Raw genomic sequence first — 54831 nt, 5'->3', positions numbered from 1 at the left:
GGATGCTGCTGTCGAGACGGAACAGGGTCACGGGATCCTCCGGGATGAGCAGAACGAGCTGTCACCAAGATGTTCTGCTCGACAGACGTTCTTGTCAACAGACGTGCTCGCCAGCCGCTAGTCTGTGCGCATGACCACTCCGCGCGTCGAGGCCGACCTGGGCTGGGCCCTGGGCCGGGTGGCGCGTGCCCACCTGCGCACCGCGCAGGACGTGGTTTCCGGCCTGCCCGGCGGCCCGCGCGGCTACCAGGTGCTGGCGGGACTGGCGGAAGGGCCGCCGCGCACGCAGCTGGCGCTCGCGCGCACGCTCGGCGTCGACCGGACGGTCATGACCTACCTCCTCGACGAGCTCGAGGGCGCCGGCCTCGTCGAACGCCGCCCCGACCCGTCCGACCGGCGCGCGCGCCAGGTCCTGCTCACCGAGGTCGGCGGAGCACGGCTGTGCGACCTGGAGCGCCGTCTGCGCGGCGCTGAGGACGAGCTGCTCGCGCCGCTCGACCCCGCCGAGCGCGACCAGCTGCGCTCGCTGCTCCAGCGCCTCGCCGTCGGGGCCGACGGCGCGAGCGCGTGCCAGGTGGCCGCCGACATCCAGCAGATGCAGGGCGACGGCACCTGCTGAGTCGCGCTTCACGGCACGGGAGCCGTCCCCCGCTACCCTGCGGAACGAGCCGACGCGGGGGGTGGTCCGGATCGACGAGCAGCCGTCCGCGACGCACCGGATCCGCGGCGTGCTCGCCATCCGCCCGTTCCGCAGGCTGTGGGCCGTCACCGCGGTCGCGAGCTTCGGCGACTGGCTCTCGCTGCTCGCCCTGACCGCGCTCGCCACCCAGCTGACCAGCGGCTACCAGGCCCAGAGCTTCGCGCTCGGCGGCGTCGTCGCCACCAAGCTGCTGCCGGCGCTGTTCATGGCCCCGCTCGGCGGGGTGCTCGCCGACAAGTTCGACCGGCGCACGGTGATGGTCACGTGCGACGTCCTCAAGGCCCTGCTGTTCCTGTCGATCCCGCTGGTCGGGTCGCTGTGGTGGCTGTTCGCGGCGACGTTCCTCATCGAGCTGTGCGCGCTGTGCTGGATCCCGGCCAAGGACTCGTCGGTCCCCAACCTGCTCAAGCGTCCCGACCAGGTCGAGACCGCCAACCAGCTCTCCCTCGGGATGACCTACGGCGTCGCCGTCATCAGCGCCGCCGGGGTGTTCGCGCTGATCTCGAAGTCGGGCGCCGTCCTCGGCTGGCACCCGAGTCCCACCGCCACCGTGTACCTCGCGCTCGTCGTCAACGGCCTCGCCGCCCTGCTGACCGCGGCCACCGTCGCCTTCCGCATCCCCGAGATCTCGGGACGGAGCGCCGAGCGCCGCGCGGCCGCCCCGGGCCTGCTCGCGATGCTGCGCGACGGCGCCCAGTTCGTGTCCACGACGCCGCTGGTGCGCGGCCTGGTGGTCGGCATCGTCGGGGCCTTCGCGGCCGGCGGGGCGGTCATCGCGAGCGCCCGGCTCTACGCGACGAGCCTCGGCGGCGGGGACGCGGCGTACTCGGTGCTGTTCATCGCGCTGTTCACCGGGCTCGCGCTCGGGATGGCGCTGGTGCCGCGGTTCTCCCGGCGGATACCCCACCACCGCCTGTTCGGCGTGGCCATCGTCGGCGCCGGGACCTCGCTGCTCGCCGTCGCCGTGGCGTGGCACCTCTACCTCGCCCTCGCCGCCGTCGTCCTCGTCGGCGTCTTCGCGGGCACCGCGCTGCTCACCGGGCTGACGATCATCGGCGCGCAGGTCGAGGACGCGGTGCGCGGCCGGGTCGTGGCGTTCGTGCAGTCGATCGTGCGCGTCGACCTGCTGGCGTCGATGTCGGTGGTGCCGCTGCTGGTCGGGCTCGTGCAGTCGCGGACGCTGACGCTGTTCGGGGAGACCGGACAGGTCGACGGCACGCGGTTCGTGCTCTTCGGCGCCGGGCTCCTCGCCGCGGCCGTCGGCGTGCTCGCCTACCACCAGATGAACGACCGGCTGCCGGCGGCGGAGCGCGCGCAGGCCTGAGCTACGACGTCGCCGGCACCGCGATGTCCGTGACGGCGTCGGCGAGCTCGTCGGGCCGGTCGAGCATCGAGAACGTCCGGGCACCCTGGAGGACGCGCACCTCGGCGCGGGGCAGCGCGGCCGCGAGCCGGTGGGCGTCGTTGAGGGGGAAGAAGGCGTCGTCGGCCGACCACGCGATCAGCGCCGGCACCGTGACCTCGCCGAGCCGGGCCGCGACGTCGAGCGAGGTCTGCCGATCCAGCGAGAATGTGAGGCGGCGCAGGTCCTCGGCGACGCCCGGGTCGCCGAGCACCGGGCGGACCCACTCGGTGGCCAGGGGCTCGACGTCCGCGTGGGCCAGGCCGCCGTACGCGCGGCGCCGGACGATCTCGAGCGCGAGCGGCTTCACGGCGGCGCGCCAGGTCGTCGGGTTGCGCGAGGCCAGGACGAAGGGCTTGAGGATCGGCGGCGGGAAGTGCTCAAACGCGTCGCAGCTGGTCAGCACCAGGGCGCCGAGCCGCTCGCCGTGGTGGACGGCGACGAGCTGGGAGACGAGGCCGCCGGTGTCGTTGCCGACGAGCACGACGTCGGAGAGGCCGAGCGCCTCGAGGAACCCGCCGATGGTGGCCGCGACGCCGGGCAGCGTGGCGTCGGCGCCGGGGCGCAGCGGGGTGCGGTGGGCGCCGAGGGGCCAGGTCGGGGCGAGGCAGCGCAGTCCTCGGGCGGCCAGCCGCTCGGCGAGCGGGGCCCAGAGCTCCTGGCCCATCGCGTAGCCGTGGACGAACACCACGGGGCGTCCGGTGTCGGGTCCGGTCTCGTCGTAGTGGATCGTCGTGTGGTCGAGCTCGACGGTGGGCATGGTGTCCTCCCGTAGTTCCGTGCAGGCTGTACGCAAACTTACCGGCAGGATGTATGGAAGTGAAGAGGCGCACGCAGGAGGAGCGGTCCACGGCGACCCGCGAGGCCCTGAAGGCGGCCGCCCGGCACCTGTGGGCCGCGCGCGGGTACGTCGACGTCGGCACGCCCGAGATCGCCGCCGAGGCCGGGGTGACGCGCGGCGCGATGTACCACCAGTTCGCCGACAAGACCGCGCTCTTCCTCGCCGTCCTCGAGGACGTCGAGGAGCGCGTGATGGCCGACCTCGCCGAGGCCGTCGTCGCGGCGGGGGCCCGGACCCCGGCGTCGGCCCTGCGCGCAGCGCTCGACGCCTGGCTGACCATCTGCGTCGACCCCGAGGTGCGCCAACTGGTCCTGCTCGACGCGCCGAGCGTGCTGGGCTGGCGGCGCTTCCGCGAGCTCACCGCGCACTACAGCCTCGGCATGACCGAACAGCTCCTGCGCGCCGCGGTCGACGCCGGCCAGCTCGCGGACCAGCCGTTGCGCCCGCTCGCCCACGTCCTCATCGGTGCGCTCGACGAGGGAGCCATGGTGATCGCCGACGCCGACGACGAGGAGCGCGCCCGCCGCGAGGTCCGCGAGGTGCTGCTGCGACTCCTCGACGGGCTCCTCGTCGACCCCGGATGATGCCCGGGTGCTCCTGATCGGCGGCAGCACCCGCGCCGCGTCGACCACCTCCGCGGTCCTGCGGACCGCCCGCGACCTCGACGCGGGCGCGGTGCTCTACGACGAGCTCACCGCCCTTCCCCACTTCGACCCCGACGACGACCGCGAGCCCCTGCCGCCCACGGTGGAGCGGCTGCGCGCGGCGATCCACGCCGCCGACGCCGTCCTGTTCTGCACCCCGGAGTACGCGGGCGCGCTGCCCGGCTCGTTCAAGAACCTGCTCGACTGGACGGTCGGCGACGCCACGCCCGGCTCGATCTACCGCAAGCCGGTGGCGTGGATCAACGCGTCCTCCTCCGGGACCGGTGCGCGCGGTGCCCACGACTCCCTCGCGACCGTCCTGGGCTACGTCGGCGCCGACGTCGTCGCCGACGCGTGCGTCCGCATCCCGGTCGGGCGCGACGCGGTCGGGACGGACGGGCTCGTCACCGACCCGGAGCTGCGCGCCCGCATCGGCGACGTCCTCGCGACGCTGAGGGCTGCCGCCACGTGAGTGATCTGGGTCGTCATGACGACCCAGATCACTCACGTGGCGAAGCCGTCGGGCCGGTGGGGCATCATCGACGGCGTGAGCGTGTGGTCGCAGGTCGTCGGTCAGCCCGCCGCGGTGGCCGAGCTGCAGGCCGCGGCCGAGCGCGCCGCCGGGGTGCGCTTCTCCGACGAGCTCGACGACGGCGCGGCCGGGCCCGGCGCCGGCATGACGCACTCCTGGCTCTTCACCGGCCCGCCCGGCTCGGGACGGTCGGTGGCGGCGCGGGCGTTCGCGGCGGCGTTGCAGTGCCCCCACCAGGGCTGCGGCGAGTGCTCCGCCTGCCACACGGTCATGGCCGGCACCCACGCCGACGTCCGCGAGATCGTCCCCGAGGGTCTGTCGATCAAGGTCGACGAGGTGCGGACCACCATCGACATCGCCGCTCGCCGCCCCACCACCGCGCGCTGGCAGATCGTCATCGTCGAGGACGCCGACCGCCTCACCGAGCAGGCCTCGAACGCGCTGCTCAAGTCGGTGGAGGAGCCCGCGGAGCGCACGGTCTTCCTGCTCTGCTGCCCGTCGGAGCACCCCGACGACATCTCGGTGACCATCCGCTCCCGCTGTCGCATCGTCCGTCTGCGCAGTCCGGCGCCGGAGGCGATCGCCGCGGTGCTCGTCGAGCGCGACGGCATCCCCGAGGCCGACGCGACGTGGGCGGCCTCGGTGTGCGGCGGCCACATCGGCCGGGCGCGGCGCCTCGCGCGCGTGCCCGAGGCCCGCGAGGAGCGCGACGCCGTCCTCGCCCTGCCCCGCGCGCTGCGCTCGCCCGCCGACGCCTTCGCGGCGTCGGACGCCATGGTCGGCGCGGCCGAGACCGAGGCGGCTGCCCTCGCGGCCTCCCGCGACGAGGCCGAGCGCGAGGAGCTCGCCGTCTCCCTGGGCGCCGGCGGCACGGGCAAGGGCACCGCGCAGGCCCAGCGGTCGGCGCGCGCGGCGGAGAAGGACCTCGAGAAGAAGCAGAAGTCGCGCCTGACCCGCACCAAGCGCGACGCTCTCGACCGCGCCCTCGTCGACCTCGCCGGCTACTACCGCGACGTCCTCGTCCGCGGCGTCGGCGCGTCGGTCACCTCGACCCACCCCGACCGCGCCACCGAGATCGGCAACGCCGCCCGCGACAACACGCCCGAGTCGTCCCTGCGCCGCCTCGAGGCAATCCTGGCCTGCCGCGACGCCCTCGCCGCGAACGTGAAGCCCGAGATCGCCATCGACGCGCTCGTCACGGCGCTGCGGGCCGGCTGAGCCTCTCCCGCAGCCCCGCGGCCAGGCCGGCGATCGTCAGGGCGTCGAACGCACCGCCGACCGTCTCCGCGAGCCGGACGTGACGCACCGGCCCGAGGCGCAGCCGCAGCAGGACCCGCGTGCCGCCGGACACTGGCCGGAGCGTGATCGACCAGGACACGTCGGTCCGCCCCCGCCGCGACCGGTACACGAGCACGTGCGGCGGGTCGATCTCGTCGACGACGAAGACCTCGTCGCGGCCGCCGTAGTCCGGGATGACGTCGCCGGGGGCGAGGTGCTGCCAGCGCTCGACGATCCGCACGGCGGCGTGCCGCCGGCGCGGGACGAGGCGCTCGGCGCGGGCGGGCAGGTACCACCCCGCGCGGCGCTTGCCGAGCTGGACGATCCACGGCCAGACGACGTCGGGCTCGTGGGCGAGGGTGAACGCGCGGTCCATGACGATGTCGGCGGGCACGACGAGACCGTCGCCGCGGCGCGGCTCGCGCACCTCGGCGTCGGTGGCGGCGACGGCGTCGACGAGACCCACCGCGCCATCCTCGCGCCCGCGTCGTTCATCGGATACGGGTGGCGCGACGCCAAGTGATCAGGTTACGGTGTCGCCATGCCGGAATTTCGAAAAAACGGAATCACGGCGACGGCTCTCGCCTTCGCGCTGCTCCTGCCGGCCGCCTGCTCGTCGGGCGGCGAGACCGGGGGAGCCGCGGTGGACGTGCCCGCGGCGACGGTCCCCGCGAACCCGCCGCGCCCCGCGGACTGCGCGCCCGTGCCCCGCGCCGCCCCGACGACGGCCGACGGGTGGCTCGGCATCACGGCCACGAAACCCGACGACGTCGGCCTCGTGGTCGACGACGGCCGCGGCTCGGTCGTCTCGCACGCCCCCGACGCGCAGATGCCCATCGCGTCGGCGGCCAAGATCGTGCACGTCGCGGCCTACGGGCGCGCGGTGGCCGAGGGGCGGCTGCGTCCCGACGAGCAGGTCCGCGTCGGCGACTGGGAGAACTGGTACCTGGCCTCCGACGCGGGCGCCCACCCGGGTGCGCTGGACGCCCTCGGCATCCCCAGGAGCCCGGAGGGCACGGCTCTCGACCCGAACCGCACGGTGACCCTGCAGCAGATGGTCGCGTCGATGGTGCAGTTCAGCGACAACGCCGCCGCCGACTACCTGCGCGACCGCCTCGGCGACCAGGCGCTGATCGATGCCGCGGCGGCCGGCGGGTGGCGCGACCTGGACCTGCCCTCGGAGCTCGGCGCCCAGCTCGCGCTCGTCCGCCCGCAGGAGGCGCCGCCGCTGTCCGCGCCGCGCTCCGTCCGGGGTCCCGCGGAGCTCGCGCTGGCGCAGCGCTTCGCCGCCGACCCCGCCTTCCGCGAGGACTCCCGGCGCCGCCTCGTCGCCCAGGCCGAGGACGTCGAGGCCTACCTGCTGGAGAGCGAGCGGTGGGCGCGCTCGACGTCGACGGGCTCCGCCGCGCAGCTCGCCGGGTTGTGGCGGGCGGTGATCAGCGGGTCGTTCGGTGCGGGCGCCGACGTCGCGCGCAACGAGCTCGAGCCCGACGCGCCGCGTCCCGACGGCCAGGTCCGCGCCGTCAAGGGCGGCTCGTTCCCGGGGGTCGGGACGATGGCGGTCAGCGTCCGCAGGCCCGACGGCACGATCGGCGTCGGCGTGCTGCTCGGGAGGGGCTTCACGCCGACCACCGACCTGAACGACGTCGGCCTGGCGCAGCTGCGCCTGCTGGTGCAGGCGGTGGAGGACCCGGCCGCCCGGTCCCGCGTGCTCTGCGTGGCCTGAGCCGTGACCAGCCCCGACACCGGCGCCCGCCTCGACGCCCTCGAGGCGCGCGTCGCCGCGCTGGAGGAAGCGTCCGGGGCGGCGTCTCCGGCGGCGCAGCGGACCGGCGAGGCGGGCGAGATCGGCTACCACGGCAGCGTGCGCCTGCAGGAGGGCGCCGGCCCGATCACCTGGACGATCGGGTACGACGCCGCCGCCTCGCTGGGGCTCGCCGCCGGGCCCGTGTCCGAGGTCCTCGCCGCCCTCGGCCACCCCGTGCGCCTGGCGCTGGTGCGCCGCCTGCTCGTCGGTCCGGCGGGGACGAGCGAGCTGGTGGAGGCCGCGGATCTCTCCTCGTCGGGCCAGCTCTACCACCACCTGCGCACGCTCACCGCCGCCCGCGTCGTCGAGCAGGACGGCCGCACCTACCGCGTCCCCGACAGTGGCGTCGTCCCGGTCCTCGTCGCCCTCCTCGCCGCCGCCGACCTCGCGGGCACCCTGCGCTGACCGTCGCCCTGCGCAAAAGCGTCGCCCGGCGTGTTCCAGCGTGGGGGCCATGCTGACGTTGAACGTCAGGAAATCCCCCCGCTCGCCTTCTGCCGCGCGCGGTAGGCCGCGACGTTGGCGCGGTTCCCGCAGAGGTCGGGCATGCAGTACCGCCGCCGCCCGGGGCGGCTGGTGTCGATGAAGACCCCCGAGCACGTGTCCGACGCGCAGTCGCGGAACCGCTCGGGCCCCAGCGCCCGCAGCGCCCCGAGCACGCCGATCCCACCGACGAGCGCCAGCCGGTCGACGAGCGACGCGTCCGCCCCGGGCCGCGCGATCCACTGCAGGCGCCCGCGCTCGTCGGGCTCGAGGCCCACCGAGCCCAGCCCCCGCGCGACCAGCACCGACGCGCTGCGCTCGATCGCCTCCGGGTCTCGCAGGTCGAGCACCGCGCGCAGCCGGTCGCGGAGCTCGTGCACCCCGGCCAGGTCGTCCTCGCCGGTCAGCCCGTAGGCGCCGACGAAGGCGGCCACCGCGGCGTCGTCCGGCAGCTGGTCCTCGCCGTGCCATACGCCGGGCGCGGTGTTGACGAGATCGGTCGTCAGCCCGGCCGCCGCGACGTAATCGTCAAAGATGGCTTGCATCCCTTACGCACTCCTCGTAGAGTAAGGCTCATACAGATACTACAACCCTGTCGAGGAGGGTCCGTGGCCACCGATCTCGCGACCTGGGCGCTGCGCGACCGCGTGGCTCTGCCCACCGGCACCATCGCCGTCGACGTCCTCGGCGCCGACCGTCCCGGCGTCCCCGTCGTGCTCACGCACGGCACCCCGTCCTGGTCGTACCTCTGGCGCCACGTCGCGCCGGCGCTCGCGCAGGACCGCCCCGTCCACCTGTGGGACCTGCCGACCTACGGCGACTCCACCGGCGAGCGGCCCTCCGTCGACGGCCACGCGAGGACGCTGGCGGCCCTCGTCGACCACTGGGGGGTCGACGCGCCGGTCCTCGTCGGGCACGACATCGGCGCGGCGACCACGCTGCGCGCCCACCTGGTCCACGGCACCCCGGCCGGCGCGCTCGTCCTCGTCGACGCCGCCGTCCTCTCGCCGTGGGTGACGGGGGCGACGCAGCATGTTCGCGCCCACCTCGACACCTACCGCGAGATGCCGAACCACCTGTTCACGGCGATGATCACCGCCCACCTCCGCACGACGGTGGCCGGCGCCCTCGCGGACGACGCGGAGTGGGCCTACCTCGCCCGCTACGCCGGCCCCGAGGGGCAGCAGCGCTACCTCGACCAGGTCGCCGGCTTCACCGAGGACGACACCCGCGACGTCGTCGCCCGCCTCGGCGAGGTCGCCGTGCCCACCGACGTCGTCTGGGGCGCCGAGGACACCTGGATCCCGCGCACGGCGGGCAGCACTTTGCGCAACGCGTTGCCAGGGGCGCAACTGCACATCGTGCCCGGCGCCGGCCACTTCCTCCCCGAGGAGGCGTCCGACACCTTGATCGATCTACTCAACCGCACATTGCCCTGAGGTGCGGGACATCACACGACACCGAACCGCCACCCATGCGTCTATGAGGACGTACGACGAACAGCGCCGCCGGACCCTTCCGAGGCGCACGATCTTGGAGCTCACGATGACCACCCGCGCCGCCGGTCGCACCCCGGCAGCGACTGCCCTGCCCGTCCCCTCCCCCCGAGAGACCCCCGACGCCGAACGCGTCCTCGTCGTGGCCGCCCGCCCCGACGAGACCGGTCTCGCCGCCGCGCAGGTCTATGCCGACCGCGTCGGAGGCGAAGCCACCCACGCCGGCGCGACGGGACTCGACGCCGCCGTGCGCGAGGCGTCGACGGTGGTCGTTCTCGATCCCGGTGCGATGCGCGCGCGGATGACCCGCGACCGCGCCTTCACGGCCACGGCCGACCCGGCCTCACGCCGCCACCTGCTCAGCCAGCTGGCGCCGTACCAGGACCGCGTGAGCTGGCTGAGCCGCCCGGCCTGACTAGAGCCGGCGGTTCGCGAGGACCGGCAGGGTCGCGCGGACGTCGGGGATCTGCCCGGGGTCGACATCGACCACGAGCAGCCCCGGCTCCGCGCCCAGCTCGTCGATCGTCACGCCGAACGGTGACGCGGCCAGGCTGTGGCCGACGCCCCGGGGAGCCTTGCCCGGGTCGATGCCGCGGCTCGTCGGGTCGGCCTGGTCGGCGGCGAGCACGAAGGTCGTCGCGTCGAGCGCCCGGGCGCGCACCAGCAGCTGCCACTGCTCGAGCTTGCCCGGCCCGGCACCCCAGCTCGCCGGCAGGACCGTTACCGTGGCGCCCTGGTCGGCGAGGGCCCGGAAGAGCTCGGGGTAGCGGATGTCGTAGCAGGTCGCGAGGCCGAGGGTGGTCCCGTCGACGGTGACCGTCGTCGGCTTCGCGCCCGGCGCGACCGTGTCCGACTCCCGGAACCCGAACGCGTCGTACAGATGGATCTTGTCGTAGGCCGTGTCGATGCCCCGGCCGGTCGCGAGCAGCGTGTTGGTGATCCGCCCGTCCGAGGTCGGGGTGAACATGCCCGCGACGACGAGCACGTCGTTGCGCTGCGCGATGCGCCGCACCTCGCTCGCCCACGGGCCGTCGAGCGACTCGGCGATCGGCGTCAGCGACACCCCGAACCGGCACATCGTCGCCTCGGGGAACACGACGACCGTCGCGCCCTGCTGGGCGGCGAGGGCGGCGTGGTCGGCGACGATCTCGAGGTTCGCCGACGGGTCGTCGGTGGCGAGGATTTGTGCGAGGGCGACGCGCATGACCCGTGTATACCGGGCGGGTGGACGTCACGGACTACCTGACGCGGATCGGTGCGACGGCCGACGACCCGCTCGACGTGCTCATGCGCCGTCACCTCGAGACCGTTCCCTTCGAGAACGTCTCGATCCACGAGCGCGACAACGTGCGGCTGGAGGACGAGGCGCTGGTCGAGAAGGTCGTCGACCGGCGCCGCGGCGGGTTCTGCTACGAGCTCAACGGCGCGTTCGCCTGGCTGCTGGGCCGTCTCGGCTACAGGGTCACGCGCTTCTCGGCCCGCGTCGCCACCCCCGACGGGCTGTCGTTCCCCGGCGACCACATGGGGCTGATCGTCGACGGCGTCCTCGTCGACGTCGGCTTCGGCCGGTTCGCGGTCGGGCCGCTCGACCTCGACTCCCGCGACGAGCAGCACGACCGCTCCGGCGTCTTCACCGTCCGCGACGCCCCCGACGGCGAGCTCGACGTGGTCTGGGGCGAGAAGACCCAGTACCGCCTCGACCCGCGACCGCGGACGCTGGCGGACTTCACGCCGATGGCGTGGTGGCACCGCACGTCGCCGACCTCGCCGTTCACCCGCGAGGTGACGTGCTCGCGCCTCACCCCGACCGGCCGCGTCACGATCTCCGGCCCGAAGCTCATCGAGACCGACGACGACGGGACCCGCACCGAGCGCACCGTGCCGGCCGACGAGCAGCTCGCGATCTACCGCGACACCTTCGGCATCGTCCTCGACGCCGTCCCACCGGCCCTGCACCCACCGGACGCCTGACCGTGGCTCTGGCGACCGCGGCGACCTTCGTGTGGCTCGGCATGGTGCTGGCGATCTCGTTCCTCGAGGCGCCGCTGAAGTTCCGCGCGCCGGGCGTCACGACGGTGATCGGCCTCGGCATCGGCCGCCTGGTCTTCCGCGCGCTGAACGTCGCCGAGGTCGTGCTGGCGGTCGTGGTGATCGTGGGCCTGGTGCTGGCCGGCGTCCCCGCGGGGCCCGGCGTGCTCGCCGCCGTCCTCGTCGTGCTCCTGATCGTGCAGCTGGCCCTCGTCCGGCCGGTGCTCAACCGCCGCTCCGACCGCGTCCTGGCCGGCGAGGACGCGCCCCGCTCCCGCGCGCACCTGGCCTACATCGGCCTGGAGGGCGCCAAGGTCGTCGCGCTCGTCTGGCTCGGTGTCCTGCTCCTCGTGGCGGCGTAGACCCACCCGACCGTCTCGGTGGGGCCCTGTCCTAGACTCGGGCCTGCTGCCGCCTTAGCTCAGATGGCCAGAGCAACGCACTCGTAATGCGTAGGTCTCGGGTTCGAATCCCGAAGGCGGCTCCGCAGGTGAGGGCCGGTCCGGAACACTCCGGGCCTGCCTTTTCCGTCTCGGTGTGAACCGTCGCGCCTGACCCCCGGCAGAGATGAGCGTGCTGTGAGCCCGGTCGAGCGGCACGGCGGCTTCTTGCCGCAGTGACGGGGATCGGGTGGGATAAGCCCCGATGAGCGCGTGGATCGCTGTTGTCGGAACCTTGGGTGGAGTGCTCATCACGGCGATCGCGAGCCTGCTCAGCGCTCGCCAGACGCAGCGCGCCCAACGGGATGCTTCCGAGTCCCAACGAGCACACGAGGTCTGGGCGCGGTTGCGGGAAGAGCGACGAGCCACATTCGTCGGCTACTTCGTCGCGTACCAGGCACTGCTCGCCCGCGCGCTCGAAGCTGTGGAGGCCGATCCCGACCAGGACGGGCGGTTCGGGGACGAAGAACGAGAGCTGTTCACCCGGGCCTACAACGAACTCCTCATCACCGCTGAGCAGACGGCGACGCTGGCTGCGGCGCGACGAGCGACCGCGGCTCTGTGGGAGGTCGTCCGCGCGGTTCCCGCCGGACATGCGGTATTCGACGATGCGGAAGAGCAAGCCCGCACACCGCGGCGCGAGCTCCGGGAGGCCATGCGCTCGGAACTTGCGGACCCGAACCGTCAGGCGGAGCGACGGCCACCCGTCACCTCGGCGGACGAGAGGCCATCGTGACGAGCAGATGCTGGTGACGGCTCGTCAGCGCTCAGGTCGGATGCCATGCCCGTTCGAGGCGTTCATCAGGCCGCGTGGCGGCCCCGCCCCGACACCACAGGCTGCGCCGGGATGACGACCGTCGGCGGCTCCCACTCGGCGATGATCCGTGCGGCCTCGTCCGCCGCAATCGGCGCCAGCGACACGGACATGGGCTCGTGGAGCTCGTGCCACACGCGGCGCTCCCGCGAGTGGTGGACACACATGGCGGCGACGGCTGCCCCCGCGATCAACAGGCCCGGAACACCGGACGCGAGGAACATGCCCGAGAACACCGCCACGAGAATCCACTTGGCGATCAGGAGGTTGCGGACCTGCTCCCAGGTCTGGTCGTGCAGTCGACGGATGTGGATCTCGGCGCGGACCTCTGCAGCGGTCAGCATGCTCGGAGGGAACGGGACGCCCGCGTGCTCGACGAGCCAGCGGTCACGGTCGGCGTTCCGCACGTAACGGTCGTGCTCGACGGTGGCCTGATAATTCCGACGATCCCACTTCGACATGCTGTTCCTGTCCCCCGACGTCAGTGAGCGTGTGCTCCATCCATCGCGCTGGGCGCCCGCTCGTTACGACCCGATCGGGTGAGGGACCTCGTTCTCGGCACGATAGTGAGATCGACTCTGTCAACGCCCCGGCGCGCGAATCCCGTCCCCGTCGAATCCTTTTCTCGAATTCTCGGCCGAGTCCCTGAGGAGAGAGCGCCACACGATCAGTACGCGGTCGCCACCAGGATGCCGAGGAAGATCGCGACGAGGAACCACGTCACCCCGACGCTGGCCTTCTCCGCGCCGCCACCCGCCCCCGCCGATGCGGCGGCGGAACGGTTCCACGATCGCCGCCCGGCGATGAACAGCACCGCAAGTGTCCCCAGACCCACAGCCGCCCCCCAGCGCTCGTCCTCCAGAGATCCACAATGCGGCTCTCGGCAAGGTCGTGACGCTACGGCCTCCCACCGGAGATCCACAGCGTCGCGGCGACGAGCGTGCGTTCGCCGGCCAGCGGTGATCGAGATGCACTGGTTCATCGCGGAGACGAGGGCTCGGTCGGGACACGGCGCCCCAGGTGGGAGCAGCAGGCCGCCGGGATTGCTCTGTGGCGGACCGGAGCTGACCGCTACCAGCTCTACGTTCGTCCGGTGACCACACAGCGGCAGCTGCGGAAGACAGCTCTCGGTCTGCGACATGCCGAGGAGACAACCGACGGCCAAGGACGTCCCGCCTTCGTCGTCGACGGTCGGCCGTTCGCGGTTCTCGAGGCCGGTCAGGTCGTGGTCCTGACGCTCCCTCCGGTCGAGGCCGAGGAGCTGATTACCGCATGTCCAGCGGCGCAGAGGGTCGACGGGACCGGTGTCCGTCTCGCCCTCGCCGAGATCGACGGCCAGCAGCTCAACGCCTGGGTCCGTCGGGCCTGGGCTGCTCAGGCGCCGGCGGCGATCGCGGAGAACGCCGACGCGGCGCCGTCAGCGCAGCCGGGGGAGGTGGGTGACCTCCCGCGAGCCATCGGCCGGGCGGCGACCCGAGCGCTGGCCGACCTCGGGATCACGACCATGGATCGCGTCGCGACCATGTCCGACCGCGAGCTGCTCGCCATCCACGGCGTGGGACCGAAGGCGGTCCGTCTGCTGCGGGGGCACGCCGGGACCTGAGAACGCCGCGTCAGGTCGGGACGAGCGACGCCCGCAACGCCGGTGAGCGGGCGATCTGCCGGGCGAGGGTGTCGGCGGCGCGCTGGAGCAGAGGCAGTCGGGAGGCGACGAACGCCTCGGGCGTGCACAGCCCGGAGGCGATCGCGCAGCTGACCCCGGCCGCGGCGGTGGAACCGGCGGGGATCACCGGCACGCCGAGGACGGTGATGCCCACGTCGAGCTCGTCGACGACGAGCGCGTAGCCCTCGTGCCGCACCCGGACCAGCTGCTCCCGCAACCCGCTCTCGTCCGCCACGGTGTGCGGGGTGCGCGCGGCGAGCTCCGCCGCGGCGAAGTACTCGTCGAGACGCGCGTCGGGCAGCGTCGCGAGCATCGCGCGCCCCGTCGCCGACACGTAGGCGGGCACCCGGCTGCCCTGCGTCACCGCGAAACGGAGCAGCCGTTCGGTCTGCAGGTGCACGAGGTGCATCACGTCGGTGCCGGAGAGCGTCGTGAGCGAGATGCTGTCGCCCGTCTCGTCACGGATGTGCTGCAGGTGCGGCTGGGCCACCTCGGCCAGGTTCATCGAGTCCGCGTAGGACGCGCCGAGCTCCAGGACCTGCGGTGTCAGGACGAACCTGCGGTCGACCTGCGTGAGGTACCCGAGATGGACGAGCGTCAGCAGGAAGCGGCGCGCCACGGCCGGGCTGAGGCCGGTGGCCTCGGCGACCTGGCCGATCGTCTGCTCGGGACGGTCGGGCCCGAAGGACCGCAGCACCGCGAGCCCCCGCGCCAGCGAGGTCACGTACTGCTCCTTGTCGGGGCTTGACACCCGAAACCCCCGCGGCGCAGTCTCAGCCGAGTTCTTCGTAGAGCGACATTAGTTTCGCTCAGCGAATCCGTCAAGTCTCGACGACGAGGCACCGGGAGCAGCGATGAGCGATGTGGAGCAGGCGGAGCGCCCCGCCTCGACGCGGCGGATCGCCACGGCGGTCACGATCGGCACGGTCGTCGAGTGGTACGACTTCTTCCTCTACGGCACCGCCGCCGCGCTGATCTTCCCCAAGGTCTTCTTCCCGGCCGGCGACCCGACGACGGCGTCGCTGCTGTCGTTCGCGACGTTCGCGACCGGGTTCGCCGCCCGGCCGGTGGGCGGCCTCCTGTTCGGGCACCTCGGCGACCGGATCGGTCGCAAGGCGGTCCTCGTCGCGACCCTCGTGATCATGGGCGCCGCGACAGCCGGCGTGGGGCTGCTCCCGAGCTACGCCGCGGCGGGGATCGTCGCTCCGGTGGCGCTGGTCGTGCTGCGGATCGTGCAGGGCCTCGGCACCGGCGGCGAGTGGGGCGGTGCGGCCCTCATGACGAAGGAGAACGGCGCCCGCCGGCCCGGGTTCGTCGGCGGCTTCCTGTCCAGCGCGGTGTTCGCCGGACTGATCCTCGGCTCCCTCGCCTTCACCGGGCTCTCCGCGCTCCTGACCGACGAGCAGCTCCTGGGCTGGGGCTGGCGCATCCCCTTCCTGGTGAGCCTCGCGCTGGTCGGGATCGGCCTCTGGATCCGGCGCAGCCTGCCGGAGACGGCGGAGTTCCGGGAGGTGACCGAGCGCGGCGACCGCGAGCAGGCGCCGATCATCGCGGCGCTGCGGCGGCCGCGGAACGTCATCGCGATCTTCCTGATGCGGCTCGGACAGAACACCACATTCAACATCGTGTCCGTCTTCGTGTTGACCTACGCGACGACGACGCTCGACCTGCCGAGGGCGTCCGTGCTGACCGCGACGGTCATCGGCGCGGTGCTGGCCTGTGTGCTCTGCCCGTTCTACGGGCTGCTCGGCGACCGGATCGGGTTCCGGACCGTGATGCTGGCGGCCCTGACGTTCCAGGCGCTCTTCGCGTTCCCCTTCTTCTGGCTGACCGAGTCACGCGACCTCGCCCTCGTCGTCGTCGCGGTGACCATCGGCATCGGCGGCGGAGCCGCTGCCGCCGACGCCATCCAGCCGGCTTACTTCACCGGGCTGTTCGGCCCGCAGAGCCGGTTCAGCGCCGTCTCGATCGGCCGCGAGGGCGGGACGGTGGTCGGGGGCGGGCTCGCCCCGCTCATCGCCGCCGCGCTGCTGGCCTGGCAGGACGGGACGCCGTGGGCCATCGCCGGCTGGATGGTGCTCACGAGCCTGGTCGGGGTGGCCGGGGTGCTCCTGGTCCGCCCGGTCCGTGACGCGGAGCCCTCGGCCGTGGTCGCGCGGTGAGCGCGACCGACCTCGTCACCCGAGCGGCCGGCAGCACGCTCGCCGGCCTCGTCGACGCCCGGGCCCGGATGCATCCCGGGCGGACCGCCTTGCGGCACGGCTCGGTCCGCGTCACCTACGCCGACCTGGAGGACCGCACCCGGCGCCTCGCCGGGCTCCTGGCCGCGAGCGGCGTCGGACGGGGCGACCGGGTCGCCCTGCTCTCGGAGAACCGGATCGAGTACCTCGAGGTCGTGCTTGCCGCGGCACGCCTCGGCGCGGCCGTCGCCACGCAGAGCACCCGGGCTACACAGGACGAGCTCGCCGGGTGCCTCGACCTCGTCGCGCCGCACCTCGTGATCTGCTCCCCGCAGCAACACGCGCGGCAGGGCGACGTCCTCGCCGAGCGCCCGGTGTGGACCTTCGGCCCGGAGTACGAGGCCCGGCTCGCGGCCGCCGACCCGTTCCCCGGCGCCCCGCAGGCGGAGCCGGAGGACATCGCGGTGATCCTCTACACGAGCGGCACCACCGGCCGGCCGAAGGGCGCGTGCGTGAGCCATCGCGCCGAGATCGCGCGGGCGATGGCGACCCGGGCCGATCTCAACCTGCCCGGCGAGGACGCCTTCGTCGCGTGGTCCCCGCTGCACCACATGGGAGCGCTGGACAACTCGCTCTGCACGCTCGTCTCCGGCGGCACGGTCGTGCTGGTCGACGGGTTCCGGGTCGACGAGCTGCTCGCGGTGCTGGCCACCGAGCGGATCGGGTGGCTGCTCGTCATGCCGGGCACGGTGGGCCGGCTGGCCGCGGGCCTGCGGGAGTCGGGCACGCGACCGGCCGGTGTGCGGCTCTGCGGGGTCATGCCGGACCTCGTGCCGCCCGCGGAGATCGCCGCACTGACCACCCTGCTGGACGCGCCCTACGCCGACACCTTCGGTTCCACCGAGACCGGCTGCCCACCCTGCTCGGCCGGGGTGATCCCCATCGGCGAGGCGCCGGGCACCTTCCGCAAGGTGCAGAGCGCGTTCTGCGAGGTCCGCCTCGTGGACCCGGAGGGCCACGACGTCCCGGACGGCACCCCGGGCGAGATCTGCATGCGGGGCCCGACGCTGTTCAGCGGCTACTTCGACGAGGACGCCACGACGGCCGCCGACTTCCGCGACGGCTGGTTCCACATGGGCGACGTCCTCGTCCGCCACCCGGACGGCACGCTCTCGTTCGTCGACCGCGTCAAGTACATGATCAAGAGCGGCGGGGAGAACGTCTACCCGGTCGAGATCGAACGGGTCCTGCAACAGGTCCCCGGCGTGGTCGAGGCCTGCGTCGTCCGCCGGCCGGACGCGACGTGGGGCGAGGTGCCGGTCGCGTTCGTGGCCCGCAAGGCCGGCTCCACGGACGACCTGCTCGCGCACTGCCGCGCGGTGCTCCCCGGACACAAGGTGCCGAAGGAGATCCGGCTCGTCGCCCCCGGGCTGATGCCGCGCAACACCTCCGGAAAGCTGCTCCGCCACGAGGTGGAACGGCTCCTGTCCCCGACCGAAGGAAGCCGCCCGTGACCCACCCCGCCCCCGCTCTCGACATCCGCAGCGACATCTGCTGGAGCGACGAGACCTCGGTGACCGTGCTCGGCCGCGACCTCTGCGAGGACCTGATCGGCTCGGTGGACCTCGGGACGTTCGCGTACCTGCTGCTCACCGAGCGGATGCCGTCCGAGGCCGAGGCCGCCCTGTTCAACGCGGCCCTCGTCAGCCTCGTCGAGCACGGCGTCACGCCCAACGTGCTGGCCACCCGGATGACCTACCTCGGGGCGCCGGAGTCCCTGCAGAGCGCCGTCGCGGCCGGTCTGCTCGGCCTCGGCACCCGCTTCGTCGGGACGATCGAGGGCTCCGCCCGCTACCTCGCCGACGGCCTGGTCGCGCTCGGTCCGGAGGCGACCGACGACGCGGTGCGCGCCGAGGCCGCGAGGATCGTCGCGGGGTTCCGCGAGCAGCGCGCCCACGTCCCCGGTGTCGGGCACCCGGTCCACACGCCCGTCGACCCGAGGGCCGAGGCGCTGCTGGGTCTCGCCGACCGGCTCGGGTTCCCGGGCACGGCCGGTCGTCTCGTGCGTGCGGTCGCGGCGGCCGCGAGCGAGGCGTCCGGACGGCACCTGCCGGTCAACGTCACCGGGGCCATCGGTGCCTGCGTCGTGCTGCTCGGCGTGGACTGGCGCATCGCCCGGGGGATGGGGGTCATCGCCCGCACGATCGGGCTCGTCGGGCACCTGCGTGAGGAGCTCGCGCAGCCGATCGCGACCACCGTCTGGAACGTCTCCGACGAGTCCGCGTCGCGGCACCTGCGGGGCTGACCTACCCGTCGTCGTCCGCGTTCGCGGGGTGTCGGCGGACCCGGTCGAGGAGGTGGGCGACCGCAGGGTCCATCGTCGAGTCGTAGGCCTTGATGACGCTCTGGTCCCCGTGGTCGTCGACGACGATGCGGTAGTTCTGCTCGTCGGGACGGGCGCGGTGTTCCGTCCCGCCGTGGTCGGCCGCCCGCGCCACTGCGGTGCGGGCGGCGCCCTCGAGCTCGGCAGCGTCCGCGGACCCGAGCTCCGCGGTGTCGACGACCGTGTCGGGCCGCCGGCGGAGGACGGGGGCGGCGAACCCGCCCCGCTCCGTCACGGTGATCTTCACGTGCGGGCCTTCCGCAGTCCGTTGACCTCTTTGGTCAGCGCCTTGATCTGGCCGGCGAGCTCGTCGACGCGGCTCGGCAACGACGCCGCGGCGGCGCCCGTGCCGTTGCTCGACGCGCTCAGCCGCACGCTCAGGGGCGACGCACCGCTGATCTTGATCTCGACTCCCTGCCACGCGGCGAAGACCGCCTGCTGCTCGGGGCTGCCCGTCCCGAAGAGCTGGCCCGCCTTCGCGAAGGTGGTGTCGGCGAACGCCTGGAAGTCGGTGTCCGGCGACGAGGCCTTGAGCGCCTCGTACCAGATGGCGCCCGGGGCGCCCCAGGAGTTCCCGCCGATGCCGGTGGCCGCGAGGTAGAAGGCCTTGTTCGGGATGCCGGAGTTGATGTGGACGCCGCCGTTGTCGTCCTCGTCGGTGTCGGGGAGGTTGACGAACTTGCTCATGCGGTCGGGCTGGGGGTCCTTCCCGCCGAGCAGCGGGGTGTCGTAGGCGGTGCCGGGCGCTTTCATCGAGCGCAGCGCGTCCGCGTCGACGCCCGGGGTGAAGATCTTCTCGCCGATCAGCCAGTCGGCCTGCTCGGCGGTCTGCCCGAGCTTCCACTGCTTCACCACGGAGCCGAACACGTCGGAGACGGACTCGTTCAGCGCTCCCGACTGGTTGTGGTACTCCAGCCCGGCGGTGTGCTCGGTGACGCCGTGGGTGAGCTCGTGCGCGATGACGTCCAGCGCGCCGGTGAAATCGCTGAACACGCGGCCGTCGCCGTCGCCGAACACCATCTCGCGGCTGTCCCAGAACGCGTTGTTGAACGCCTGGCCGTAGTGCACGTATCCGTTCAGTCGCATTCCCCGACCGTCGATGGAATTGCGCTGCAGGACCTGCGCGTAGAAGTCGCGGGTCGTGCCCAGGCCGTCGAACGCCGCGTTCACCGAGCCGTCCGCCACCGCGGGGTCGTCCTCTCCGCGTTCCACCGTCGCCTGCGCCAGGACCTTGCTCTGGTGGCAGTCGGAGATCGTGCGGCGGCCGCCCGCCGGCGCCGCGACGGCGGCGATGGAGCGGGCGGTCCGCTCGCCGCGCAGGCGGGACGTGCTGGTCAGCGTGGCGATGGCCGTGCGGCGGATCTCGCGGTCGTCGCTGTCGAGGAGCGCGTTCAGGATGTGCGGAGGGAGGATGCAGTTCACCGAGCGACCACGAATGTTCATTCCGACTCCCGAGAGTGCGCCGTCCCCGACGCCGCGCGCCCCGAGGTGTGGGACAGCGTGGACGCGTGTCCTAGCCGGTTCTACCGCTGATCGAACGACGCTGCGGCGCACCGCGACTCGACGTCCTCGCGCCGCTACTCGATGCAGTTCTCTCGCCGCGTGACGAGACCGCGCCCGTTCCGACACCCGTCCGCATCGGCGCCGGCGGGACAGTGACTCGGCGTCACGTCTCCACCGGGGCGGCGTCGGCGCTCGACACGCGCCGGGGGTGCGCCATGGCCAAGTACGTCACCTTCTTCAGCTACACCGCCGAGACGTGGGCGAAGATGATCGCGAACCCGAGCGACCGGAGGGCGGCGGTCCAGGCCGCCGCCGAGTCGCTGGGCGGGAGCGTCGACGCGGCGTACTTCATGTTCGGGGCGCACGACGGCTTCGTCATCACCGACCTCCCGGACTCGGGGAGGGCGGCCGGCCTGTCGATCGCGGTGTCCAGCACGGGCGCGATACGAGCACTCGAGACTCACGAGATCTTCGCCAGCTCCGACCTGCCGGCCGTTCTCGAGCGGGCCGCCGCCGTCCAGGGCACCTACCGCGAGCCGGGGACCTGACCTCCGAAATCCGTCGCCGATGACGAGAAGGACGACGACCATGGGTCCGTGACCTCGAAGGACCTGGAGCAGGAGCTCGCGCGCGGGGAGGCGCTGAGCGTCGCCCGGCTGCTCGGGCGCGACGCGCCGACCGCCGGTGACCCCGTGGGGTTCACGTCGACACAGGTCCGCATCGCCGCCGTGCTGCTGGCCGGCTGGTCCACCGACGCCGACATCCGGGACGCGCTCCGTCCCGTGTTCGAGGCCGCCGTGCCCGACCAGCGCGCGCTGATCGCGCTCGGCGACATCGACACGTGGCTGCGCAACGGCCGCACCGCCCGGGGCTGGTGGGTGCAGGCCGCCGCCGGGCCCGACCCGGACCTCGCCGCCCTCGCCGCCTGGCGCGCGGGGCGGGCCGACCTCCGGGGCGGGCGCCCGGACGACGCGCTGCCGCTCCTGCGGCAGGCCGACCTGGCCGGGATCCGCGAGGCGTCCCTGGCCGTCGGGCGGCTGCTGGAGAAGCACGGGGAGCGGACGGACGCCGACGCCGCCTTCCGCCGCGCGCGCTCGGGGGAGGGCGTGCTGGTCCTCGCCGAGGAGCGCCTGCGCGCCGACGACCTCGACGGCGCGGAGCGCGAGCTCACCGGCTTCACCGCGGGGTCGGAGTTCCAGCGCTCCTGGGAATACGCGATCCGTGGCGAGATCGCGTTCTGGCGCGGGGACCTGGCCGCGGCCGAGACGAACTTGGGCGGGGCGATGAAGGCGCCGGGGAGCTGGCCCCGACGCGCGCAGCTGCGGCTCGCGCAGATCGCGATCGCCGAGCTCGACCCGGTGATGGCCCACCACTGGATCCGCCACGTCGTCGACGGCGACGACTCCGAGGCCGAGCAGGCCCGCCTGCTCCTCGAGCTCCACCGGGACCTGATCGAGCAGGGCGAGCGCATCGCCAAGGACGAGGAGGAGGAGCCGCCGTGGGAGTGAGCGCGCCCTACCCCCCCACGAGCAGCGTCGCGACCGACGTCGCGTAGTCCCCGCCCATCCAGCCGCCCGAGTTGACCGACAGCACGTGCCGCGGGTCCGCCACCTGGCGGGCGCCGGCCGTGCCGCGCAGCTGACGACCGAGCTCGGCGAGCTGGGCGAGCCCGGTCGCGCCGAGGGCGTGGCCGCGGCTGAGGAGCCCGCCGTCGGTGTTGACCGGGGCGTCGCCGCCCGGCCCGGTCCGGCCCTCGAGGACCGCCGCCGCCCCCTTGCCCGGCTCGGCGATCCCGACCTGCTCGTACTGCGCCAGCTCGGCGAACGCGCAGGCGTCGTGCAGCTGGAACGCGTCGATCTCGGTCGGCCCGAGGCCGCTGCGCCGGTAGGCCTCGCTCGCGGCGCGCTCCACGACGGAGCTGCCCTCGCGGTAGCTGACGAGGGTCGACACCGCGACGCGGACCCGGTCGCCCGGCTGCGCGGCGGTGAAGACCAGCGCCGCGGCGCCGTCGGTGAGCGGGGAGCACGTGAGCAGCCGCAACGGGTCGGCGACCGGGCGGCTCGCCTCGACGTCGTCGGCCGTGATCGGCGTGCGGAACTGGGCGTGCGGGTTGTCGGCGGCGTACGCGCGGTTCTTCACGGCGACGGCGGCGAGGGCCTCGCGGACGTCGCCGTGCGCCTCGGCGTAGGCCCGCGCGCCGGCGGCGTAGGCGCCCATCATCACCGAGCCGCCCTCGACGTCCTCGCCCTCGCGGGTGAGCGAGCGGTCGGTGCCGGACTCGATGGCGAAGAAGGACCGCTGCTTGTCGGGGTGGAACAGCTTCTCCGCGCCGACGGCGATCGCGACGTCGACCTGCCCGGACGCCACGGCGAGCCAGGCGAGGTGGGCCGCGGCGCTGCCGGAGGCGCACGCGTTCTCGGTGTTGAGGATCGGGATGCCGGCGAGCCCGGTGCCCTTGAGGGCGACCTGGCCGCGGATCATCTCCTGGCCGGTCAGCACGCCTTCTGCGGCGTTGGAGAACACCGCCTGCTCGACGTCGCCCGGCCCGACACCGGCGTCGTCGAGCGCGGCCGCGACCGCCTCCGACGCCAGCGACCCGAGCGAGCGGTCCAGGTGCTTGCCGAACGGCGTCGTGGCGATGCCGGTGACGGCCACCTCGCGCAGGCTCATGAGGGGTCCTCCGTGGTCTCGGGCCATCCGGGCAGGTCGTCGTCCTTCTCGACTCCGGTGGCGTTCAGGAAGCCGGCGGTCATCCGGTAGAAGCCGACCAGCATCACCAGCTCGATGCGCTGCTCGTCGGTCCACCGGGCACCGAGCTCGGCCCAGGTCGTGTCGGTGAGGTCGGCCTCCGCGAGCACCTCGTCGGCGGCGCGGAGCAGGACCTCGTCCTGGGGTGACCACTCGCCCCGGCGATCCGGCGTCGCCACGCGCGCGATCTCGTCGTCGGTGAGCCCGGAGCGACCGCCGATGATCACGTGCTGGGCCCACTCGTAGAGGCAGCCGCTGCGCCGGGCCGTGTGCAGCACGACCAGCTCGCGCTCGCGCGCCGGCAGCTCGCCGCGGGTCAGGAAGAACCCGCCGAGGACGTTGAAGCGCTTCATCAGGCGCGGGTGGCGGGCCATCGTGCGGAAGATCGCGAGCGGCTGCCCGCGGCCGTCGCCCATGGTCTTCGCCAGCATCTCGGCGACCTCGGGCTCCGGGTCCTCGACGGGCCGGACGCGCGGGTCGTCGGCGTGGGGGTACGGCATCAGCCGATCACCTTGGACTCGCGCAGGGCCGCGATCGTCGTGTCCTCGAGGCCGAGCCGGGAGCGCAGCACCTCGTCGGTGTGCTCCCCGAGGCCGGGCAGCGACGTGGGCTCCTGGCCGACCAGCGAGCTGGCGACCTTGATCGGGTTGCCGATGGTGCGGATCGTCCCCAGGTCGCGGCTCGCCGTCTCCTGGCGCATCTGACGGGCGTCGACCTGCGGGTCCTCCAGCAGGTCCTCGGTGGTGTTGACCGGCGCCGACGGCACGCGCGCCGCCTGCAGCGCGGCGACGGCCTCGGCCCGCGTACGCGCGGACGTCCACGCCTCCACCGCGGGCCGGACGAGCGCCTCGTGCGCCTTCGACCGCAGGTGACCCGTGGCGAGATCGGGGTGGTCGACGAGGTCGGGACGGTCGATGCAGCGGCACAGCGCCGCCCACTCGCGGCCGTTCAGCACGGCGATGATCACGTAGCCGTCGCGGGTGGCGAACGGCCCCCACGGCGACTGCAGCGCGTACTGCCCGCGGCCCATCGACTCGCCGAGGTGCTCCTGGTAGGCCATCGGCAGGTCGTTCATGAACAGCGACGCGTCGAACATGCCGAGGTCGACGCGGGTGCCCTCGCCGGTGCGGTCCCGATCGCGCAGCGCGATCATCGTGCCGGCGAAGGCGCAGGTGCCGGAGAAGATGTCCGACATCGCGAAGCCCATCCACGCCGGCGGCCGGTCGGCCTCGCCGGCGAGGTGCGTCAGCCCGGCCATCGCCTCGGCGATGATCGCGTAGGCGGGCAGGTCCTGGTACGGGCTGGGCAGGACGTCGTCGTGCCCGAAGCCGCTGATCGAGGTGTAGACCAGGCGCGGGTTGAGCTCGTGCAGGCGCTCCCAGCCGAACCCGAGGCGGTCGAGCACGCCGGGTCGGAAGTTTTCGACGAGGACGTCGGCCTGGGTCACGAGCTCGGCGAGCATCGCGGCCCCGCGCTCGGACTTGAGGTCCAGCTCGACCGACTTCTTTCCGCGGCTGAAGCGCAGGATGTTGAGGTTCGTGGAGCCGCCCGGGCCGTGCAGCTCGTACCCCGCCTTGCGGTAGGTCTCGCCGCCGATGGGCTCGATCTTGATCACCTCGGCGCCGAAGTCCGCGAGCATCATGCTCGTGACGGCGCCGCTGACGACCTGCGTCAGGTCGATGACCGTCAGGCCGTCCAGTGCCCGTGTCCGCACGCGGTCTTCCTCTCGCCCGACTATCATCTGATGAGCGTTGCTCCTGCTCTGTGGGACAACGCTAGGAACGTCGCGGGAGCGCGTCAAGGGAGTCGTCCCGGCCCGTAGGCTGACGACGTCGCAGAGGGGGGTCGACGGTGCGCTCGATGCAGCGGGTGGTCGCGATCCTCGAGTCGGTGGTCGCCACCCGGGGGCCGGCGACGCCCGCGCGGGTCAGCGCGGAGATCGAGCTGTCGCTCTCCACGGTGTCGCGGATCATGCGCGACCTGGCCGAGGAGCAGATGCTCGACCGGCTCGACGACGGCTCCTACCTGCTCGGCTCGCGGCTGTTCAAGCTGGTCCGCGACGCCCGCTCCGGCGGCGACGCGATGGCGACGATCCACCGGGTGCTCGGCGAGCTGCGGGACCGCACGGGGGAGACCGCGTCGCTCAACGTGCGCCGCGACGACACCCGGGTGTGCATCGCATCGGTCGACAGCCGCCATGAGCTGCGCCGCGTGGTGCCCGTCGGGGACGCGATCCCGCTGGTCGGCACGGCGACCGGGCACGTCCTCATGGCGGAGCTCGGCGCGGCCGAGCAGACCGCGCTGATCGACCGGTCACGCGCCGCGGGCTCGCGGGTCGAGCTGCTGAGCCAGCTGCGCGAGACCGCCGAGCGCGGCTGGGCGGTGCAGGCCGACGGGCTGCTCACCGGGGTGACGGGCGTGGCCGTGCCGGTGCGCGCGGGCGACAGGGTCCTCGCCGCTGTGACGCTGTCGGGCCCGACGTCGCGGATGCCGGCCGAGGTCGTCGAGAAGATCGTGCCGGACATCGAGGAGGCCGCGCGGCGTCTGGCGCCGTGGGTCCCTCAGCCTTCCTGACCCGCCAGCACTGCCCGCGCCCCGGCGAACGCCCGCACGGCTGCGTCGGCCAGCGACCGCGCGTTGTTCTCGCGCGACAGCGCCTCGACGGCGAGCGGCACGTCGATGCCCAGCCGGTCGAGGCCGTCGAGCCAGGCGGGCAGGTCGATCGCGCCCTCGCCGGGCACGAGGCGGAACTCGGTCGCGTCCTCCCCGGGATCGGGCCGGGGCCGGGCGAGGGCGTCGTTGAGCTGGATCGACACCACCCGCGCGGCGTGCGGGGCGAGGTCGTCGAGGCTCACGCCGGCGCGGTGGACGTGGTAGGCGTCCAGGACGATCCCGGCGTGGGCCGCCCCCGACGCCTCGATCAGCGCCGCGGCCTGCGCGGGCGTCGACACCACCGAGTTCGCCCGCGGCTCGAACCCCACGGTGAGCCCGTGCTCGGCGGCGCGGGCGCACAGGCCGGCGAAGCGCTCGGCGAGCAGGTCGTCGGGGACGTCGTCGACCAGCTGGATCGTGGTCACCTGACGGCTGGAGAACGCGCCGGCCAGCGCGAACACCGCGGCCTCGTCGTCGCGCCCGCCCGAGTCCCAGCCCTTCAGCGGCTCGATCTCCGGCGCCGGCAAGCCGTCGAGCGCCGCGACGACGGCGTCGACACCTCCGGCGGCCTCGGCGGGGGCCAGCGCCATGCCGGTGAAGCCCGCGGCCGCGGCCGCCCGCGCCCGGTCCGCGAGCGTGTGGCGCGGTGGGTGCGACAGGTGCGCGCCGGTGAGCGTGTAGTAGCTGGCGACGAGGTCGGTGCGCTCGCGCAGGCCCACGTCAGGCGTCCTTCCCGGGCACCAGGCACATCCCGTGCGTGCCGCCGAAGCCCGGGCCGATGTTGTTGTCCAGCGTCGCGACGACCGCGTAGGAGGCCAGGTCGACGACGCTCACCGAGCCCGTCTTCAGGTTCGCGACGAACGCCGTGCCGCCGTCGGCGGAGAACCGCGTGGTGAACGGGAGCTCCTCCACCTCGACCGAGGCCAGGAGCTCGAGCGAGTCCGGGTCGACGACGTGCACCCGTCCGGGCACCGGGCCGTCGGGCGTGGTGCCCGGCTCCGGGAAGCGGAACTCGGTGACGAGGACGCGGCCGTCCGGGGCGACGCGCAGGGCCGAGAGGTACTCGGCGAAGTCGAGCTGCCCGACGATCTCGTCGGTCTCGGTGTCGATCTTCAGGAGCCTCGGGGACGGGGTGCCCTGGGGCGGCGTCGCCTTGTTGAGCTGGCCCTGCGCGACGTTGATGACCAGGCTCATCATCGGCGTGGCGGCGAAGACGTACCGGCCGTCGGGGGAGCAGTCGATCTCCTCGGCGCCGCCCGGGGAGGCGATCTCGCCGAGCTGGCGGCGGGCGTGCAGGTCGGCCACCGACAGCACCGGCGCCTCCTTGTGCGCCACGTACGCCTTGGACCCGTCGGGGGTCAGGCACATCCAGTGCGCGTTGCGCGCCCGCAGTGGGATCGTGTCCACGATCTTCCGCGACCCGGCGTCGACGACCACGATCCCGTTGCCCGCGTCCCCCGACTCGACGCCGGTGTAGATGAGGTCGGCGGCGGGGTCGTACTCGATGTCGTGCGGCGCCTCGTACGGCGCCAGGTCGATCACGTCGACGACCTCGCGGGCGTCGGCGTCGATCACCGAGATCTCGTGGGCCTTCGGCTTGCCCTCGTTGTACGCGCCCGCGCGGTAGGTGTGGGCGAGGTAGGCGAGCCTGCGGCCGGCGTCGTAGACCATCTCGTGGGGCTGCGCGACCAGGTCGGGCACCGTGTGCAGCTTCTCGAGCGTGGTGGCGTCGAAGAAGTCCAGCGTGCAGCCGAACTGGCTGGCGACCATCAGCACGTCGTCGCTCACGCGGGCACCTCGATCCCGGACGTGGGGTCGGCCAGGCCGGCGGTGAACTGGACGAGCTCGTAGGTCGCGGTGCCGTCGACGACGAACGGGTCGGCGTCGAAGAGGGCCCGCGCCTCCTCCGCGTCCGTCCCGCGGGCGACGATCACGCCGCCGGCCACGCCCACCCGCGGTCCCGAGCACAGGAACCGGTGGCCGGCCACGTGCTCCTCCACGAACGCCTTGTGCGCGGCGAACAGCGGGCCGTCCCGGTCGATCTCGCGGTGGTAGGTCAGCAGGCACACGAACATGCGGCTGATCGTCCACGCGAGCCGTCACCGCGTCCAGACTCTGGCGCTTCCCAATCTCAGAGAATGGCGGTTACGCTCACTGAGCGATACTCGACGTCGAGGAGGAGAGCTGGCGTGACCGCTGCCCGCCCCAAGGAGATCCGCTTCAACGCCCTGGAGCAGGGCAACCCGAGCTTCCAGTCCTTCGGGCTGTGGGCGCACCCGCGCGACAAGGCCATCGACTACACGTCGCAGCGCTACTGGGCCGACTACGCGCGGCTGCTCGAGCGCGGCCTGTTCGACAACCTGTTCATCGCGGACGTCTACGGCATGCCGGACGTCTACCGCGGCAACTCCGACGGCGCGCTGCGCAACGGGTCGCAGGCCCCGAGCGTCGACCCCGCGCTGCTGCTGCCCGGCATGGCCGCGGTCACCGAGAACCTGTGCTTCACGATGACCGGCAGCGCCACCTACGAGCGGCCGTACCAGTTCGCGCGGCGCATCTCGACGCTCGACCACCTGCTCGAGGGCCGCCTGGGCTGGAACATCGTCACGAGCTACCTCGGCAGCGGCGCCCGCGCGATGGGGCTCGACGGCCTCATCCCGCACGACCGCCGCTACGAGATGGCCGACGAGTTCTGCGAGGGCGTCTACCGGCTCTGGGAGGAGAGCTGGGGCGAGGGTGCGCTGCAGAAGGACAAGGCCACCCGCGTCTACGCCGACCCGTCGAGGATCAAGAGGATCGACTTCGACGGCGAGTTCCACCGCTTCAGCGCCATCCACGCCACGGAGCCGTCCCCGCAGCGCACGCCGGTGCTGTTCCAGGCGGGCGGGTCCTCGCGCGGCCGGCAGTTCGCGGCCACCCACGCCGAGGGCATCTACCTCAACGGCACCACGATCGAGATCGTCCGCGACAAGATCGCCACGATGACCAAGGAGCTCGAGAGCCTCGGGCGCTCGCGCGACTCGGTGAAGTTCTTCGCCGGCGTCTCGGTGTTCGTCGACGAGACCGACGAGCTCGCCCGCGCCACGTACAACGACTACCTGCAGTGGTCCAGCCTCGAGGGCCTGATCTCGACGATGTCCGGGATCATGGGCATCGACCTGTCGCAGTACCCGCTCGACGAGCCGATCGTCTACGAGGAGAACGACTCCAACCGCACCGCGCTGGAGATGTTCACCCGCAACAACAGCTGGACCCTGCGTCAGGTGCTCGACGAGAAGGCGCTGTGCGGGACCAACATGGCCCTGGTCGGCAGCGCCCAGCACGTCGCCGACGAGCTCATCCGCTGGATGGACGAGACCGACCTCGACGGGTTCAACATCGCACGCATCGTGGCCCACGAGACGTACGAGAAGTTCATCGACCTCGTCGTCCCGATCCTCCAGGAGCGCGGCCGCTACAAGACCGAGTACGCGCCCGGCACCTTCCGGGAGAAGCTCTTCGGCGAGACCCGCATCCCCGAGACGCACGTCGCGGGCAGCTTCCGCCGCTGAGCCGGTCCTCCGCCCGCGCGTTCGTCGCGTCGACCCGTGTCCTCGGGACACGGGTCGACGGTCGGCGGGCCGACGCGACCTCACGCGTCCTGCATCGCCGCCAGTTCCCGACCCAGTCGCCGCGGCAGCCGCGCGACGACCTCGTGCCCCATCTCGCCGGGCCCGGGGAGGGCGTCGAGGAAGCCGGTCGCGACGACCGCGCGCATCACGTCGTCGCCTCGGCGGAACTCCTCCGCCAGGGCGACGACGACACGGTCGGCGACCGCCCGGGAGCCCGCCACCGGGCCGACGGACGCCGCGACGTACCACCGCGCGAGGTCGCCGAGCAGCACCGTCGGCAGCACCTCGTCGAACTGCTCGGCATGCTCGCGGACCAGCTCGGCCGTCGGCGGTCCCGCGTCGACCAGCGCGCGGGCGACGGCGAGAGCGGTGCGCGGCAGCTGGGTGTGCCGCCCTGCTCGTCGTCGCAACATGCTTGCACCATGACGTCCGGCGTCGGGCCGACGCATCCGACTTTCTCGCCGGGACATGTCGAGAACTCCGAACCGGCTCCGTCCCCGGGGCATGGGACTCAAGCGGATGGACCACGTCGGCGTCGTCGTCGACGACCTCGACGCGGCGATCGCGTTCTTCCTCGAGCTCGGCATGGAGCTCGAGGCCCGGATGCCCGCCGAGGGAACGTGGGTCGACCGGGTCGTCGGACTCGACGACGTCAGCGTCGAGATCGCGATGGTGCGGACGCCGGACGGCCACAGCAAGCTGGAGCTGACGACCTTCCGGACACCGACGGCGACGACGGCCGAGCCGAGCGCGCCGGCCAACACGATCGGCCTGCGCCGGCTGATGTTCGCGGTCGACGACATCCACGACACGGTCGAGCGCCTGCGCGCCCACGGCGGCGAGCTGGTCGGCGAGATCGCGCAGTTCGAGGAGATGTTCCTGCTCTGCTACCTGCGCGGACCGTCGGGGATCATCGTCGCGCTGGCCGAGGAGCTATAGCCGGGCGCGGAGCACCTTCTTGTCGAACTTCCCCGTGCTCGTGCGCGGGATCGCCTCGACGAAGGCGTAGCCGTCCGGCACCCACCACCGCGCGACGCGGGCGGCGAGGAAGTCGCGCAGCTCGTCCACCGTCACCGGGGCGTCGGCGACGACGTAGGCGAAGGGGCGTTCGCTCCAGCGCGGGTCGGGGCGCCCGACGACGGCGGCCTCGCGGACCGCGTCGTGCGCCATGAGCTCGGCCTCGAGATCGACCGACGAGATCCACTCGCCGCCGGACTTGATCGCGTCCTTGGACCGGTCGGTGATCCGCAGCCACCCGTGCCGGTCGAGGGTGCCGACGTCGCCGGTGCGCAGCCAGCCGTCGTGGAAGCGGTCGGCGGTGTCGACCTCCGGCGCGAAGTAGGCGCCGGCGACGGCGGGCCCGCGGACCTCGACCTCGCCGACCTCGGTGCCGTCGGCGGGCAGCGCGGTCCCGTCCTCACCCGTGATGCGCAGCTCGTAGAGCGGGCTGACGCGCCCGGCGGCGCCGCGGTGCGACCAGCGCTCCGGGTCGGCGGCGCCCTGGTCCATGCTCAGCGTCGCGCCCGGGAAGATCTCGGTCATGCCCCAGCCCTGGACGAGGTCGACGCCGAAGCGTTCCTCGTAGGCGCGCATGAGGGTCTCGGGGACCTGGGTGCCGCCCGAGATCACGGTGCGCAGCGTCGCGAGCGTGACCGGCGGCCCGCCGGCCTGCGCCGTCTCGTCGGCGTGGCGCAGCACGTCCATCCAGACCGTCGGCACCCCGCACGACCAGGTCACGCCCTGCTCGTCGACCACCCGGCTGACCGGTCCGGGCTGCAGGTGGGAGGCCGGCATGACGAGGTCGGCGCCCGCGACGGCGCAGACGAACGGCAGGCCCCACCCCATGGCGTGGAACATCGGGACGATCGAGAGCACGCGGTCGCGCCCGGAGATGCCGTACGCGTCGGTGCCCGCCATCGCGAGCGCGTGGAGCACGATCGAGCGGTGGGAGTAGAGGACGCCCTTGGGGTGTCCGGTGGTGCCCGACGTGTAGCAGAGCGAGGCGGCGCTGCGCTCGTCCAGCTCGGGCCAGGTGAACGGGCCGGCCGAGGCCAGGAGCGCGTCGTAGTCGAGGGCGTCCGGGACCTCCACGCCGTCGGGCAGCGCGCCGATCACCACGACGTGCCGCACTCCGCGGACCCGCGCGAGCACCGGCAGGAAGCGCTCGGCCAGCGAGGCGTCGAGCAGGATCACCTCGTCACGGGCGTGCTCGACGGTGTAGGCGATCGTGTCCTCGTGCAGGCGCAGGTTGATCGTGTGGAGCACCGCGCCCATGCCCATCACGGCGTAGTAGCACTCGAGGTGCTCCTGGGTGTTCCACGCGAACGAGCCGACGCGCGTGCCGGCCCCGACACCGAGGTCGGCCAGCGCCGCGGCCAGGCGCTCGACCCGCTCGGCCACGGCCCCGAAGGTCGTCGTGCGGCACGCCCCGGACGCGTCCGTCACCGTGCTGACGCGGGCGTCCGGGTGCACCGCGCGCATCCGCCACAGCAGGTGGGACGTGGTGAGCGGGACGTCCATCATCAGGCCGGGGGTGCTCATCGACTTCCTCCGGGGTCGCGGTCGGCCGGCGGTCAGCGGTTCGTCGGCTTCCCGACGACCTCCTCGCCCATCGAGACGGTGAGGCTCACCCCGAAGCGCTCGATGATGTCGCCGGAGCAGCCGCGCATCTCGGCCCACTCGGGCGACTGGGTGCTGGCCTCGAACGCGGCGCGGTCGGCGAACGCCATCTCGGCGATCCGGTAGGTCACCGGCTGCGCGTCGCCGAGGCCGTCGGTCGTCAGCGTCGTGACGATCGACTCGAGGTGCGGGACGGCGGCCGCGCGCGGGACGTGCGTGCTGGCGTAGTACTCCTCGAAGGCCTCGCGGTCCTCGGGCTTCGGCGCGGACCAGAAGGCGTAGAGCTTGTACACGGTGTCCTCCAGGGGTTGCGGGATCGGTCAGGCGGGGCCGCCGGCGGCGGCGTACTCGAGGGCGAGGCGGTCGACGAGCTCGGCGACGGTCGGGACGTCGTCGACGACGCCGGTGACGTGGCCGGCGCTCCAGGCGTCCTGCCAGCGGGAACGGCGCCCGCCGTTGGCGCCGGCGAGGGTGGTCGCGACGTCGAAGCCGGCGGACTCGGCGTCCCCCTCGGGGAGGGTCGCGCGCAGGAACGAGGCGGGCAGGCCGGTGACGGCGTCGGTGAGGACGATGTCGCCGCTGGTCGCGGCCGTGACCATGGCCTTGTACTCGGGCGCGGCCAGGCTCTCGCGGGTCGCGAGGAAGCGGGTGCCGGCGTAGCCCAGGTCGGCGCCGAGCACCCGGGCCGCCGCCAGGGACGCGCCGTCGCCGATGCCGCCGGCGAGCACCACCGTGCCGGCGTACCGGCGGCGGACCTCGCGGACGAACGCGAACGGGTTCATCGCGCCCGTCTGCCCGCCCGCGCCGGCGGTGAGCAGGATCAGGCCGTCGGCGCCGGCCTCGATCGCGCGCTCGGCGTGGCGGATCGTCGCCACGTCCGACCAGACCGTGGTGCCCGCGCCGTGCAGGTCGTCGACCACCCCGGCGGGCGAGCCCACGCTCGTGATCACCAGCTCGCAGCGGCGGCGGACGAGGACCTCGAGATCGGCCTCGAGACGGCGGTTCGAGCGGTGGACGATGAGGTTGGCCGCGATGGGGGCGTGCGCGGCGTCGAGCTTCCCGTCGAGCAGGCCGAGCCAGTCGTCGAGCTCGTCCACCGACCGGCAGTTCGCGGTCGGGAACGCGCCGATCACCCCGGCGGAGCACGCCGCGGCGACGACGTCCGGGCCCGAGACCGTCAGCATCGGGGCGGCGACGAGCGGTAGGCGCAGGCGATCCCGAAGAGACACCGAGATCACCACTGCTCCCAGTGGATGACCTCCTCCGGGTCCGGGCGCAGGGCCGGACGGAAGTCGGTGCCCAGGGTGTACGCGACCGGCGAGAGCGCCGCGATCGTCACCTCGTCGATCGGGATGCCGACGACGTCCGCGGTCTCCTGCTCACGGAACAGCGAGACGGACGTCCACGCGGTGCCGAGCCCGCGGGCGCGGGCGGCGAGCATGAACGACCACATGCCGGGCATGACGCTGCCGAGCAGCGTGGTCTTCGCGATCGACGGCCCGTTGTCCGGCCGCCCCATGGCGCAGGCGAGGACGAGCGCGGGCGCGCGGTGCATGTTCTCGGCGAGGTAGTCGGCCGAGCCCGACGTGCGCTGCTGGCTGGCGTTGCGCTCGGGCGTGCCCTTGTCGACCGCCCCGATGTAGGTCGGGATCTGCCGGTACTGCTCGTAGGCCTCCCGGTAGACGGCGGCGAGCGCCTCGCGCCGCTCCCGGTCGGTGACGATCACGAACTGCATGAGCCACCGGTTCGACCCCGACGGGGCCTGCAGGGCGACCCGGACGCAGTCGGTGAGCAGCTCCTTGGGCACGGGCCGCTCGAAGTCGAGGCGCTTGCGCACGCTGCGGGTGGTGGTGAGGACGTCCTCGGCGGAGAGACCGAGGTCGGTGTCGGCAGGCAGAGCCACGGCGTCGTGCTCCCTTCGGGCAACCTACGCAGTAGTATGTTGGCTCGTCGCCTAGTGTCAAGGGTCACGTCGGAGCAGTTCCGGAGGGGATCGGGTGAGCGTGACCGCGATCAGCCAGGGACGGCCGGGGCCCGGTGACCAGGGCCGGTCCGCGGTGCTGGCCGCGGCGGCCAAGACCTTCGCCGGCCGCGGCTACGCCGGCTCGAGCATGGACGACATCGCCGACGAGCTCGGCGCGACCAAGGGCCGGGTCTACCACTACTACCGGAGCAAGGCCCGCGTCCTCGAGGACATCCTGCTGCTCGGCGCCCGCACGCTGCGCGAGGCCGTCGAGCCGGTGGCGGGCCGGCCGGGGCTCGATCCCGCGGCCCGGCTCGAGGAGATGGCCGTCGAGCACGCGCTGGTCCTCATGCGCCAGAACGACGTCCAGGCGGTCACCCTGCACACCATCCACCTCGTCACCGGGCGCGCGAGCGAGCCCGGCGAGGCCAACCCGTTCCGCTACATCGTCGAGGCGCGCGACGCCTACGAGGAGCTCTGGCGCGCGGTGATGGCGGACGGTGTCGCGACCGGCGCCTTCGACGCGCCCGACCCCGACCTCGCCGTCCGCGCCGTGCTCGGGGCGTTGAACTGGTCGACGGTCTGGTACCGCCCGAGCGCGCACGACACCGACGACCGCACCCGCCGCCTCGCCGAGGGCCTCGCGTCGTATGCGGTGCGCGGGGTGCTGCGCCACGGCGACTGAGCGCCGAGTCGGACGCCCGCGAGGGCGGTGACCGCGACCGCCACGGCAGGTCCGAGCGGATGCGCCTCGAGCGCACCGCTCAGGTCGAGCCGGGACGCGCAGTCAACGGTTCTCACGACGAAGATCGATCAGACCGGCGACACCGACCGCCTCGCCTTGATCGCCGTCTCGGTGACGTCCGCCCGCAGTTTCGAGGGGTTTCGTCACCGAGACCACGATCATGAGCCGTCGACGCCCGGTGATCTTCTCGTTGCCAGCGCCACGACCACGTAGAAGTACCGACGACGCGCGGCGCGATTCCTGTGAGCGTCGGAGGATGCGCAACAAGGCCCTCGTCGCCGTCGTGCTGGCGGCGCTCGCGTGGTCCGCGGTGTCGCCCGTCGACCGCCTGACCTGGCTGCTCGAGGTCGCGTGGGTGCTGGTGCTCCTGCCGGTGGTGATCGTGCTCCGGCGCCGCTTCCCGCTGACGCCGCTGCTGGCGGTCCTGCTCGCCGTGCACGCCCTGGTGCTGATCTACGGCGGCCACCACACGTACGCCGCGACGCCGCTCGGCGAGTGGGTGCGCGCGACGTTCGACCTGTCGCGCAACCCGTACGACCGGCTCGGCCACCTCGTCCAGGGCGTCGTCCCCGCGATCGCCGTGCGCGAGCTGCTGCTCCGTCGCAGTCCGCTGCGGCGCGGCCTGCTGCTCGTCGCCCTGGTCACCGCCTCCTGCCTCGCCTTCAGCGCGTTCTTCGAGCTCCTCGAGTGGTGGTCCGCGCTGGCGCTGGGCCAGGGCGCCGACGCCTACCTCGCGACCCAGGGCGACGTCTGGGACACGCAGTGGGACATGGCGCTCTGCCTGTGCGGGGCGCTCCTCGCCCAGCTGCTGCTCGCCCGCCGACACGACCGAGACCTCGCCGACCTCACGAGAGGACAGAACGTGGGAACACTTCCGGGTCCCCGGACCGTCACAGCAGCATGGAGCGACAGATGATCCGGCACCCCGCGCCGCCGCGGGTCGAGGCGCCGGCCGGGCTGGCCGACGTGGCCGAGCTCGGTGAGCCCTGGGCGGCCACCGCCTGGCACCACGCCGTCGCGATCGCGGCGGGCTGGCGGGGCGAGCCGACCTGGACGCCCTGGGGCTACCCGCCGCCCATCCCCTACGACCGGATCCCCGCGCCCCGCGGCCCGGTGTCGGTCCCGCCGGCGCCCACCCGCCCCGACACGACGCCGCGCTGGATGCCGACCCCGCCCATCGGGATCGCCCCCGCCTGACCCGCCACGCCGTTCGCCCCACCGTCGCCTCCGTTCGCCAGATTCCGGGCACGCAGCCACGGCGCCACACTGCTGACACGAAGGAGGGGGCGGCCGTGGTGGAGTCAGCGAACGCGACGATGCGGGCGGCGCGGTTCTACGCGTGGGGGGAACCGCTGCGGGTCGAGACGGTGCCGCGCCCGCGGCTGTGGCACGACGACGACGTGCTGGTCAGGGTGGCCGCGGTCGGCCTGTGCGGGTCGGACATCCACATCGCGATCGAGGGGATCACGCCCACCGGATTCCAGCCGATCGCCCTCGGCCACGAGATCGCGGGAACGGTGGAACAGGTCGGCGCCGAGGTCCGGGACTGGGCGCCCGGTGACCGGGTGGCGGTCGCCCCGCTCGTCTTCGACGGCACGTGCGTGAACTGTCTGGCGGGGCACGCCGAGGTCTGCCTGCACCGGCGCGGGATCGGCATCCATGTCGACGGCGGGCTCGGCGAGTACGTCGTCGTCCCCGCCCGCAACCTCTGCCGGCTCCCGGGGTCCGTGCCGTTCGAGGTGGGCGCGGTCGTCACCGACGCCGTCGCGACGCCGTTCCACGCGCTGGTCGACGTCGGCCGCGTCCGGGCGGGCGAGTCGGTGGCGGTGATCGGGGTCGGAGGCCTGGGCCTGCACGCGGTGCAGATCGCCCGCCTCCTCGGCGCCTTCCCCGTGATCGCCGTCGACCCGCGGCCGACCCAGCGCGACCGCGCGCTCGAGCAGGGCGCCGACGTGGCGCTCGACCCGGGGTCCGGCACCGTGCTCGACGACGTCCACGCGGCCACCGGCGGGCGGGGCGTCGACGTCGCCGCCGAGTTCGTGGGGCGCCGCGAGTCGATCGCGCAGGCGGTGGACGTCCTGCGGATCGGGGGCCGCACGGTGGTCGCCGGCCTGGGTGCCGACCCGATCACGGTGGTGCCGCCGACGACGTTCGTGCGCAAGCAGCTCGCGCTGCTCGGCTCCTACGGGTTCACCGTCTCGACGATCCGGCAGGTGCTGGGGCTCGTCGAGTCCGGCCGGCTCGACCTGAGCCGCTCGATCACGCACACCTTCGCGCTCGACGACGTGAACACCGCCCTGCGGGTCCTGCACGAGAAGACCGAGGAGCCGCACCGGGTGGTCGTGACCCATGCGCTGCGCGCACGTGAGTGATCCGGGTCGTCGGGACGACCCGGATCACTCACGTGCGGAGCATCAGAAGTAGGTCTTGCGTCCACCGACCCCCCGGCCGACCGCACCGAGGATGGTGAGGATCAGCCCGACGACGAGCAGGATCGCGCCGATCGTGTAGAGGATCGAGATCCCGAGCACGTAGCCCAGGATGATGAGGATGACGCCGAGGATGATCACCGATGGGCCTCCTTGGTGGCGCGGGGCCGTTTGCGCGGCACCCGGCCGACACGTGTCGCGCAGCCGTCGGGTTCTCGACGACTGCGCGGCTGAGCAGACCTCATGGAGCCGCGCGTGGGGGGAGCAATCGGGGAACTAATTTCCGGCGCTGTCGCCGATCTCGAGGCGGACGTGGGTGCCGGCGGCGCCGGTCCAGAGGTGCAGCACGTCGGTGAGCTGGCGCGCGAGCCACACGCCGCGGCCGCGCACCGACCGCGTCTCCGGGCAGCGCAGCCCCGGTGTCGTCGTCGTCATCCGCCCGGGATCGCTGATCTGGGCGATCAGCCGTCCGGGCCGCGACCACCACGACAGCGTGCCGTGCCCCGGACCGTGCTCGATGCTGTTGCTGACCAGCTCGCCGACCGCGAGGACGAGGCCGTCGACCTGGTCGTCGTCGAGGCCGGCCTCCTCGCCGCGGCGGTGCGTCTCGCGCCGGATGTCGCGCAGCGCGGCGACGCCGTCGAACGCCGTGGTCCGGTCCGGCGGGCCGAGCTCGGGCGCCGGCGGCGCGGGGACCTCCGTCAGCACCTGGTCGGGGGTGAGGTAGCGCGGGTTCGGGCTCGCCGTCGCCCCGACGTAGAGCTCGGGGTGGTTCCAGTGCAGGAAGCGGTCGCTGTCCTCGACGTCGCGGGCGTCGTCGCGCAGGCAGACCAGCGTCACCGGGAGGCCGCGCAGGGCGAGGTTCGAGCTCGCGTCCAGCACGCTCCAGGCGGCCGGGGCGCCGGCGGACGAGCTGTCGGACAGGACCAGGGCGGCGCGTCCGCCCGCCGTCATCTCGCGCAGCGTCGCGGCACGGCGCGCCGCCGTCGTCTGCCCGCTGTAGGTGTAGGGCTGCGCCGGCTCGCCGAAGACGATCCCCGCGACCATGTCGCCGAGGTACCGCTCGAGGGCCGCGCGGACCACGTCGTCGACGACGGCCAGCACGACGTCCCCGCGGGCCAGCGCCTCCTCGAGCGCGGGGGCGAGGGTCGCGACGAGGGCGTCGGCGTCCCGGTAGGTGATCGCGAGGTGGCGGAACGGGTCCGGCGCCCCGCCGGACGGCGGGGCGGAACGGTCGGGGGCGGCGGTCACGTCGTCGGGTCCTCGGGGGTGTCGCGGTCGAGCACCTCGAGGCGGGTCGTGAGCCCGAGGATGTCGAACATGCGACGGGTCTGCCCGTGGCCGAGGCGCACCGCGAGGCGGCGGTTCGCCGCGTCGGCGCCGTGCTGGGCGAGCAGGACCAGCCGCACCCCGCACGACCCGACGTACTCGAGCCCGGAGAGGTCGAGGACGAGGACCGGCGGCGCGTCGGCCTCGGCCGCCGCGACCTGGTCCTGCGCGACGGCGAGGGTGTCGTTGTCCAGCTCGCCCCGCAGGGCGAGCTCCGTGCGGTCGTCGTAGGACGTGCGGTCCACCTCCAGGACGGCAGGGGGTTCGATCATCGCTCGACCCGCACCACGAGCAGCGCGACGTCGTCGCGGAGCCGGTCGCGCTGGAAGTCCGTGACGGCGGCGAGCAGGCCGTCGGCGAGGGCGTCGGCCGACCGTCCGGCGAGACCCGCCACGACGGCCGCGAGCCGCTCGGGCCCGAAGAACCCGGCCGGCCCGCGGGCCTCGGTGACCCCGTCGGTGTAGAGCACCAGGGCGTCGCCGGGACCGAGACGGACCTCGGTCTCCGGGAGGACGAGGTCGGCGAAGACCCCGACGAGCGTGCCGGGGATGTCGATCCACTCGACGTCGTGCCCCCGGAGCACGAGACCCGGCGGGTGGCCACCGTTCACCAGCGTCACCGTGACGCCCTCGGCGTCCCGGGTCATGACGCCGTGCGCCATCGTCGCGAACCGCGCCCGTGCCTCGCCGTGGTGGCGCAGCATCGCGGCGTTGACCCGGCGCAGCACCTCCGCCGGCCGCAGCCCGTGGCGCACCTCGGCGTGCACGGTGTGGCGGATCAACGAGGTCAGCGCCGCCGCCTGCGGGCCCTTGCCGCACACGTCGGCGACGGTCAGCGCCCACCGCTCGCGGTCCTCGTCGAGGTGGACGTCGTAGAGGTCGCCGCCGACGTAGACGTCGGTGAGGTCCGGGTCCGGCGGACGGTAGCGCCCGGCGCACGACACCCCGGGGACGTCGGGCAGCTCGCTCGGCAGCAGGGCCGTCTGCAGGGTGCGCGCGACCAGGCGCTGCTGCTCGTAGAGCGCGGCGTTGTCGAGGGCGAGCGCGGCCGCGGCGGCGAGCTGCCCGACGAACGTCAGGTCCTCCTCGGTGAAGCGCCGCCCCGACTCGGCGTGCACCAGCGTGAGCGCCCCGAGGCTGCGCCCCCGCACCAGCAGCGGCACCACGATCGCCGAGCGCATCCCGAGCTCCCGGAGCAGCGCGAGGTGGGTCGCGTCGACGGCGGAGGCGACGAGGAGCTCGTCGGGGACGTCGGGCAGGACGACGGGGATCCCGGTGCGCGCCACGTCGACGGCTCCGCCGCGGGCGTCGGGGTCGCGCGGGTAGCGGCGCTCGAGCCGCTCGACGAACTCGATCTTCTCGGGGTCGAGGTGCGCGACGGCGACCTTCTCCACGCGGGAGCCGCGGACGAGGTGCACGGCCGACCAGTCGGCGATGCCCGTGACGGCGAGGTCGGCGAGCTGGCGCAGCCGTTCCTCCACCGACAGCGGCGCCTCCATCAGGCGGCCCGCCTGCGCCAGGAACGCCATCCGGTCGCGCTCGCGCTCGGCGACGGCGCGGGCGTCGCGCTCGGCGGCGTAGAGGCGCGCGCGGTCGAGCGCCTGGGAGCAGAGCGAGGCGACGGTCAGGAGGAACTCGCGGTCGGCGGGGTCGAAGGCCCGGGGCCGGTAGAAGCTGAAGACCACGGCGCCGAGGACGCGGTCGTCGACGCGCAGGGGCAGCACCGCCGACGCCTCGTGCCCCATCGACACCCCGAGCGGGGCCATCTCCGGATAGCGCGTGCGCCACTGCCCGGCGTCCTCGAGCCAGACCGGTTCGCCGGTGAGGACGGCGTCGGACATCGGGCGGCCGCGGTGCAGCGGGATCCGGGCGAACTGGTGCGTGTCGCCCGGCCAGCCGTGCGTGTGCAGCGACTCCATGACCTCGGCGTCGTCGCGGCGGCTGTAGGCGGCGCAGGCGTCGGCGCCGATGAGCGCGGCCGCCGTCGTGGCCGTGAGCCGGCCGATGTCCGCGGGGGTGAGGGCGCGGGAGAGCTGCTCGGTCAGCTGCTGGATCCCCGCCGCCCGGGCCGTGCTGGCGTCGAGCACGGACGTGGCTACGGAAAGTAGCTCGTCCGTCTTGGCCGTCACCCGCGGGAGACTAACGGCCGCGTGGCCGCCCGGACAGGGAGCGATTCCGGTGACGCATGGTGATCATTCGGGTGACGGGAGAATTTCTCGGGGTCGATGTCGATCCGGTGCCTCGCCGGTCGACCTGTGGGTGCCAGGGTCCGCACGGGCCCACGACACCTCAGGGAGACAGCCGTGAAGTACATGCTGATCATGCGCGCGAACGACGAGGCCTACGCCGGGATGGCGGACGTGAGCATGGACGAGATGATCGAGAAGATGGGCCGGTTCCAGGAGGAGATGCTCCGGGCCGGCGTGCTGCTCGCCGCGGAGGGGCTCGAGGACCCGGCGGAGACGGTCGTCGTCGACCACGGCTCCGAGCCGCCGGTGGTCACCGACGGCCCCTACGGCGAGACCAAGGAGCTCTTCGGCGGCTTCTACCTGCTCAACGTGGCCTCGCGCGAGGAGGCCGTCGAGTGGGCCAAGCGCGCGCCCGGCACCGGTCCCGGCTTCAAGACCGAGATCCGCCGCGTCTCGACGATCGACGAGTTCCCCCAGGACAACGAGTGGATCCAGAAGGAGCGGGCGTGGCGCGAGGCGACCGGGCAGCTCTGAGCGGCCGCGAGGCCGTCGCGGCGGTCTGGCGCATCGAGTCCCCGCGCATCGTCGGCGCGCTCGCGCGCTACACCGGCGACTTCGCGCTCGCCGAGGACCTCGCCCAGGAGGCCCTCGCCGAGGCGCTCGTGACGTGGTCCCGCGACGGCGTGCCGCGCGAGCCCGCGGGATGGCTGCTCACGGTGGGGCGGCGACGCGCGATCGACGCGTTCCGCCGTCGCGCCGGGCGCGACGAGCGCTACGCCGCCCTCGCCCACGAGCTGGGCGAGGGCGGCGCGGCCACGGGAGGTGACCCGGTGCCCGAGGCCGACGACCTGCTCTTCGACCCCGACCGGATCGACGACGACGTCCTGTCGCTGATCTTCGTGTCGTGCCACCCGGTGCTCTCGCGCGAGGCCCGGGTGGCGCTGACGCTGCGGGTGGTCGGCGGCCTGACCAGCGACGAGATCGCGCGGGCGTTCCTCGTCCCGACCGCGACCGTGCAGGCGCGGATCACCCGCGCCAAGAAGGCGCTCGGGGCCGCCGGGGTGCCGTTCGGGGTGCCGCCGGCCGACGAGCGCGGCGAGCGCCTCGGGTCGGTCCTCAACGTGGTCTACCTGGTCTTCACCGAGGGGTCGTCGGCGAGCTCCGGCGACGACCTCATCCGCTTCGACCTCGCCGCCGAGGCCCAGCGCCTGGCGCGGGTCCTGGCCCGCCTCGCCCCCGACCACTCCGACGTCCACGGCCTGCTCGCCCTCCTCGAGCTCACCGCCGCGCGCTTCCCGGCGCGGACCGGGCCCGACGGCGAGCCGGTGCTGCTCGAGGACCAGGACCGGCGGCGCTGGGACGTCGCCGCGATCGGCCGCGGACGGGCCGCGCTGGCCCGCGCCCACGAGGTGGGCCGGGGCCTCGGCGCCTACGGGCTGCAGGCCGCGATCGCGGAGTGCCATGCCGTCGCGCCGTCGGTCGAGGCCACCGACTGGGAGCGCATCGTCCTGCTCTACGCGGCACTCGGGCGGCTCGCGCCCTCCCCGGTGGTCGACCTCAACCGCGCGGTGGCCGTGTCGATGGCGCAGGGCCCGGCGGCCGCGCTGCCGATCGTCGACGGGCTGGAGGGCTCGGAGGTCCTCGCGGGCTCGCACCTGCTGCCGAGCGTCCGCGGGGAGCTGCTCACCCGGCTCGGACGCCCCGCCGAGGCACGGCAGGCCCTGGAGCTCGCGGTCGCGCGCTGCGGCAACGAGCGGGAACGGGGCCTGCTCCGGCGCAAGATCGCCGGCCTCGACGGGGCGTGAGCGTCAGACCTCCACCGACGGCGTGGACTGCCGTGCGGGCTCCCGCGTCACGAACAGCATCAGCAGCGCGCCGATCACGGTCAGGGCGCTCATCAGCACGAACCCGCTGGTGAACGTGCCTGTCGACTGCACGATGAAGCCCATGGCGGCCGGCGCGACGATGCCGGCGAGCGCGAACGCGGCGTCGGCGAACCCGGCCGCGCTGCCCGGCTGGCCGGGCTCGGCGTCGATCGACGCGACCCACCAGATGCCGCCGGTGACGAACCCGAAGCCGACGCCGAGGGAGATGAAGATCAGGGCGACGGTGAGCGTCGGGTCGAGGAAGACGGGGATGAGCGACGCGCCGGAGAGCAGCAGCGCGCACCCCATGATCGTGAAGCGGCTGCGGATGCTCTGCGTGCGCCGGTAGACGCGGTCGACGAGCACGCCGCCGACGAGCGCGCCGACCACGCCGGCCGCCCAGGGCGCGACCGAGAAGGCGCCGACGGCCTTGATGCTCAGGCCGTAGTTGGTCGAGAGGAACTGCGGCAGCCAGTACATGAAGCCCCAGAACATGAAGCCCCAGGCGAAGTAGCCGGCCGCGACGATCCAGAGGTTGCGGTTGGTCAGCAGCGAGCGCCAGTCGACGCCGCCGGACCGGTTCTCGGCCTCCTCGACGTCCTGGCCCGCGGCGATGTGGGCGCGCTCGGCCTCGTTGACCCGCGGCGACTCGTTCGGCGTGTTGCGCAGCAGCCCGATCGCGACGACCGCCCAGGCGATGCCCAGGACGGCCATGACCCAGAACGTGCCGCGCCAGCCGACGGCGCCGATGAGGTTGGTGAGCACCGGGCCGGCGATGAGCAGGCTGCCCGAGACCGCGACGCCGCCGATGAGCGCGAGGGCGAACCCGCGCTCGGCGCGCGGCAGCCAGCGGCTCACGGTCCGCGTCGCGGCGGGGAACGCCGGGGCCTCGCCCGCGCCGAGGATGATGCGGATCAGCAGGAGGCCGATGAAGCCGCCGGCGAGCGGGATGAGCGCGGTCGCGAGCGAGAAGATGGTGATCGCGACGAGCAGGACCTTGCGGGGGCCGAAACGGTCGACCAGCGGGCCCGACAGGAATGCGAAGACCATGTACCCGATGGCGAACGCACTCGAGATGATCCCGTACTGCGCCGTCGAGATCCCGAATTCGCGCTGGAGCGGCTCCACAGCGTAGGAGACCGCCGAGCGGTCGATGTAGTTGATGATGATGAGGGCGACGATCAGTGCGATGGTCGCCCAGCGGAACCGTGTCTGCATCGGTGGTGTTCCGTTCGGAGAAACGGGATTTCCTGGCTGTTGAGTCGAGCTTGTCGCGCCCTACCTGTGCAGGTCAAGGGCTCGTCAGGTCGCCGTGCCATCGAATTCACCATTGTTCCGGTGAGAGGAACAATGGTCAGAGACGTCGGCCCAGATCGGTCAGGAGATCGGCGACCGGGCGCCCGCCCTGCAGTTCCCGGACGGCGTCGACGACGGTCGGCACCTCGTCGGCGGAGATCGACCGGACCGCGTTGGTGCGGAATTTCTCGGCGACCTCGCCGGGGGAGAGCGGGCGTTCGGGCCCGCCCCGGTTCTCCCGGATCCGCTCGGTCCGCGACTCCCCGTTCTCGAGGCGCACGGTGAGCACCGCGGGGAACTGCCGGGGGAAGATCGCGGTCGACTCCTCGTCGGGCACGCAGCGGACGCGCTCGGCGAGCGCGAGCCGGCCGGGGTCGGCGGCCGCGGCGTCGGTGAAGTCGTCGTGCGAGAGACCCAGCCCGCCGCCGCCGAGCAGCGCCGCCGCGACGGTGTAGGGGCCGCTGAACGCCGCGTGGTACCCCGAGCGGGGGCGGGCCTTCTCCGCGGCCGGCTCGGCGATGGTGCGCAGCACGGGCGCCGGCGCGCCGAGGGTCAGCTCGGTGATGCGCTCCGGCGCCACGCCGGCGTCGCGCATCCGCAGGGCCGCGTCGACCCCGGCGTGGGTGAAGTGGTTGCACGGGTAGGGCTTGGTGAACACGCGCAGCGTCTCCCAGTGCTCGCCGAGCCCGTCGGTGACGCGGTCGACGTGGAAGCGCTCGCCGCAGAACGCCCGCAGGAAGCCGAAGCGGCCCTCGAGCACGGTCGGCGGGCCGGTGAGCCCGTGCCGCGCGAGGTCGGCCGCGGCCACGCCGGCGTGCGCCGCCCAGCCGCAGTGCACGCGCTTGACGGTGCCGCCGGTGCGGTTGGCCTCGATGACGCCCGCGCCGGTGCTCGCCGCGATCCCGATCGCCGAGGTCAGCGCGTCGGCGTCGAGGCCGCGCAGCATCCCGGCGGCGACCGCGGCGCCGACCGCCCCGCAGATCGCCGTCGCGTGCTGGCCGTGCTCGAAGAACACGGAGTTGCCGAGCTCCTCGTCGTAGCCGGCCATGCCCAGCCGGCACGTCAGCTCGACCCCGACCGCGGCGGCGTCGAGGTACGCGGTGCCCGAGGCGCCGACGGCCTCGGCCGCGGCCAGCGCGGCGGGCAGGACCGCCGCCGACGGGTGGAGCACCGAGGGCAGGTGGGTGTCGTCGAAGTCGAGGCTGTGGGCCAGCGTGCCGTTGACCAGCGCCGCGGAGGGGGCCGGGAGCCGGCGGCCGTCGGCGAGCGAGGTCGCCGCACCCGTCCCGCCCCACTCCGCGACCACCGCGGCGGCCACCCGGGCCGGCTCGGCGTCCCGGGCGGCGAGCGAGTTGCCGAGGACGTCGGCGGTGCGCGCCACGAGGTCGGCGCGCAGCTCGGACGGCAGGCCCTCGGCGGCGGCGCGCGCGGCGAAGGCGGCGATCGCCTGGGCGGGCGTGGCGCTCATGCCCCGACCACCGCCACCGGGCGGACCGGGGAGCCCGTGCCGCCGACGATCCGCAGCGGCGTGAGGACGAAGAGGAACTCGGTGAGGCCCTGCGCGGCGGCCTCCTCGAGCGCCATGTGCTCGACGATGTGGATGCCGTGCTCGACGAGCAGGATGCGGTGCACCGGCAGCACGCGGTGGCCGTCGCCCGGCGGGATGCGCTCGAACGCCGTGGTGTCCGCGCCCGCGGCGACCACGCGCCGCTCGGCGAGCCAGCGGGCGCCGTCCTCGGTGACGCCGGGGACGCCGGTGTCGTGCCCGAGGTAGGACGCCGCGTCGTCGAAGCGCTGCGCCCAGCCCGTGCGCACGAGCGCCGCGTCGCCCGGTCCCGGCTCCGCACCGGCGCGCTCGGCGGCGGTCGCGAGGTCGGCCGCGCTGACGCCCTCGCCGGGCTCGAGCGCGGAGGTCCCGCGGACGGCGGGGATGTCCAGCAGCACGCCCCGCGTGATCATCGGCGGGATGCGCTCGGCGCCGTGCTCGGTGTGGAGGCCGCCGCGCTGCGCGGCCTCGGCGTCGACGCCGCCGTGCAGCAGCCCGTCGTGACTGACGTGGGACAGGGCGTCGACGTGGGTGCCGACGTGCCCGCCGGTCACGAGGATCTCGTTGGAGGCCGACCCACCGTCGGGGCGCACCGCGTCGCCGTGGCGGCGGATCAGCGTCATCCGGAAGCCCGGGTGGTTGGGCGAGGTCGGCATGCCGGTGAACAGCGGCTGCCCGAGCTCGACGGTGCGGGTGCCCGCGGTGACGGCGTCGATCAGCGCGCGCGTGCTCGTGGCGGTCGTCATCGGTCCTCCTGGACTCCGGTCGGGTGGGCCTGCTCGAGCACGCGGACCGCGCCCGCGACGACGGCGGCGTCGACGAAGCGCCCCCGCTCGTCGACCCAGGCGCTCTCGCCGCGCCCGGCGGCGTCGCTGAGCGAGTCGAGCAGCGCGCGGGCGGCGCCGACCTCGTCGCCGGTGGGCGTGAAGGCCCGGTGCACGGGCTCGACCTGGCGGGGGTGGATCACCGAGCGCCCGAAGAAGCCCTGGTCACGGGCCTCGCGGCTGTCGCGCTCGAGCCCGTCGGGGTCGGCGAGGTCGGTCCACACGCTGGTCACCGGCGCGGCGAGCCCGGCGGCCCGCGCGGCGACGACGACCCGCTGACGTGCCCACGCGAGCGCGTCCGGGCGGCGGACGCCGAGGTCGGCGGCGAGGTCGGCCTCGCCGAGCGAGACCGCGACGACGCGCGGGTGCGCCCGGGCCAGGGCGAACGCCTGCTCGACGCCCAGCGCCGACTCGAGGAGCAGGTGCAGCGGCAGGTCGAGCCGGTCCGCGAGCGCCGCGACGGTGTCGGGCTCGCCGGCCTTGGGCAGGCGGACGCCGTCGAGCGCGGTGCCGGCCAGTGCGGCGACGTCGTCGGCGCACCACGGCGTGTCGACGGCGTTCATCCGCACCCAGAGCTGCTTCTCGCGCGGGGTCGCCGCCGCCGCGACCGCGGCGTCGCGCGCGGCGTCCTTGGCGTCGGCGGGCACGGCGTCCTCGAGGTCGAGCACCACCGCGTCCGCGGGCCCGGCGAGCGCCTTGTCGAGCAGCTCGGGGCGGTGCGCGGGGACGTAGAGCCAGCTGCGCGCCCGCCCCGGACCCGGTCTCACACTGCTCCCGCGGCCCGCAGCTCGGCGAGGCGCGCGTCGTCGACGCCGTGGCGGGCGAGCACCTCGGCGGTGTGCTCGCCGAGGCGCGGGCCGGTGGTGCGGACGCGGCCCGGGGTCTCGGAGAGCCGGAAGGGCACGTTCTGGAAGCGCACCGGGCCGAGCTCGTCGTCGTCGACCGAGACGATGCTGCCCAGGGCCGCGTACTGCGGGTCGTCGAGCACGTCGGCCGCGGTGTAGATCGGCGCCACCGCGGCCTCGGCCTTCTCGAACGCGGCGACGACCTCCTCGCGGTCGCGCGCCGCGATCCACGACCCGACGGCCTCGTCGAGGACGTCGGCGTGGCGCGCGCGCTCGGCGCCGGTCGCGAACCACGGCTCGTCGATGAGCTCCGGGCGCCCGACCAGCCGCATCACGCGCTCGGCGATCGACTGCGCGCTCGTCGACACGGCGACCCAGCGGCCGTCGGCGCACTCGTAGGTGTTGCGCGGCGCGTTGTTCGAGGAGCGGTTGCCGTGGCGCGGCTGGAGCTCGCCGAGCTGGTCGTAGGCGATGACCTGCGGGCCCAGCACGGTGAGCAGCGGCTCGATGATCGCCATGTCGAGCACCTGCCCGCGGCCCGTCTGCTCGCGGGCGCGCAGCGCGGTCATGATCCCGAACGCCGTGGTCAGCGCGGCGACCCCGTCGGCGAGACCGAACGGCGGCAGGGTCGGCGGCCCGTCGGGCTCGCCGGTGATCGCGGCGAACCCGCTCATGGCCTCGGCGAGCGTGCCGAACCCGGGCCGCGACGAGTACGGCCCGAACTGGCCGAACCCGGTGACGCGGGCGAGGACGAGGCCGGGGTTGGCCTCCGAGAGCACGTCCCACCCGACGCCCCAGCGCTCGAGCGTGCCGGGGCGGAAGTTCTCGATGACGACGTCGGCGTCGGCCGCGAGCGCGCGGAAGACCTCCTGGCCCTCGGGCGACGACAGGTTCAGCGTGATCGCCTGCTTGTTGCGGCCGAGCATCTTCCACCACAGGCCGACGCCGTCGCGCTGCGCGCCGTGGGTGCGCGAGGGGTCGCCGCGCGGGTGCTCGATCTTGATGACCTCGGCGCCGTGGTCGCCGAACATCGTCGCCGCCAGCGGGCCGGCGAAGAGCGTGGCGACGTCGAGGACCTTGAGGCCGGCGAGGGCGTCGGGGGCCGTCATCAGGCGTTCCTTCCCGCCGCGACGGGGGCGGCGCTGCTGGGGTGTCCCGGATCGCCACCCAGGCGCCGGGAGATCTGGGCGGCGACCGCGGCGACGCGCGGGCCGAGGCCGGCGACGAGCTCGTCGGTCATCCGGTAGCGCGGGCCGCACACGGAGATCGCGCCCAGCACCTCGCCGGAGACGCCGAAGACGGGCGCGGCGACCGATCCGGCGTCGGCCTGGCGCTCGCCGGCCGAGACCGCCCAGCCGCGGGCGACGATGTCGTCGAGCTCGCCGCGCAGGGCCACGGCGTCGACCGGGGTGTGCGGGGTCAGCGCCTCGAGCGGCTCGGCGAGCGCCTCCTCGCGGTGCTCCGGGTCGAGGTGGGCGAGCATGCACTTGCCCGAGCTGCCGGCGTGCAGCGGGAACCGGCGGCCGAGCTCCACGGTCATCTTGATCTCGTGCAGGCCGACGACCTGGTCGAGGTAGACGCGGCCGTGGGGGACCGGCGTCGAGAGCGTCGCGGTCTCCCGCGTCTCGTCGCGCAGGCCCCGCAGCAGCGGCAGGGCTGCGGAGCGCAGATCCGAGTCGCGCAGCGCCCGGGCGCCGAGCGCCGCGGCGGCCCCGCCGAGCCGGTACTCGCGGCTGGCGGGGTCGAGCGCGACCATGTCGCGCGCCGCCAGGGACTGCAGGATCCGGTGCACCACGGCCTTCGACAGGCCCAGGTCCCGCGCGATGCGCGAGACCCCGAGCGTCGAGGGCCCCTCGACGAACAGCAGCAGCACGTCGGCCACCCGTGAGGTGGACTCCGTGCCCCCCGTCGCGTCCGCCATGACGCCGACCTCCCGTCTCGCTCGACGGAACACACCTTCGGGGCGTTCCGCCCGGTGTGTCAACCGGCGCCGTCGTTCTCTTGCCAGCTGCCCTTTGAGCTGCTGTCATGCGAGTCGCGAGCTCGTCAGAGGCGTTTCTTCCAGCGAAACGAGGTGGTCGCGGTGGTGGACACCGACCTCGTGGTGGTCGGCGCGGGCGGGGGCCTGGCCGGCGCGCTGCGCGCCGCCGAGCACGGTCTGGACGTCGTCGTGGTGGAGGCCGACGAGCACTTCCGGCGGGGCAACAACACCGCCATGTCCACGGCGATGGTCCCGGGCGCGGGCAGCCGCTTCCAGCGCGCGGCGGGCATCGACGACTCGCCCGAGCTCTTCCTCGCCGACGTCGAGGCGAAGACCGCCGGCGCCGCGGACCGTCGCGTCGCCCGGGCGCTGACGACCGTGAGCGCCAGCCTCGTGGAGTGGCTCGCCGACGGGGTCGGGCTGCCGATCGAGCTGCCGGTCGACATGGACTACCCCGGGCACTCGGCCCGCCGCGTGCACACGGTGCCCGGCCGGCACGGGTCGTCGCTGCTGCGCGGGCTCGCCGACGCGGTGGCGGCGTCGGACCGGATCGACCTGCTGTGTCCGTCGCGGGCGGTCGACGTCCAGTTGCGCGATGGCGCCGTCGTCACCGTCTCCGACCCCTCCGGCGCGACCGAGGTCATCACCGCGCGCGCCGTCCTGCTCGCCACCAACGGCTTCGGCGCCGACGCCTCGCTGGTGGCCGAGCACGTCGGCGAGATCGCCGGCGCGACCTACCACGGCAGCGAGTACGCCCGCGGCGACGCGCTGCGCCTGGGCACGGCCCTGGGCGCGGCGACCGGGTGTCTCGACGCCTACCAGGGCCACGCGGCGCTCTCGGCGGCCGCGCGGACGCTGGTGACCTGGACGACCGTCATGCACGGCGCGGTCGTCGTCGACGCCGACGGCCGGCGCTTCGCCGACGAGACCGCCGGCTACTCGGAGTTCGCCGCGTGGCTCGCGGCCCGTCCCGGGGCGCGGGGCTGGGTCGTGCTCGACCAGCGGATCGACGCCCTGTCCCGGGCGTTCGGCGACTACCGCGACGTCGTCGACTCCGGAGCGCTGCGCTGGGCGGGGAACGTCGCCGACCTGGCCGGCCTCCTCGGCGTGCCGACGAGCGTCCTGGCCGGCGAGCTCGCCGACGCCGCCGCGGTCGCCCGCGGCGAGCAGGACGCCGACCGCGTCGGCCGGACCTCGGTGGAGGCGCCGCTCGCGGCGCCGCTGGCCGCGGTCGAGATCGTCCCCGCCCTGTTCCACACCCAGGGCGGACTGCGGGTCGACGAGCACGCCCGCGTGCTCGACGCGGACGAGCGCCCGCTCGGCCCCGTCTACGCCTCCGGCGGCGCGGCGGTCGGCATGTCCGGCCACGGCGCCGCCGGCTACCTCGCCGGCAACGGCCTGCTCCCCGCCCTCGGGCTCGCCCACCTGGCCGCGGACCACCTCGCGGCCACCCCACGACTGCAGGAGGTCTCCCCGTGAGCCACGACCTGATCATCCGCGACGTGCGCGTCGTCCGTCCGGGCGTCGAGGAGGTCGCGCACGCCGACATCGCCGTCGACGACGGGCGCATCACCGCCGTCGGGCCGGACCTCGGCGCGGACGCCGCGCGGGTCGAGGAGGGTCGCGGTCGCCTCGCCTTCCCCGGCGTCGTCGACGCCCACCAGCACTGGGGCATCTACAACCCGCTGTCCCAGGACGCCGAGACCGAGAGCCGCGCCTGCGCGCAGGGCGGCGTGACGACCTCGCTGACCTACATGCGCTCGGGGCAGTACTACCTGAACAAGGGCGGCGACTACGCCGACCTGTTCCCCGAGGTGCTCGCCGCCGCCGAGGGCCGCTCGTACGTCGACTACGCGTTCCACCTCGCGCCGATGCAGGCCTCGCACATCGACGAGATCCCGATGCTCGTCGACGAGCACGGCGTCACGTCGTTCAAGATCTTCATGTTCTACGGCAGCCACGGCCTGCACGGGCGCTCGAACGACCAGAACGCGTTCCTCATGATCCCCGAGGGCGAGCGCTACGACATCGCGCACTTCGAGTTCGTCATGCGCGGCATCCAGCGCGTCCGCGAGCAGCGCCCCGACATCGCCGACCGCATCTCGCTCTCGCTGCACTGCGAGACCGCCGAGATCATGACGGCGTACACGCGGATCGTCGAGCAGGAGGGGAGGCTGACCGGCCTCGAGGCCTACAGCGCCTCGCGCCCGCCGCACTCCGAGGGGCTCGCGGTCACGATCGCGTCGTACCTCGCCCACGAGACCGGGCTGCCGACGATCAACCTGCTGCACCTCTCGTCGGCGAAGGCCCTCGAGGCGGCGCTGCTGATGGCCGGCACGTTCCCGCACGTCGACTTCCGCCGCGAGGTGACGATCGGGCACCTGTTGGCCGACGTGTCCACCGCCGACGGGGTGGGCGGCAAGGTCAACCCGCCGCTGCGCCCGCGCGAGGACGTCGAGGCGCTGTGGCGCCACGTGCTCGCCGGCGAGGTGTCGTGGGTCGTCTCCGACCACGCCTGCTGCAAGGAGGCGACGAAGTTCGGCGACGACCCGGCGGACATCTTCGCCGCGAAGTCGGGCTTCGGCGGCACCGAGTACCTGCTGCCGGGACTCGTCGGCGAGGGGCGGAAGCGCGGCCTGCCGCTCGGCGCCGTGGCCGCGCTGACGTCGTGGAACCCGGCCCAGCGCTTCGGCCTGGGCTCCAAGGGCGACCTCGCACCGGGCTACGACGCCGACGTCGTGCTCGTCGACCCCGACCGCTCGTGGACCGTCGACGCGGCCCAGTCGGAGTCGACCCAGGAGTACACGCCGTTCCGCGGCCTCGAGATCGGCTCGACCGTCGACGCGACGTTCGTGCGCGGGCAGCGCGTGTGGGCCGACGGCAAGGTCGAGGGGGCGCCCACCGGCCGGTATCAGCACCGCCCGACGTCGGTCTGAGGCGCGCGACACCGCAGCGCACGTTCGAGCGCACTCCGGCGTGTCGCGCAGCGAGCATGTGGCGATCCTGGTGCTGGACGCCAGCGATGCCGCATCGCTCGTACCGGGGACGCGTCAGGACACCCCGCGGTCGGCGGCCGACCAGTGCTCCGCGCGCAGGTCGCGCTTGAGGATCTTCCCGGCGCCGGAGATCGGGAGCGCGTCGCGGAGCTCCACGGTGCGCGGGGCCTTGTAGCCCGCGATGAGGCCCTTGACGTGCTCGCGCAGCTCCTCGCTCGTCGGCGCGGCGCCGGGGACGGCGACGACGACCGCGTGCACGCGCTCGCCCCACTCCTCGTCGGGCACGCCGATCACCGCGCAGGACGCGACGTCCGGGTGCTTGGCCAGCGCGTTCTCGACCTCGACCGAGTACACGTTCTCGCCGCCCGAGACGATCATGTCCTTGATCCGGTCGACGACGTAGACGTAGCCCTCGTCGTCCATCCGGCCCCCGTCGCCGGTGTGCATCCACCCGCCGCGCAGCGCGCTCGCGGTCTCCTCGGGGCGGTTCCAGTAGCCGAGCATCACGTGCGGGCCGCGGCTGACGATCTCGCCGACGGTGCCGTACGGGACCTCGTCGTCGTTCTCGTCGATGATCCGCACCTCGGAGTGCGGCGCCGCGCGTCCGGCCGAGCGCCGCAGCCGGTCGACGCCGTGGTCGGCGGGCAGGAGCAGGGTCGCGACCGGCGAGAGCTCGGTCATCCCGTAGGCCTGGGTGAACTCGGCGGCGGGCAGGCGCTTGGCGGCGCGCTCGAGGACGGCCTCGGAGATCGGCGAGGCGCCGTAGAGCAGGTGGCGCAGGCTCGTGAGGTCGGCGTCGGCGGCCTCGGGGGAGTCGACCAGCAACTGGATCATCGTCGGCACGAGCAGGACGTCGGTGACCTCGTGCTGCGCGATCGCCGCGGCCACGCCCACCGGCGTGAACATCGGGACGATCACGTGGGTGCCGCCGACGACGTTGCGCGCGACCCAGGCGGCGCCGTCGGCGAGGTGGAACATCGGCGCGGCGTGCAGGTAGCGCCCGCCGGGCTCGGTGAACGCCCCGGACGCGGTGCTGCCCAGGGCCGACGCGAGCAGGTTCGTGTGGCTGAGCACCACGCCCTTCGGCGTCCCCGTGGTGCCGCCGGTGTAGTAGATGCCGTACGGGTCGTCGCCGCCGCGGCGCGCGTCGGGGACGGGCTCGTGGTCGGCGACGAGCGCCTCGAAGCCGACCATGCCCTCGGGCACCTCGCCGTCGCCGCTGTAGACGACGGTGCGCAGCACCGGGGCCTCCGCGCGGATCGCCGCCACCGCGGGGACGAACGCGTCGTCGACGACCAGGATCGCGACCTGCGCGTCCTCCAGCGAGAACGCGATCTCCGCCGGGCTCCAGCGGATGTTGACCGGGGTGACGACGCCGCCGGCCCACGGCACCGCGAACAGGTACTCGTGGAAGCGGTCGGAGTTCAGCGAGAGCATCGCGACCCGGTCGCCGGGCCCGACCCCGAGGCCCTGCAGGGCGCCGGCGAGCCGGGCCACGCGGTCGCGGCACTCGGCCCACGTCCGGACCCGGTCGCCCGCGATCGTCGCGGGACGGTCGGGGGTCTGCTGGGCAGCGCGGTGCAGTGCCTGGGTGATCTCCACGGTCGGTCCTTCCCTCGGTGCTTGCCGCGCTATGTGAACCGTGATTAGCTCACTGGCGGCGTCAGTGAAGCACGTCACGTGGCTTCGCGGAAGCGTCCGGCGGGAGGAGACCGGGATGATCCGGGCGTTCGGCGACGGGCCGGCGGCGTGACCGCCACGGCGCGCGAATCGTCGTTCACACCCCGTCGCCGTCCGCGCGACCGGCGCCGGCAGATCCTCGCGGCCGCGGCGGCGCTGTTCTGGTCCGAGGGGTACCACCGCGTCGGGATGGCGGACGTCGCCACGGCGGTCGGCATCGCCCCGAGCGCCCTCTACCGCCACGTCCGCGGCAAGCAGGAGCTCCTGCTCGCGGTCCTCGACGAGCACCTCGCCCGCATCGAGGCGCTGGTCGCCGCGCCCCCCGACGACCTCCTCGGCGGCCTCACCGCCCTCACCCTCGAGCGCCGGGAGTTCGGCCTGCTCTGGGAGCGCGAGGCCGGGCACCTGCCCGCCGACGAGGTCCGTGCGATCCGCCACCGCCTGCGCGCGGTGGCCGCGGTCGTCGCCGCCGCGAGCGCCGAGCCCGACCCGGCGACGGCCGAGCTGCGCGGGTGGGCCGCCCTCTCGGTGGTCGACAGCCCGTCGCACCACCGCTGGACGCTCGCGGGCGACCGGTTCGGCGACCTGCTCGCCGGGGCCGCGCGCGCGGTGCTGACCGCGCCGCTGCCGCCGGCGACCGGGCCGCCCGCCGCGTCGGGACGACCCCGCGGGCTCGCGCCCGCCTCCCGTCGCGAGGCCCTGCTCGCGGCCGCGACCCGGCTCTTCGGCGAGCACGGCTACCCGGCGGTCGGCCTCGGCGACATCGGCGCGGCGGCCGGGATCGCCGGCCCGAGCGTCTACCGGCACTTCGCGACCAAGACCGACCTGCTGCTCGCCGCCCTGTCCCGCGGCAACGAGGCGCTGTGGCTCGGCCTGCACCACGCGCTCGCCCGGGCGAGCGACGCCGACGACGCGCTGACCCTCCTCGCCGCCGACTACACGGCCTTCGTCGCCGAGAACCCCGAGATCGTCAGCGTGCTCGTGTCGCAGACCATCCACCTGCCCACGGAGCCGCGTGACGACCTGCGCCGCTCCCAGCGCGCCTACCTCGCCGAGTGGGTCGCGCTGCTCACCGCCGCGCGCCCGGAGCTCCCCGCCGCCGAGGCCCGGGTGCTCGTCCACGCCGCGCTCGCGCTGGTCAACAGCCTGGCGCGCGTGCACCACCTCGCGGTCCGGCCCGGTGCGCGCGCCCGGACCGCGGCGCTGGCCGGGGCCGTGCTGCGGACCTAATGGGGCTACACCGGCGTGGTCGTGGTCCAGACTCCGGTGTCCGAGCCGCCGGCCGGTGAGCACTGTCCGAACCGGATCCCAGATGGTTGA

62 protein-coding genes and 1 tRNA gene (1 of these 63 only partly in view) are annotated in these 54831 nt (G+C 73.8%); 31 read left to right on the top strand and 32 right to left on the bottom strand.

Translation table 11 applies throughout. The features are described from left to right. Positions 1-31 carry the 5' end (the start) of an FMN-dependent NADH-azoreductase gene (locus EV188_RS11510; RefSeq protein ID WP_133826438.1) on the bottom strand. 626 nt of this gene lie to the left of the window's left edge, so only the first 31 of its 657 coding nucleotides appear in the window; it begins with the start codon at positions 29-31; its stop codon lies beyond the left edge, outside the window. A gap of 99 nt (positions 32-130) precedes the next feature. Between EV188_RS11510 and EV188_RS11505 the strand changes: the two genes are divergently transcribed. Continuing rightward, positions 131-619: a MarR family winged helix-turn-helix transcriptional regulator gene (locus tag EV188_RS11505; RefSeq protein WP_133826437.1), complete on the top strand. Its 489-nt coding sequence runs from the start codon at positions 131-133 to the stop codon at positions 617-619. A 61-nt stretch (positions 620-680) separates the two neighbouring features. Continuing rightward, positions 681-2024 (top strand): MFS transporter, encoded by a 1344-nt coding sequence (locus EV188_RS11500; protein WP_243741626.1) that lies wholly within the window; start codon positions 681-683, stop codon positions 2022-2024. Position 2025: 1 nt separating this feature from the next. Here the strand turns inward: EV188_RS11500 and EV188_RS11495 are convergent, their stop codons facing one another. Beyond that, the gene (locus EV188_RS11495) at positions 2026-2862 is read right to left on the bottom strand and encodes an alpha/beta fold hydrolase (protein WP_133826435.1); all 837 of its coding nucleotides are present in this window, start codon (positions 2860-2862) and stop codon (positions 2026-2028) included. Positions 2863-2921: 59 nt separating this feature from the next. Between EV188_RS11495 and EV188_RS11490 the strand changes: the two genes are divergently transcribed. The 3 genes from EV188_RS11490 to EV188_RS11480 all read left to right on the top strand — a co-directional run bounded on the left by EV188_RS11490 (position 2922) and on the right by EV188_RS11480 (position 5337). Next, entirely contained in the window at positions 2922-3527 is a 606-nt protein-coding gene (locus EV188_RS11490; RefSeq protein ID WP_208114152.1) for a TetR/AcrR family transcriptional regulator, read from the top strand. A 7-nt stretch (positions 3528-3534) separates the two neighbouring features. Then, positions 3535-4059 (top strand): NADPH-dependent FMN reductase, encoded by a 525-nt coding sequence (locus EV188_RS11485; protein WP_133826433.1) that lies wholly within the window; start codon positions 3535-3537, stop codon positions 4057-4059. Between the two features lie 75 nt (positions 4060-4134). Continuing rightward, positions 4135-5337 (top strand): DNA polymerase III subunit delta', encoded by a 1203-nt coding sequence (locus EV188_RS11480; protein WP_243741625.1) that lies wholly within the window; start codon positions 4135-4137, stop codon positions 5335-5337. Here EV188_RS11480 and EV188_RS11475 read toward each other — a convergent pair. After that, a complete protein-coding gene (locus tag EV188_RS11475; protein WP_133826431.1) occupies positions 5315-5863 on the bottom strand; it encodes an SRPBCC family protein in 549 nt (182 codons plus the stop codon). The genes EV188_RS11480 and EV188_RS11475 overlap by 23 nt on opposite strands. 75 nt (positions 5864-5938) lie before the next feature. Here EV188_RS11475 and EV188_RS11470 point away from each other — a divergent pair, with 75 nt between their 5' ends. Then, positions 5939-7123, top strand: a complete 1185-nt coding sequence (locus tag EV188_RS11470; protein ID WP_133826430.1) for a serine hydrolase — start codon at positions 5939-5941, stop codon at positions 7121-7123. A 3-nt stretch (positions 7124-7126) separates the two neighbouring features. Further along, positions 7127-7609 carry a DUF7347 domain-containing protein gene (locus tag EV188_RS11465; protein WP_133826429.1) on the top strand — a complete coding sequence of 161 codons (483 nt, stop codon included), beginning with the start codon at positions 7127-7129 and terminating at the stop codon, positions 7607-7609. 65 nt (positions 7610-7674) lie between these two features. Here EV188_RS11465 and EV188_RS11460 read toward each other — a convergent pair whose 3' ends face one another. Beyond that, positions 7675-8232 carry a CGNR zinc finger domain-containing protein gene (locus EV188_RS11460; protein WP_133826428.1) on the bottom strand — a complete coding sequence of 186 codons (558 nt, stop codon included), beginning with the start codon at positions 8230-8232 and terminating at the stop codon, positions 7675-7677. A gap of 63 nt (positions 8233-8295) precedes the next feature. Between EV188_RS11460 and EV188_RS11455 the strand changes: the two genes are divergently transcribed. Beyond that, positions 8296-9126, top strand: a complete 831-nt coding sequence (locus tag EV188_RS11455; protein WP_133826427.1) for an alpha/beta fold hydrolase — start codon at positions 8296-8298, stop codon at positions 9124-9126. 106 nt (positions 9127-9232) lie between these two features. Further along, positions 9233-9598 carry a hypothetical protein gene (locus EV188_RS32960; protein WP_133826426.1) on the top strand — a complete coding sequence of 122 codons (366 nt, stop codon included), beginning with the start codon at positions 9233-9235 and terminating at the stop codon, positions 9596-9598. On the opposite strand, the gene EV188_RS11445 is transcribed toward EV188_RS32960, so the two are convergent. Continuing rightward, complete coding sequence (locus EV188_RS11445) at positions 9599-10387, bottom strand: carbon-nitrogen hydrolase family protein (RefSeq protein WP_133826425.1); 789 nt, start codon at positions 10385-10387, stop codon at positions 9599-9601. Positions 10388-10407: 20 nt separating this feature from the next. Between EV188_RS11445 and EV188_RS11440 the strand changes: the two genes are divergently transcribed. The 4 genes from EV188_RS11440 to EV188_RS11425 all read left to right on the top strand — a co-directional run bounded on the left by EV188_RS11440 (position 10408) and on the right by EV188_RS11425 (position 12387). Beyond that, positions 10408-11154 (top strand): arylamine N-acetyltransferase family protein, encoded by a 747-nt coding sequence (locus EV188_RS11440; RefSeq protein WP_208114151.1) that lies wholly within the window; start codon positions 10408-10410, stop codon positions 11152-11154. A 41-nt stretch (positions 11155-11195) separates the two neighbouring features. Further along, positions 11196-11573 carry a hypothetical protein gene (locus EV188_RS11435; protein ID WP_133827058.1) on the top strand — a complete coding sequence of 126 codons (378 nt, stop codon included), beginning with the start codon at positions 11196-11198 and terminating at the stop codon, positions 11571-11573. Positions 11574-11621: 48 nt separating this feature from the next. Continuing rightward, positions 11622-11695 (top strand) — tRNA-Thr (locus EV188_RS11430). Positions 11696-11856: 161 nt separating this feature from the next. Continuing rightward, entirely contained in the window at positions 11857-12387 is a 531-nt protein-coding gene (locus EV188_RS11425; RefSeq protein ID WP_133826424.1) for a hypothetical protein, read from the top strand. Between the two features lie 65 nt (positions 12388-12452). Here EV188_RS11425 and EV188_RS11420 read toward each other — a convergent pair whose 3' ends face one another. Continuing rightward, positions 12453-12809 carry a hypothetical protein gene (locus tag EV188_RS11420; protein ID WP_133826423.1) on the bottom strand — a complete coding sequence of 119 codons (357 nt, stop codon included), beginning with the start codon at positions 12807-12809 and terminating at the stop codon, positions 12453-12455. Positions 12810-13132: 323 nt separating this feature from the next. Beyond that, positions 13133-13279: a hypothetical protein gene (locus EV188_RS31535; protein WP_166659842.1), complete on the bottom strand. Its 147-nt coding sequence runs from the start codon at positions 13277-13279 to the stop codon at positions 13133-13135. A gap of 126 nt (positions 13280-13405) precedes the next feature. On the opposite strand from EV188_RS31535, the gene EV188_RS11415 reads away from it, so the two are divergent. Then, a complete protein-coding gene (locus tag EV188_RS11415; protein WP_243741624.1) occupies positions 13406-14068 on the top strand; it encodes a helix-hairpin-helix domain-containing protein in 663 nt (220 codons plus the stop codon). A 10-nt stretch (positions 14069-14078) separates the two neighbouring features. On the opposite strand, the gene EV188_RS11410 is transcribed toward EV188_RS11415, so the two are convergent. Continuing rightward, the gene (locus tag EV188_RS11410; RefSeq protein ID WP_133826422.1) at positions 14079-14879 is read right to left on the bottom strand and encodes an IclR family transcriptional regulator domain-containing protein; all 801 of its coding nucleotides are present in this window, start codon (positions 14877-14879) and stop codon (positions 14079-14081) included. A 103-nt stretch (positions 14880-14982) separates the two neighbouring features. Between EV188_RS11410 and EV188_RS11405 the strand changes: the two genes are divergently transcribed. From EV188_RS11405 to EV188_RS11395, 3 genes are read left to right on the top strand one after another with little or no spacing between them, the layout of a single operon-like run. After that, positions 14983-16290 carry an MFS transporter gene (locus tag EV188_RS11405; RefSeq protein ID WP_133826421.1) on the top strand — a complete coding sequence of 436 codons (1308 nt, stop codon included), beginning with the start codon at positions 14983-14985 and terminating at the stop codon, positions 16288-16290. Then, a complete protein-coding gene (locus EV188_RS11400; RefSeq protein WP_208114150.1) occupies positions 16287-17822 on the top strand; it encodes a class I adenylate-forming enzyme family protein in 1536 nt (511 codons plus the stop codon). Before EV188_RS11405 ends, EV188_RS11400 begins: the two co-directional genes overlap by 4 nt. After that, entirely contained in the window at positions 17819-18613 is a 795-nt protein-coding gene (locus tag EV188_RS11395) for a citryl-CoA lyase (RefSeq protein ID WP_208114149.1), read from the top strand. The genes EV188_RS11400 and EV188_RS11395 overlap by 4 nt, the downstream gene beginning before the upstream one ends. A gap of 1 nt (position 18614) precedes the next feature. Here the strand turns inward: EV188_RS11395 and EV188_RS11390 are convergent, their stop codons facing one another. Together EV188_RS11390 and EV188_RS11385 are read right to left on the bottom strand one after the other, a co-directional pair. After that, positions 18615-18938 carry a protealysin inhibitor emfourin gene (locus tag EV188_RS11390; RefSeq protein ID WP_133826420.1) on the bottom strand — a complete coding sequence of 108 codons (324 nt, stop codon included), beginning with the start codon at positions 18936-18938 and terminating at the stop codon, positions 18615-18617. Continuing rightward, positions 18935-20134 carry a M4 family metallopeptidase gene (locus tag EV188_RS11385; protein WP_133826419.1) on the bottom strand — a complete coding sequence of 400 codons (1200 nt, stop codon included), beginning with the start codon at positions 20132-20134 and terminating at the stop codon, positions 18935-18937. Before EV188_RS11385 ends, EV188_RS11390 begins: the two co-directional genes overlap by 4 nt. Positions 20135-20409: 275 nt before the next feature. Here EV188_RS11385 and EV188_RS11380 point away from each other — a divergent pair, with 275 nt between their 5' ends. Beyond that, positions 20410-20742 carry a GYD domain-containing protein gene (locus tag EV188_RS11380; protein WP_133826418.1) on the top strand — a complete coding sequence of 111 codons (333 nt, stop codon included), beginning with the start codon at positions 20410-20412 and terminating at the stop codon, positions 20740-20742. A gap of 48 nt (positions 20743-20790) precedes the next feature. Beyond that, positions 20791-21702, top strand: coding sequence for a hypothetical protein (locus EV188_RS11375; RefSeq protein WP_133826417.1), 912 nt, complete (start codon positions 20791-20793; stop codon positions 21700-21702). 7 nt (positions 21703-21709) lie between these two features. On the opposite strand, the gene EV188_RS11370 is transcribed toward EV188_RS11375, so the two are convergent. From EV188_RS11370 to EV188_RS11360, 3 genes are read right to left on the bottom strand one after another with little or no spacing between them, the layout of a single operon-like run. Further along, positions 21710-22864: a thiolase family protein gene (locus EV188_RS11370; protein WP_133826416.1), complete on the bottom strand. Its 1155-nt coding sequence runs from the start codon at positions 22862-22864 to the stop codon at positions 21710-21712. After that, positions 22861-23442 carry a carboxymuconolactone decarboxylase family protein gene (locus tag EV188_RS11365; protein WP_133826415.1) on the bottom strand — a complete coding sequence of 194 codons (582 nt, stop codon included), beginning with the start codon at positions 23440-23442 and terminating at the stop codon, positions 22861-22863. The genes EV188_RS11370 and EV188_RS11365 overlap by 4 nt, the downstream gene beginning before the upstream one ends. Beyond that, positions 23442-24656, bottom strand: coding sequence for a CaiB/BaiF CoA transferase family protein (locus EV188_RS11360; RefSeq protein ID WP_166659841.1), 1215 nt, complete (start codon positions 24654-24656; stop codon positions 23442-23444). Before EV188_RS11360 ends, EV188_RS11365 begins: the two co-directional genes overlap by 1 nt. A 146-nt stretch (positions 24657-24802) precedes the next feature. Between EV188_RS11360 and EV188_RS11355 the strand changes: the two genes are divergently transcribed. Next, positions 24803-25516: an IclR family transcriptional regulator gene (locus EV188_RS11355; protein ID WP_133826413.1), complete on the top strand. Its 714-nt coding sequence runs from the start codon at positions 24803-24805 to the stop codon at positions 25514-25516. Here EV188_RS11355 and EV188_RS11350 read toward each other — a convergent pair. From EV188_RS11350 to EV188_RS11340, 3 genes are read right to left on the bottom strand one after another with little or no spacing between them, the layout of a single operon-like run. After that, positions 25504-26313 (bottom strand): sugar phosphate isomerase/epimerase family protein, encoded by an 810-nt coding sequence (locus EV188_RS11350; RefSeq protein ID WP_133826412.1) that lies wholly within the window; start codon positions 26311-26313, stop codon positions 25504-25506. The two genes, EV188_RS11355 and EV188_RS11350, sit on opposite strands and share 13 nt — an antisense overlap. Before the next feature lies 1 nt (position 26314). Next, positions 26315-27382: a YncE family protein gene (locus tag EV188_RS11345; RefSeq protein ID WP_133826411.1), complete on the bottom strand. Its 1068-nt coding sequence runs from the start codon at positions 27380-27382 to the stop codon at positions 26315-26317. Beyond that, entirely contained in the window at positions 27379-27669 is a 291-nt protein-coding gene (locus tag EV188_RS11340) for a YciI family protein (protein ID WP_133826410.1), read from the bottom strand. The genes EV188_RS11345 and EV188_RS11340 overlap by 4 nt, the downstream gene beginning before the upstream one ends. 114 nt (positions 27670-27783) lie before the next feature. Between EV188_RS11340 and EV188_RS11335 the strand changes: the two genes are divergently transcribed. Continuing rightward, positions 27784-29145: an LLM class flavin-dependent oxidoreductase gene (locus EV188_RS11335; RefSeq protein ID WP_133826409.1), complete on the top strand. Its 1362-nt coding sequence runs from the start codon at positions 27784-27786 to the stop codon at positions 29143-29145. 80 nt (positions 29146-29225) lie between these two features. Here the strand turns inward: EV188_RS11335 and EV188_RS11330 are convergent, their stop codons facing one another. Then, positions 29226-29618 (bottom strand): hypothetical protein, encoded by a 393-nt coding sequence (locus EV188_RS11330; RefSeq protein WP_133826408.1) that lies wholly within the window; start codon positions 29616-29618, stop codon positions 29226-29228. A gap of 91 nt (positions 29619-29709) precedes the next feature. Between EV188_RS11330 and EV188_RS11325 the strand changes: the two genes are divergently transcribed. Next, positions 29710-30144, top strand: coding sequence for a VOC family protein (locus EV188_RS11325; RefSeq protein ID WP_208114148.1), 435 nt, complete (start codon positions 29710-29712; stop codon positions 30142-30144). Here EV188_RS11325 and EV188_RS11320 read toward each other — a convergent pair. Genes EV188_RS11320 through EV188_RS11305 form a run of 4 tightly spaced genes read right to left on the bottom strand, consistent with a single transcriptional unit; the run spans position 30139 to position 33727 of the window. Beyond that, the gene (locus tag EV188_RS11320) at positions 30139-31746 is read right to left on the bottom strand and encodes a long-chain-fatty-acid--CoA ligase (protein ID WP_208114147.1); all 1608 of its coding nucleotides are present in this window, start codon (positions 31744-31746) and stop codon (positions 30139-30141) included. The genes EV188_RS11325 and EV188_RS11320 overlap by 6 nt on opposite strands. 32 nt (positions 31747-31778) lie before the next feature. Then, entirely contained in the window at positions 31779-32117 is a 339-nt protein-coding gene (locus EV188_RS11315) for an EthD family reductase (RefSeq protein WP_166659839.1), read from the bottom strand. A 27-nt stretch (positions 32118-32144) separates the two neighbouring features. Continuing rightward, positions 32145-33053, bottom strand: coding sequence for an NAD(P)H-dependent flavin oxidoreductase (locus EV188_RS11310; protein WP_243741623.1), 909 nt, complete (start codon positions 33051-33053; stop codon positions 32145-32147). Between the two features lie 5 nt (positions 33054-33058). Next, the gene (locus tag EV188_RS11305; protein WP_243741622.1) at positions 33059-33727 is read right to left on the bottom strand and encodes a nitroreductase family protein; all 669 of its coding nucleotides are present in this window, start codon (positions 33725-33727) and stop codon (positions 33059-33061) included. A 94-nt stretch (positions 33728-33821) separates the two neighbouring features. Between EV188_RS11305 and EV188_RS11300 the strand changes: the two genes are divergently transcribed. The 4 genes from EV188_RS11300 (at position 33822) to EV188_RS11285 (ending at position 36904) form a co-directional block, all read left to right on the top strand. Continuing rightward, positions 33822-34472 carry a TetR/AcrR family transcriptional regulator gene (locus EV188_RS11300; RefSeq protein ID WP_133826406.1) on the top strand — a complete coding sequence of 217 codons (651 nt, stop codon included), beginning with the start codon at positions 33822-33824 and terminating at the stop codon, positions 34470-34472. Positions 34473-34788: 316 nt separating this feature from the next. Then, a complete protein-coding gene (locus EV188_RS11295) occupies positions 34789-35448 on the top strand; it encodes a DUF2238 domain-containing protein (protein WP_133826405.1) in 660 nt (219 codons plus the stop codon). Further along, on the top strand, positions 35445-35729 hold the full coding sequence (locus tag EV188_RS11290; protein WP_133826404.1) for a hypothetical protein: 285 nt from the start codon (positions 35445-35447) through the stop codon (positions 35727-35729). Before EV188_RS11295 ends, EV188_RS11290 begins: the two co-directional genes overlap by 4 nt. 95 nt (positions 35730-35824) lie before the next feature. Beyond that, positions 35825-36904, top strand: a complete 1080-nt coding sequence (locus EV188_RS11285; protein ID WP_133826403.1) for a zinc-dependent alcohol dehydrogenase — start codon at positions 35825-35827, stop codon at positions 36902-36904. Positions 36905-36946: 42 nt separating this feature from the next. Here EV188_RS11285 and EV188_RS31530 read toward each other — a convergent pair whose 3' ends face one another. The 4 genes from EV188_RS31530 to EV188_RS11270 all read right to left on the bottom strand — a co-directional run bounded on the left by EV188_RS31530 (position 36947) and on the right by EV188_RS11270 (position 40418). Then, a complete protein-coding gene (locus EV188_RS31530; protein ID WP_166659838.1) occupies positions 36947-37102 on the bottom strand; it encodes a DUF6131 family protein in 156 nt (51 codons plus the stop codon). 135 nt (positions 37103-37237) lie between these two features. Continuing rightward, positions 37238-38212, bottom strand: coding sequence for an ATP-binding protein (locus EV188_RS11280; protein WP_133826402.1), 975 nt, complete (start codon positions 38210-38212; stop codon positions 37238-37240). Next, on the bottom strand, positions 38209-38562 hold the full coding sequence (locus tag EV188_RS11275) for an STAS domain-containing protein (protein WP_133826401.1): 354 nt from the start codon (positions 38560-38562) through the stop codon (positions 38209-38211). The genes EV188_RS11280 and EV188_RS11275 overlap by 4 nt, the downstream gene beginning before the upstream one ends. Beyond that, the gene (locus EV188_RS11270) at positions 38559-40418 is read right to left on the bottom strand and encodes a SpoIIE family protein phosphatase (protein WP_133826400.1); all 1860 of its coding nucleotides are present in this window, start codon (positions 40416-40418) and stop codon (positions 38559-38561) included. The genes EV188_RS11275 and EV188_RS11270 overlap by 4 nt, the downstream gene beginning before the upstream one ends. Positions 40419-40592: 174 nt before the next feature. On the opposite strand from EV188_RS11270, the gene EV188_RS11265 reads away from it, so the two are divergent. Together EV188_RS11265 and EV188_RS11260 are read left to right on the top strand one after the other, a co-directional pair. Further along, entirely contained in the window at positions 40593-41012 is a 420-nt protein-coding gene (locus EV188_RS11265; RefSeq protein ID WP_133826399.1) for a YciI family protein, read from the top strand. Beyond that, the gene (locus tag EV188_RS11260) at positions 40985-42283 is read left to right on the top strand and encodes an RNA polymerase sigma factor (protein ID WP_133826398.1); all 1299 of its coding nucleotides are present in this window, start codon (positions 40985-40987) and stop codon (positions 42281-42283) included. The genes EV188_RS11265 and EV188_RS11260 overlap by 28 nt, the downstream gene beginning before the upstream one ends. Positions 42284-42286: 3 nt before the next feature. On the opposite strand, the gene EV188_RS11255 is transcribed toward EV188_RS11260, so the two are convergent. The 6 genes from EV188_RS11255 to EV188_RS11230 form a co-directional block, all read right to left on the bottom strand. After that, complete coding sequence (locus EV188_RS11255) at positions 42287-43561, bottom strand: MFS transporter (protein ID WP_133826397.1); 1275 nt, start codon at positions 43559-43561, stop codon at positions 42287-42289. Between the two features lie 136 nt (positions 43562-43697). After that, positions 43698-45107: an MmgE/PrpD family protein gene (locus tag EV188_RS11250; protein WP_133826396.1), complete on the bottom strand. Its 1410-nt coding sequence runs from the start codon at positions 45105-45107 to the stop codon at positions 43698-43700. After that, positions 45104-45931 (bottom strand): cyclase family protein, encoded by an 828-nt coding sequence (locus EV188_RS11245; protein ID WP_133826395.1) that lies wholly within the window; start codon positions 45929-45931, stop codon positions 45104-45106. The genes EV188_RS11250 and EV188_RS11245 overlap by 4 nt, the downstream gene beginning before the upstream one ends. Next, the gene (locus EV188_RS11240) at positions 45928-46776 is read right to left on the bottom strand and encodes an HpcH/HpaI aldolase/citrate lyase family protein (protein WP_133826394.1); all 849 of its coding nucleotides are present in this window, start codon (positions 46774-46776) and stop codon (positions 45928-45930) included. The genes EV188_RS11245 and EV188_RS11240 overlap by 4 nt, the downstream gene beginning before the upstream one ends. Then, positions 46773-47963, bottom strand: a complete 1191-nt coding sequence (locus tag EV188_RS11235; protein WP_133826393.1) for a CaiB/BaiF CoA transferase family protein — start codon at positions 47961-47963, stop codon at positions 46773-46775. The genes EV188_RS11240 and EV188_RS11235 overlap by 4 nt, the downstream gene beginning before the upstream one ends. Continuing rightward, positions 47963-48775, bottom strand: a complete 813-nt coding sequence (locus tag EV188_RS11230; protein WP_133826392.1) for an IclR family transcriptional regulator — start codon at positions 48773-48775, stop codon at positions 47963-47965. Before EV188_RS11230 ends, EV188_RS11235 begins: the two co-directional genes overlap by 1 nt. A gap of 162 nt (positions 48776-48937) precedes the next feature. On the opposite strand from EV188_RS11230, the gene EV188_RS11225 reads away from it, so the two are divergent. Both EV188_RS11225 and EV188_RS11220 read left to right on the top strand, forming a co-directional pair. After that, positions 48938-50314: an FAD-dependent oxidoreductase gene (locus EV188_RS11225; protein ID WP_243741621.1), complete on the top strand. Its 1377-nt coding sequence runs from the start codon at positions 48938-48940 to the stop codon at positions 50312-50314. Beyond that, positions 50311-51771, top strand: coding sequence for a dihydroorotase (locus tag EV188_RS11220; protein WP_133826391.1), 1461 nt, complete (start codon positions 50311-50313; stop codon positions 51769-51771). The genes EV188_RS11225 and EV188_RS11220 overlap by 4 nt, the downstream gene beginning before the upstream one ends. Before the next feature lie 114 nt (positions 51772-51885). On the opposite strand, the gene EV188_RS11215 is transcribed toward EV188_RS11220, so the two are convergent. Further along, complete coding sequence (locus EV188_RS11215) at positions 51886-53433, bottom strand: acyl-CoA synthetase (protein ID WP_133826390.1); 1548 nt, start codon at positions 53431-53433, stop codon at positions 51886-51888. 147 nt (positions 53434-53580) lie between these two features. Here EV188_RS11215 and EV188_RS11210 point away from each other — a divergent pair, with 147 nt between their 5' ends. Beyond that, the gene (locus EV188_RS11210) at positions 53581-54741 is read left to right on the top strand and encodes a TetR/AcrR family transcriptional regulator (RefSeq protein WP_166659837.1); all 1161 of its coding nucleotides are present in this window, start codon (positions 53581-53583) and stop codon (positions 54739-54741) included. The last annotated feature ends 90 nt before the right edge of the window (positions 54742-54831 follow it).

The organism is Actinomycetospora succinea (assembly GCF_004363095.1).
Classification (GTDB): domain Bacteria; phylum Actinomycetota; class Actinomycetes; order Mycobacteriales; family Pseudonocardiaceae; genus Actinomycetospora; species Actinomycetospora succinea.
The sequence above is the reverse complement of the archived record's forward strand: the minus strand, read 5'-3'. Positions and strand labels throughout refer to the sequence as shown.

Coding starts and splice junctions, on each gene's coding strand:
- EV188_RS11505 (WP_133826437.1), top strand. CDS start 131: ATGACCACTCCGCGCGTCGAGGCCGACCTGGGCTGGGCCCTGGGCCGG.
- EV188_RS11495 (WP_133826435.1), bottom strand. CDS start 2,862: ATGCCCACCGTCGAGCTCGACCACACGACGATCCACTACGACGAGACC.
- EV188_RS11470 (WP_133826430.1), top strand. CDS start 5,939: ATGCCGGAATTTCGAAAAAACGGAATCACGGCGACGGCTCTCGCCTTC.
- EV188_RS11460 (WP_133826428.1), bottom strand. CDS start 8,232: ATGCAAGCCATCTTTGACGATTACGTCGCGGCGGCCGGGCTGACGACC.
- EV188_RS32960 (WP_133826426.1), top strand. CDS start 9,233: ATGACCACCCGCGCCGCCGGTCGCACCCCGGCAGCGACTGCCCTGCCC.
- EV188_RS11445 (WP_133826425.1), bottom strand. CDS start 10,387: ATGCGCGTCGCCCTCGCACAAATCCTCGCCACCGACGACCCGTCGGCG.
- EV188_RS11435 (WP_133827058.1), top strand. CDS start 11,196: ATGGTGCTGGCGATCTCGTTCCTCGAGGCGCCGCTGAAGTTCCGCGCG.
- EV188_RS11425 (WP_133826424.1), top strand. CDS start 11,857: ATGAGCGCGTGGATCGCTGTTGTCGGAACCTTGGGTGGAGTGCTCATC.
- EV188_RS11420 (WP_133826423.1), bottom strand. CDS start 12,809: ATGCTGACCGCTGCAGAGGTCCGCGCCGAGATCCACATCCGTCGACTG.
- EV188_RS11405 (WP_133826421.1), top strand. CDS start 14,983: ATGAGCGATGTGGAGCAGGCGGAGCGCCCCGCCTCGACGCGGCGGATC.
- EV188_RS11385 (WP_133826419.1), bottom strand. CDS start 20,134: ATGAACATTCGTGGTCGCTCGGTGAACTGCATCCTCCCTCCGCACATC.
- EV188_RS11380 (WP_133826418.1), top strand. CDS start 20,410: ATGGCCAAGTACGTCACCTTCTTCAGCTACACCGCCGAGACGTGGGCG.
- EV188_RS11370 (WP_133826416.1), bottom strand. CDS start 22,864: ATGAGCCTGCGCGAGGTGGCCGTCACCGGCATCGCCACGACGCCGTTC.
- EV188_RS11365 (WP_133826415.1), bottom strand. CDS start 23,442: ATGCCGTACCCCCACGCCGACGACCCGCGCGTCCGGCCCGTCGAGGAC.
- EV188_RS11355 (WP_133826413.1), top strand. CDS start 24,803: ATGCAGCGGGTGGTCGCGATCCTCGAGTCGGTGGTCGCCACCCGGGGG.
- EV188_RS11340 (WP_133826410.1), bottom strand. CDS start 27,669: ATGTTCGTGTGCCTGCTGACCTACCACCGCGAGATCGACCGGGACGGC.
- EV188_RS11330 (WP_133826408.1), bottom strand. CDS start 29,618: ATGTTGCGACGACGAGCAGGGCGGCACACCCAGCTGCCGCGCACCGCT.
- EV188_RS11325 (WP_208114148.1), top strand. CDS start 29,710: ATGGGACTCAAGCGGATGGACCACGTCGGCGTCGTCGTCGACGACCTC.
- EV188_RS11320 (WP_208114147.1), bottom strand. CDS start 31,746: ATGAGCACCCCCGGCCTGATGATGGACGTCCCGCTCACCACGTCCCAC.
- EV188_RS11295 (WP_133826405.1), top strand. CDS start 34,789: ATGCGCAACAAGGCCCTCGTCGCCGTCGTGCTGGCGGCGCTCGCGTGG.
- EV188_RS11290 (WP_133826404.1), top strand. CDS start 35,445: ATGATCCGGCACCCCGCGCCGCCGCGGGTCGAGGCGCCGGCCGGGCTG.
- EV188_RS11275 (WP_133826401.1), bottom strand. CDS start 38,562: ATGATCGAACCCCCTGCCGTCCTGGAGGTGGACCGCACGTCCTACGAC.
- EV188_RS11255 (WP_133826397.1), bottom strand. CDS start 43,561: ATGCAGACACGGTTCCGCTGGGCGACCATCGCACTGATCGTCGCCCTC.
- EV188_RS11250 (WP_133826396.1), bottom strand. CDS start 45,107: ATGAGCGCCACGCCCGCCCAGGCGATCGCCGCCTTCGCCGCGCGCGCC.
- EV188_RS11245 (WP_133826395.1), bottom strand. CDS start 45,931: ATGACGACCGCCACGAGCACGCGCGCGCTGATCGACGCCGTCACCGCG.
- EV188_RS11235 (WP_133826393.1), bottom strand. CDS start 47,963: ATGACGGCCCCCGACGCCCTCGCCGGCCTCAAGGTCCTCGACGTCGCC.
- EV188_RS11230 (WP_133826392.1), bottom strand. CDS start 48,775: ATGGCGGACGCGACGGGGGGCACGGAGTCCACCTCACGGGTGGCCGAC.